The 57671-nt window shown below is 46.8% G+C and carries 37 protein-coding genes, 4 tRNA genes and 2 pseudogenes; 19 read left to right on the top strand and 24 right to left on the bottom strand.

Annotated features, from left to right (window positions below; genetic code table 11):
- Window positions 1-156: 156 nt before the first annotated feature.
- The 7 genes from PHQ97_07825 to PHQ97_07795 form a co-directional block, all read right to left on the bottom strand.
- Window positions 157-233: transfer RNA gene (locus PHQ97_07825), tRNA-Asp, on the bottom strand.
- 21 nt (window positions 234-254) lie between these two features.
- Window positions 255-330: transfer RNA gene (locus PHQ97_07820), tRNA-Val, on the bottom strand.
- Window positions 331-409: 79 nt separating this feature from the next.
- Window positions 410-2869, bottom strand: coding sequence for an endopeptidase La (gene lon / locus PHQ97_07815; GenBank protein ID MDD4392633.1), 2460 nt, complete (start codon window positions 2867-2869; stop codon window positions 410-412).
- 66 nt (window positions 2870-2935) lie between these two features.
- Complete coding sequence (gene clpX / locus PHQ97_07810; protein ID MDD4392632.1) at window positions 2936-4180, bottom strand: ATP-dependent Clp protease ATP-binding subunit ClpX; 1245 nt, start codon at window positions 4178-4180, stop codon at window positions 2936-2938.
- Window position 4181: 1 nt separating this feature from the next.
- Window positions 4182-4796 (bottom strand): ATP-dependent Clp endopeptidase proteolytic subunit ClpP, encoded by a 615-nt coding sequence (clpP, locus tag PHQ97_07805; GenBank protein ID MDD4392631.1) that lies wholly within the window; start codon window positions 4794-4796, stop codon window positions 4182-4184.
- A 50-nt stretch (window positions 4797-4846) separates the two neighbouring features.
- Complete coding sequence (gene tig, locus PHQ97_07800) at window positions 4847-6169, bottom strand: trigger factor (protein MDD4392630.1); 1323 nt, start codon at window positions 6167-6169, stop codon at window positions 4847-4849.
- Between the two features lie 82 nt (window positions 6170-6251).
- A tRNA-Leu gene (locus tag PHQ97_07795) sits at window positions 6252-6338 on the bottom strand.
- 260 nt (window positions 6339-6598) lie between these two features.
- Here PHQ97_07795 and PHQ97_07790 point away from each other — a divergent pair.
- The 3 genes from PHQ97_07790 to PHQ97_07780 all read left to right on the top strand — a co-directional run bounded on the left by PHQ97_07790 (window position 6599) and on the right by PHQ97_07780 (window position 8855).
- Entirely contained in the window at window positions 6599-7378 is a 780-nt protein-coding gene (locus PHQ97_07790; GenBank protein MDD4392629.1) for an N-acetylmuramoyl-L-alanine amidase, read from the top strand.
- A 78-nt stretch (window positions 7379-7456) separates the two neighbouring features.
- Window positions 7457-7533, top strand: a tRNA-Pro gene (locus PHQ97_07785).
- Window positions 7534-7997: 464 nt separating this feature from the next.
- A complete protein-coding gene (locus tag PHQ97_07780) occupies window positions 7998-8855 on the top strand; it encodes a DnaJ domain-containing protein (GenBank protein MDD4392628.1) in 858 nt (285 codons plus the stop codon).
- 154 nt (window positions 8856-9009) lie between these two features.
- Here the strand turns inward: PHQ97_07780 and PHQ97_07775 are convergent, their stop codons facing one another.
- Window positions 9010-10215: an MFS transporter gene (locus tag PHQ97_07775; GenBank protein ID MDD4392627.1), complete on the bottom strand. Its 1206-nt coding sequence runs from the start codon at window positions 10213-10215 to the stop codon at window positions 9010-9012.
- A gap of 701 nt (window positions 10216-10916) precedes the next feature.
- Between PHQ97_07775 and PHQ97_07770 the strand changes: the two genes are divergently transcribed.
- The 3 genes from PHQ97_07770 (at window position 10917) to PHQ97_07760 (ending at window position 15195) form a co-directional block, all read left to right on the top strand.
- On the top strand, window positions 10917-12062 hold the full coding sequence (locus tag PHQ97_07770; GenBank protein MDD4392626.1) for an iron-containing alcohol dehydrogenase: 1146 nt from the start codon (window positions 10917-10919) through the stop codon (window positions 12060-12062).
- Window positions 12063-12239: 177 nt separating this feature from the next.
- Window positions 12240-13949 (top strand): aldehyde ferredoxin oxidoreductase C-terminal domain-containing protein, encoded by a 1710-nt coding sequence (locus PHQ97_07765; GenBank protein ID MDD4392625.1) that lies wholly within the window; start codon window positions 12240-12242, stop codon window positions 13947-13949.
- A 334-nt stretch (window positions 13950-14283) separates the two neighbouring features.
- Window positions 14284-15195 carry a transporter gene (locus tag PHQ97_07760; protein ID MDD4392624.1) on the top strand — a complete coding sequence of 304 codons (912 nt, stop codon included), beginning with the start codon at window positions 14284-14286 and terminating at the stop codon, window positions 15193-15195.
- Window positions 15196-15390: 195 nt separating this feature from the next.
- Here PHQ97_07760 and PHQ97_07755 read toward each other — a convergent pair whose 3' ends face one another.
- From PHQ97_07755 to PHQ97_07735, 5 genes are all read right to left on the bottom strand, one after another.
- Window positions 15391-17457: a sigma 54-interacting transcriptional regulator gene (locus PHQ97_07755; protein ID MDD4392623.1), complete on the bottom strand. Its 2067-nt coding sequence runs from the start codon at window positions 17455-17457 to the stop codon at window positions 15391-15393.
- A gap of 237 nt (window positions 17458-17694) precedes the next feature.
- On the bottom strand, window positions 17695-18669 hold the full coding sequence (locus PHQ97_07750; protein MDD4392622.1) for a DUF4340 domain-containing protein: 975 nt from the start codon (window positions 18667-18669) through the stop codon (window positions 17695-17697).
- Window positions 18670-18742: 73 nt separating this feature from the next.
- Entirely contained in the window at window positions 18743-20947 is a 2205-nt protein-coding gene (locus PHQ97_07745) for a Gldg family protein (GenBank protein MDD4392621.1), read from the bottom strand.
- Window positions 20948-20957: 10 nt separating this feature from the next.
- Complete coding sequence (locus PHQ97_07740) at window positions 20958-21662, bottom strand: ABC transporter permease subunit (protein MDD4392620.1); 705 nt, start codon at window positions 21660-21662, stop codon at window positions 20958-20960.
- A gap of 1 nt (window position 21663) precedes the next feature.
- Window positions 21664-22617 carry an ATP-binding cassette domain-containing protein gene (locus tag PHQ97_07735; protein ID MDD4392619.1) on the bottom strand — a complete coding sequence of 318 codons (954 nt, stop codon included), beginning with the start codon at window positions 22615-22617 and terminating at the stop codon, window positions 21664-21666.
- 1088 nt (window positions 22618-23705) lie between these two features.
- On the opposite strand from PHQ97_07735, the gene lnt reads away from it, so the two are divergent.
- From lnt to PHQ97_07720, 3 genes are all read left to right on the top strand, one after another.
- Entirely contained in the window at window positions 23706-25289 is a 1584-nt protein-coding gene (gene lnt, locus PHQ97_07730) for an apolipoprotein N-acyltransferase (protein ID MDD4392618.1), read from the top strand.
- A 29-nt stretch (window positions 25290-25318) separates the two neighbouring features.
- Window positions 25319-26417, top strand: a protein-coding gene (gene prfB, locus PHQ97_07725; protein MDD4392617.1) for a peptide chain release factor 2 whose coding sequence is annotated in 2 segments (ribosomal slippage) — window positions 25319-25387 and window positions 25389-26417 — 1098 coding nt in all. Because the reading frame shifts where the segments join, the coding sequence is not laid out codon by codon here.
- A complete protein-coding gene (locus PHQ97_07720) occupies window positions 26418-26960 on the top strand; it encodes a phosphohydrolase (protein ID MDD4392616.1) in 543 nt (180 codons plus the stop codon). It begins immediately after the preceding gene.
- A 135-nt stretch (window positions 26961-27095) separates the two neighbouring features.
- Here the strand turns inward: PHQ97_07720 and gltA are convergent, their stop codons facing one another.
- Complete coding sequence (gene gltA, locus PHQ97_07715) at window positions 27096-28496, bottom strand: NADPH-dependent glutamate synthase (protein ID MDD4392615.1); 1401 nt, start codon at window positions 28494-28496, stop codon at window positions 27096-27098.
- Window positions 28497-28588: 92 nt separating this feature from the next.
- A complete protein-coding gene (locus tag PHQ97_07710; protein ID MDD4392614.1) occupies window positions 28589-29419 on the bottom strand; it encodes a sulfide/dihydroorotate dehydrogenase-like FAD/NAD-binding protein in 831 nt (276 codons plus the stop codon).
- Between the two features lie 1222 nt (window positions 29420-30641).
- On the opposite strand from PHQ97_07710, the gene PHQ97_07705 reads away from it, so the two are divergent.
- Window positions 30642-31424 (top strand): TatD family hydrolase, encoded by a 783-nt coding sequence (locus PHQ97_07705; protein ID MDD4392613.1) that lies wholly within the window; start codon window positions 30642-30644, stop codon window positions 31422-31424.
- Window positions 31425-31848: 424 nt separating this feature from the next.
- Window positions 31849-32034 (top strand): twin-arginine translocase TatA/TatE family subunit, encoded by a 186-nt coding sequence (tatA, locus tag PHQ97_07700; GenBank protein ID MDD4392612.1) that lies wholly within the window; start codon window positions 31849-31851, stop codon window positions 32032-32034.
- Between the two features lie 557 nt (window positions 32035-32591).
- On the opposite strand, the gene brxL is transcribed toward tatA, so the two are convergent.
- The 9 genes and pseudogenes from brxL to PHQ97_07655 form a co-directional block, all read right to left on the bottom strand.
- Window positions 32592-34628, bottom strand: coding sequence for a protease Lon-related BREX system protein BrxL (gene brxL, locus PHQ97_07695; protein MDD4392611.1), 2037 nt, complete (start codon window positions 34626-34628; stop codon window positions 32592-32594).
- Window positions 34629-34636: 8 nt separating this feature from the next.
- Entirely contained in the window at window positions 34637-37285 is a 2649-nt protein-coding gene (gene pglZ / locus PHQ97_07690; protein ID MDD4392610.1) for a BREX-1 system phosphatase PglZ type A, read from the bottom strand.
- 293 nt (window positions 37286-37578) lie between these two features.
- A complete protein-coding gene (locus tag PHQ97_07685; GenBank protein MDD4392609.1) occupies window positions 37579-38988 on the bottom strand; it encodes a helix-turn-helix domain-containing protein in 1410 nt (469 codons plus the stop codon).
- A 103-nt stretch (window positions 38989-39091) separates the two neighbouring features.
- Window positions 39092-42658, bottom strand: coding sequence for a BREX-1 system adenine-specific DNA-methyltransferase PglX (gene pglX, locus PHQ97_07680; GenBank protein ID MDD4392608.1), 3567 nt, complete (start codon window positions 42656-42658; stop codon window positions 39092-39094).
- Window positions 42659-42680: 22 nt separating this feature from the next.
- Window positions 42681-46262 (bottom strand): BREX system P-loop protein BrxC, encoded by a 3582-nt coding sequence (gene brxC, locus PHQ97_07675; GenBank protein ID MDD4392607.1) that lies wholly within the window; start codon window positions 46260-46262, stop codon window positions 42681-42683.
- A 131-nt stretch (window positions 46263-46393) separates the two neighbouring features.
- Complete coding sequence (locus PHQ97_07670; GenBank protein MDD4392606.1) at window positions 46394-46966, bottom strand: DUF1788 domain-containing protein; 573 nt, start codon at window positions 46964-46966, stop codon at window positions 46394-46396.
- A gap of 17 nt (window positions 46967-46983) precedes the next feature.
- Window positions 46984-47589, bottom strand: a complete 606-nt coding sequence (locus PHQ97_07665) for a DUF1819 family protein (GenBank protein ID MDD4392605.1) — start codon at window positions 47587-47589, stop codon at window positions 46984-46986.
- Window positions 47590-47792: 203 nt separating this feature from the next.
- A complete protein-coding gene (locus PHQ97_07660) occupies window positions 47793-48311 on the bottom strand; it encodes a single-stranded DNA-binding protein (GenBank protein MDD4392604.1) in 519 nt (172 codons plus the stop codon).
- A gap of 149 nt (window positions 48312-48460) precedes the next feature.
- A pseudogene (locus tag PHQ97_07655) lies at window positions 48461-48732 on the bottom strand (hypothetical protein).
- Window positions 48733-49280: 548 nt separating this feature from the next.
- Between PHQ97_07655 and PHQ97_07650 the strand changes: the two are divergent.
- The 8 genes and pseudogenes from PHQ97_07650 (at window position 49281) to PHQ97_07615 (ending at window position 57600) form a co-directional block, all read left to right on the top strand.
- Window positions 49281-49575 (top strand): annotated as a pseudogene (locus PHQ97_07650) (transposase).
- A 396-nt stretch (window positions 49576-49971) separates the two neighbouring features.
- A complete protein-coding gene (lhgO, locus tag PHQ97_07645) occupies window positions 49972-51177 on the top strand; it encodes an L-2-hydroxyglutarate oxidase (GenBank protein MDD4392603.1) in 1206 nt (401 codons plus the stop codon).
- A gap of 622 nt (window positions 51178-51799) precedes the next feature.
- A complete protein-coding gene (locus PHQ97_07640; protein ID MDD4392602.1) occupies window positions 51800-52813 on the top strand; it encodes an ABC transporter substrate-binding protein in 1014 nt (337 codons plus the stop codon).
- Between the two features lie 304 nt (window positions 52814-53117).
- Window positions 53118-53981 carry a proline/glycine betaine ABC transporter permease gene (locus tag PHQ97_07635; GenBank protein ID MDD4392601.1) on the top strand — a complete coding sequence of 288 codons (864 nt, stop codon included), beginning with the start codon at window positions 53118-53120 and terminating at the stop codon, window positions 53979-53981.
- 378 nt (window positions 53982-54359) lie between these two features.
- The gene (gene hcp / locus PHQ97_07630) at window positions 54360-56024 is read left to right on the top strand and encodes a hydroxylamine reductase (protein ID MDD4392600.1); all 1665 of its coding nucleotides are present in this window, start codon (window positions 54360-54362) and stop codon (window positions 56022-56024) included.
- Window positions 56025-56183: 159 nt separating this feature from the next.
- Entirely contained in the window at window positions 56184-56501 is a 318-nt protein-coding gene (locus PHQ97_07625; protein MDD4392599.1) for a cupin domain-containing protein, read from the top strand.
- Window positions 56502-56645: 144 nt separating this feature from the next.
- Window positions 56646-57095: a large-conductance mechanosensitive channel protein MscL gene (mscL, locus tag PHQ97_07620; protein MDD4392598.1), complete on the top strand. Its 450-nt coding sequence runs from the start codon at window positions 56646-56648 to the stop codon at window positions 57093-57095.
- A 121-nt stretch (window positions 57096-57216) separates the two neighbouring features.
- Window positions 57217-57600 (top strand): MBL fold metallo-hydrolase, encoded by a 384-nt coding sequence (locus tag PHQ97_07615; protein MDD4392597.1) that lies wholly within the window; start codon window positions 57217-57219, stop codon window positions 57598-57600.
- Window positions 57601-57671 lie beyond the last annotated feature (71 nt).

Below are 57671 nucleotides of genomic sequence, written 5' to 3'. Positions count from 1 at the left end.
TGCGCGGGAATGACGGGTGTGGGTACTTTCTACGAATTCATCAATTCTTAATTATCCAAAATATTTTAAAAGCCGATATTCGAGGGTATAAGTGGGGGACAGGGGGATAAAAAACAAAAAAGGACTCAGGAAATTTTCCTGAGTCCTTGAATTTTCTGGCGGGAGCGACGAGACTCGAACTCGCGACCTCCGGCGTGACAGGCCGGCGTTCTAACCAACTGAACTACGCCCCCTTTAGGGTTATTGCAAGTATGTGGTAGGCGGAACAGGGCTTGAACCTGTGACCCTCGGCTTGTAAGGCCGACGCTCTCCCAACTGAGCTACCCGCCCGGACTCCCGCAAACTTGATTTTGCAAAAATACTAAAGTAATCTTATATTGTCAAGCTTTTTTTATGTATCTATAAAAAATCAGCTCAATGGTACCGGATATTCCTGAGGATCAGAGATTATATCGACAGGAAGATGCGGTTCCTTCTGAAACAAAAGTGCATGGGAGCAGTCGGACGCCTCATCAGCCTTATCCACCAGCGCATGCGACAGCACTTCATCCATGTGCTCCACGGTCACAATTTCCATCTGCCGCATTATGACCGCCGGGAGATCTTTCAAATCTTTTTCGTTTTCTTTTGGAATAAGGACCATCTTGATTCCGCCCCGATGCGCCGCAAGGAGTTTTTCTTTCAACCCGCCGATCGGCAATACCCGACCTCGCAATGTAATTTCCCCGGTCATGGCGAGGTCATGCCGGACCGCTCGGCCTGTCAGTGCCGATACAATCGACGTACACATGGAAATGCCGGCCGATGGCCCGTCTTTTGGAATCGCCCCTTCAGGTATATGGATATGGATATCATTGTCCTTATAAAAGCCTTTTTCTATGCCAAAATCTTCACTCCTGGACCGGATAAAACTCACCGCGGCCTGGGCGGATTCTTTCATGACATCGCCTATCGTCCCCGTTACCGTGAGATTACCCTTCCCTGGCATCAACACCGTTTCAACGCAAAGCAAGACGCCGCCAACCTGAGTCCATGCCAATCCGGTAACCATACCGATCTGATCCTTTTCCTCGGCCTGCGTCTGCCTGTATCTGACAGGCCCCAGATAGCCCGCTATGGCATTTGAGGTCACCCGGTATAATTTCTCCGTTTTATTTTTCACCACATCCCGTGCAATCTTCCGACATATGGAAGCGATTTCCCGTTCAAGATTTCGAACGCCAGCCTCATGGGTATACCCTTGGATCAGCGTATAAGTAGAATTTTTTGAAAATTGCACATTCTTTTCTTCCAGGCCATTGAACTTGATTTGCTTGGGTATCAGAAACTTGTCCGCAATGTGATATTTTTCATATTCTGTGTATCCGGACAATCGTATAATCTCCATACGATCCTGAAGCGGCAGCGGAATATCGGGAAGCGTGTTTGCCGTAGTTACGAACAGAATCTCCGAAAGGTCATAATCTAAATCCAGATAATGATCGTTAAAGCTGTTGTTCTGTTCAGGATCAAGGACTTCCAGAAGCGCGGACGAAGGGTCTCCCCGAAAATCCATACTCATTTTATCTACTTCATCCAGACAAAACACGGGATTATTCACCCCTGCCTTTTTAAGCGACTGAATGATTTTTCCGGGCATGGCGCCGATGTATGTCCGCCTGTGCCCACGGATTTCCGCTTCATCCCGAACGCCACCCAGCGATAAGCGAACAAATTTTCTTCCGGTTGCACGGGCAATGGATTTGGCCAGAGAGGTTTTGCCAACTCCGGGAGGACCCACGAAACAAAGGATAGGCCCATGGAGTTTTTTCACAAGTGACTGAACGGCCAGATACTCCAGAATCCGCTCCTTTGGTTTTTCCAGGCCGTAGTGGTCCTCATCCAGTATTTTTTCAGCTTCCTGCAGGTCATCCGTGACCTCGCTGAGCTCCATCCAGGGCAACGATAGTATCCAGTCGATATAATTTCTCACCACCGTCGCTTCAGCCGACATGGGGGTCATCATCTTCAGCTTTTTCAGTTCCTGCCTGACCTTTTCCTCAGGCTCTCTGGGTATCTTTTTTTCGCTGAGCCTGTTTTCAAGCTCCTGAACCTCATCTCCGTTATCATCTTCGGCACCCATCTCTTTTTTGATGGCCCGCATCTGTTCATTGAGATAATAATTTTTCTGAGTCTTGGACATCTGCTCCTTGACCCTGCCTTTTATTTTAAGGTCCAGCTTAAAGATATTTATCTCGGTCTTTATCAGCCGGATTAACAGAGATACCCGGTCGGTCAACGGAACCGCCTCCAGCAGCTGCTGTTTATCCCCTATTTTAAAGGAAAAATGAGTCGCAACGGTATCCGCCATCTGAGACAGATCATCCAAAGATGAAATATTGGCTATCAGGTCCTTGGAGATGCTTTTATTCAGTTTGGCATATTCATCAAATATTTCCAGAAGCGCCCGGCGAAGGGCCGAATGCTCTACCTCATTCAATGCGTCCACAGCTATCGGTTCAATTTCTACCCGGAAGAACTCTTCGTTCTCAACAAACTGAACCACCCGCCCTCTTGATTTTCCTTCCACCAGGGCCTTTACCGTTCCATCCGGCAGTTTCAATAGTTGAAGGACCTTGCCAATAGTCCCGATCTGCTGGAGATCCTCTTTTCCCGGAGTATTCACTTCTGCCTTCTTCTGGGTCGCCAGAAAAATAATCTTATCCCGATTCATTGCCTCGGCAAGGGCGTTTACAGACTGCTCCCGTCCCACAAACAGCGGCGCAACCATATATGGAAAAACAACTATATCACGCAAAGGTAAAAGAGGTAGTATCATCCTTGGCAAATCAGCCTCGTCTTGTTTAAAAAATTTTGACAGCTTAATCATTTTTGATAAACTTTTTCTGTTTTATCGCACCGTCTGAATCAGTTGACAGCAGACAATTTAATCCTGCTATGCCAGTTTCTTAGTCTGCTCGTAAAGAAGTATGGGATCTTCCTTGTTCAAGACGACATCTTCACCGATGACGCATTCTTTCACATTGTCAATCGACGGAATATCATACATGATATCCAGCAGGCAACTCTCCAGAATAGCCCGGAGGCCTCTGGCCCCGGATTTGCGTTTAGAGCCCTCAGACGCTATGGCGGAAAGCGCGCTGTCGGTAAATCTCAGGTTAACGCCCTCTATTTCGAAAAGCTTTTGATATTGTTTGACCAGTGCGTTTTTCGGTTCCGTAAGAATTTTAATCAGCGAAGCCTCATTGAGTTCTTCAAGTGTTGCAACTACGGGAAGACGCCCGAGAAATTCAGGAATCATACCAAATTTGACCAGATCTTCCGGTTTAACATGCTTAAGGATTTCTCCGGCTGTCAGTTTGGATTTATTTACTATATTAGCGCCAAAGCCCATGACTTTGGAGCCCATCCGTCTCTGAATAATCTGCTCAAGCCCGGTAAAGGTTCCGCCGCATATAAACAGAATATTAGACGTGTCTATCTTTACAAAATCCTGTTGGGGATGTTTCCGTCCGCCCTTGGGCGGCACGCTGGCCGTGGTTCCTTCGATAATTTTCAGCAATGCCTGCTGAACCCCTTCACCGGATACATCCCGGGTAATCGAGGGATTGTCGGATTTGCCGGCAATTTTATCAATTTCATCAATGTACACAATGCCGCGCTTTGCTTTTTCCACGTCATAATCGGCATTTTGAAGCAGCGAAAGGATAATATTTTCCACGTCCTCACCAACATAGCCGGCTTCGGTGAGACTGGTCGCATCGGCAATGGCAAACGGAACTTTTAAAAATCTTGCCAGCGTCTGGGCCAGCAATGTTTTCCCGCATCCGGTCGGACCGATCAGCAGGATGTTACTTTTCTGAATATCCGTATCGCCGGTTCGAACAGAAGAATCCAGTCGTTTATAATGGTTATAAACTGCCACTGCCAGAATTTTTTTCGCTGTTTCCTGCTCAATGACATAATCATCCAGAATGGCCTTTATTTCTTTGGGAACCGGCGGCCGTTCAGTTTTGACAGGATTTTTTTCACCCTCTTCTTCAACAATTTCGCTGCAAAGCTGAATACATTCGTCACATATGTACACCGCAGGCCCGGCAATCAATTTTCTGACCTCTTTCTGACTCTTTCCGCAGAACGAACAGAAAAGGTTATCGTTTGGATCTTGTTTTTTTGGCATATTAGGCCTCCACTTCGTTCAGGTGATCCAGATCTTCTCTTTTCCTGATCACATGATCGATTATTCCGTACGCTTTTGCTTCCTCACCGGACATATAAAAATCCCGATCCGTATCTCTTTGTATCTGATCCAGATCTTTGCCGGTGTGTGAGACCAGGATACCGTTGAGGGTATCTCTTATTTTGAGAATTTCTCTGGCCTGTATCTCAATGTCCGAGGCCTGACCCTGAGCCCCTCCCAGAGGCTGGTGAATCAATATCCGGGAATTGGGTAACGCAAAGCGTTTGTTTTTGGTACCGGCAGCCAGCAATACGGCACCCATGCTTGCAGCCTGGCCGATACATACTGTCGCAATTTCCGGTTTGATATACTGCATCGTATCATAAACAGCCAGTCCCGCTGTCACGACGCCGCCTGGCGAATTAATATAAAAATTAATGTCCTTTTCTGGCTCTTCGGACTCAAGAAATAAAAACTGGGCGATCAGCAGGTTGGCAACCTCATCATTGATAGCTGTCCCCAAAAATATGATCCGGTCTTTTAACAGCCGGGAATATATATCATAAGCCCGCTCGCCTCTGCTGCTCTGCTCTATGACCATTGGTACTAACGGCACAAACAGCCTCCTTCATTGACGTATTTATTATAAAAAAGCATTTTTGGTTCTTACTCGTCAGCGGAAGCCTCTTTTTTTTCAGGCTCCACATTTTCTACAGCACCGTTTTCAATTATTAGACGGATCGCTTTTTTTTCAAGTAGGCCTGTCTTAAAATAATCAAAATGGTCCTCATGATCCGAATAATATTTCCTGATTTCATCCAGCGGTCTTCTGAACCTTTCGGCGGCCTGTGCGTATCCTTCTTCCAATTCCTCATCTGAAAGGACCAGGTTTTCCTGCTCGATGATTTGATTGATTATCAGATGGTGTCTGACGTTGTTTTCGGCTACGTCCCGATATTTTTCAGACAGCGTCTCTTTTGTCAACCCCAGCTGTTCAAGCGTTGTATTGTAGGACATAAACGATCGTTGAGCTTCGGCCACAATACTTTCCAGCTCAAAGTCCACCAGCGAATCCGGGAGTTCAAAATCTGATTTTTTAGTCAGTGCTTCAAAAATCTGGCTTTTCAACTCCTCATGAGAGCGGTTTTCATACGCATTTTTCAGATTAGTCACGATGTCCAGTTTAAATTTTTCCAGGCTATTAAAATCACCAAAAGACCTGGCAAAATCATCGTTAATTTCCGGCAAGACCTCTTCCTGAATTTCTTTCACCTGAACACGATAGAGGATATCCTGATCAGCAAGCTTTGCATTACAATAATCTGCAGGAAAATGAACCGTAAACTCTTTTGCATCGCCTGATTTCATTCCTTTGATCTGTTCGTCAAAGTCTTTTGTCACATAGGCGGCGCCAATTTTTATGGCTTCATTTTCGACCTTAGGGGTCTCTTCAAATGCCTCGCCATCTTTAAACCCTTCATAATCCATCAAGACCCAATCGTCATCGGCAACCGGCCGGTCTTCTTTAATCCGACCCTTCTCCGCCATATTTTTCTGCAATGCTTTCAGCTGCGCATCCACCTCGGCATCCGTCACATCGTATATCGTTTTTTTAAGTGTCAGCCCTTTGAAGTCGATGTTCCCGATCTGCGGCTTCACCTCGACGGTCGCCTTGTATTTATAAGGGCCCCTTGCCTCAAGTTTAGGAGTATCCATCAGGGGGGTCCCAAGAACCTTAAGGTCTTTTTCGGTTATGGCCTCAATAAAAGATTGCTGGATCAGCTTATAAGACACATCTGCATGCACATCTTTTTTGAACATTCTTTCCATAACCGTCCGGGGAATTTTTCCTGGCCGAAATCCTTTGATTTTTGCCGTCTTTTTCAGATTACTGTAAGCTTTGTCCAATTCCCGGACGACATCCGTTTCAGGTATTTCAATGCACATGAGTTTTTTGACCGAACTCAAGTCTTCTACTGTAACTTGCATAATGTTCCTTCCCCATAAATGAAATGCCTGAAATCCGATGATATCTTCAGGCACTTGACATCATTTGAGCATTTATACATGGTGGTGCGAGAGGGGAGACTTGAACTCCCACTCCGTCTCCAGAGCTGGATCCTAAGTCCAGTGCGTCTACCAATTCCGCCACTCTCGCAAAAATCAATTTGCCGATTCACTCCATACGGCGGAAATGATCGACGCCGACAACAAAACATACCCGTATGGGTTTTACATCTTGTTACTTGACTTTATAAAATTTTCATTTAAATTTCAATAAAAAGAAAACTTTAGAAAAAATAATCACAAAGAAATTAACTGTCAAGTAAAATTAGAATAAAACGCATACGGACCCCGGCAAAAATAAATTGCGCGACAGGTCAACACCCGTCAATTTAATTGATACAGGAATATAGCATGCTTTTATCAAAATGGCGACCCCATACCATGGTCATATACCCCGTCGTCCTGTTTCTTGCGTTGTGCGTGATACCGGCCAGGACAAAAGCAGACCCCGCTGATTTTAATCATCAGAACCCTGTCATAGCCATTGATCCGGGCCACGGAGGAGAGGATACCGGGGGCGCAGGCTCAGAAACAATGTGGGAAAAAGACCTCACGCTTCTGCTCGCCGGGCAGCTGGCTGACCGGCTGCGGCCTTCGTATGAGACAATTCTGACAAGAACCGGCGATTATCAACTGGATCTGTTTGAGCGGACAGCGACCGCCAACCATATAGCCGCTGAAATGCTGATCAGCCTCCATGCCGGGGGCAGCTTTCTTCATAAGGCCGGGGGGATAACCATCTGGTACTACCAACCGGTCAAAGCAGCCTTTTCAGCACCTGATCGGCCGGATACGGTTCCGCCCCTGACCGGATGGCGCACCAGTGGCCAGACGCCCTGGGCAGCTGTTCAACTGCAGCACACAACCTCAAGCCGCCTGCTTGCCGGACTGCTCCAGGCAAGGTTGAATAAAATCAAATCGTTTACGCAGGTCAAATTAAATGCCGCTCCGCTGATAGTATTAGAAGGTGCCGACATGCCGGCCGTTTTAATTGAAACAGAGGACCTGACAAATTTTATTGAAAAAACGGCACCCGGGAGTCCCGGTACATTATCGGAACTGACTGATGCGATGGCCGGTGCAATCGATGATTTTTTCAAAAAAACCCCGCCCAAGTACCCTGATGAATAGAAAGGCAGGTTTTTAACCAGACTTTCGAAAATTGGCTTGCGTCATACATGAATACATGGTAGTAAATTATGGCTTAATCGGGGCGTAGCGCAGCCTGGTAGCGCGCCTGCTTTGGGAGCAGGATGTCGGAGGTTCAAATCCTCTCGCCCCGACCAGATACAATCATCCCTTCAGGCTCGTCGTTCAGTATTTATACCGTCTTTATCTTTCAGCCGTCCGTCACTGTTCAATCATAGCCACAATTCTGCTGAAATAATTCGGCTTTCATTTGTTGCCCGCATGTTTTTCGGTAAAATTTTTAGAAAAGGAGGACTTCACCGCAGAGCGCTCCAGAGGACACAGAAAAAGATGGGAAGCTACCCATTCAGCCGCGCTGGTGATCATTTACCTGTTTTAAGCCGCAAAATACACAAATAAAGAACGATCCGCACTAATCCGCTGCAAAAAAATATCCATACACGGTATGGTAAACATAACCGCATAATTCCGGGAAAATCTCAGATCAAAAGAAAATTAATGGCTTCTCTTGATTTCATTAAAAAAAGATATACTATTACAGATACATAACATATAATCCCTGAGCATCAGATTCATACCGATTCAGGAAAGATAACAACTTATGACACAAACCGATTACTACACTGTTTTAGGAATTGACAAAACCGCGACCGCCCCGAAGATAAAAGAAGCGTACCGGACCATGGCCTTCAAATACCATCCGGACCGGTGCAGTGACCCGGATGGGGTTGACAAGATGAAAAGCATCAATGAGGCATACGCCGTACTGTCGAATCCGGACAAACGCAGAGAATATGACACGATCAAACAGCAGTACGGCCCCTCCGCCTATGGGCAATTCCGCCAGACACATACGGAACAGGATATTTTCCGGGGTTCGGACGTTAACGACGTATTCGAAGAAATGGCCAAATCATTCGGATTCAGAAGCTTTGACGATATTTTCAAAGATTTTTACGGAAGCGGCTATCAACAGTTTGAATTCAGGGGGGGCAGGCGATGCGGTCAAGGGCAGGGCAGGGGCCGGCGCATGGGCTTTGTGCAAGGCGGATGCCGCCGCCAGCAGCAGCAACAACAGCAGCAGGGATTTAATTTTTTGGGGAATATGGGCAGGTTGCCAAAATACTTACTTGAAAAAGCTACCGGATTTGCTTTACCCGAAAACGGATCGGACGCGGGCGATATTCTCACCCTGGATCCGGAGACGGCCCGCCAGGGCGGCAAAATCCCCTACAATGTAAAGAAGCGATCCAAACAGCTGATGGTCAATATTCCGGCAAACGTCCGGGAAGGCCAGTGGATCCGACTGGCCGGAATGGGGAAAGAAGGCAAGAGCGGCGGCACGTCCGGCGACCTGTTCCTGCAGGTAAAAATCCAAAAGCCTTTACTGGAGGAAGTAAAACACACCTTTTCCCAGCTGGTTTCATCGGCCAAGTCTCTGTGGAAACGGCCGCGGTGATCGTTTCTGTTTCTCCGACTGAAAAATCAATATGTACCGAACTGCCCGATAAAAACATCGGGCAGTTCGATCGGCATTTTTAACACGCGACGGTCGTGTCCGGATAATTTTTTAAACAGTTGGAATCCAATGCCACACAGTGTGTAAAATTTATTTATGATTCTTTCTCAAAAGATAATTTGTGGGGCCGGACTGCCAATGCGATCAGAAAACCGATAGCGGAAGCTGCGGCCACGGGAAGTGCAGTCGCTCCCCACCCATGATTCTGGGCAATGGCTCCGATAATCGGAGGACCGATAAAAAGCCCCAGATTCTGCCCGATACCCCCGACAATCGCCATGGCCAGACCCGCATGCTGAATGCTTTTCATGCTTTCTGCGGCAAGCGTAAATGCACAGGGCGGAACAAAGCCGGTGACGATGCCCAGAATCACCATATACGGCATGACGGCTCCCGCCGTTGTCAGTTTAAAACACCAGAAAATCACTATGGTATATGCCAGCATACTGGCCGCAAATACCATGTGACGCTTCCGGACCATGTTCAATACCATACCGGCCACGATGCTGGCGGGAATGTAGACCAGGTTCATCAAACTGACCTGGAAACTGGCGTTTGCCGGAATAAAATCTAACTCTGTCTGGAGAAAACTGGCCTCCCAGGTATTAAATGACATACAGGCAACATTGAACGCCATGAATACGAACGCAATGATCCAGGTTTTCGGATTCAACAACGCCTTTGCGTAAGGTTCAACCGCCTGCTCACTGCCCGTATCAACCGCAGCAGTGGCTGCATCCGGCGCATCGACCACGATCGCATACAGAATCAACTCGGCAAAGCAAACAATCGCCGTAAACCACCACACCCCTTGCCAGCCAAATGAGTCAGACAGCGGACCGGCAATATTAAAAATGATAAAAAGGCCAACCGGTACCCACGTGGCCCAGATTCCCATGGGCAGCCCCCGTTTTTCGGGCGGAAACCACATACAGATTGCCGCGGGCGCCACGACGGCAATCAATCCGACACTGATGCCCTCAATGGTTCGGCCGATCAAAATGGTCGCCGCACCCTGGGCCATTGCGCCGATCACCGACCCCAGCACCGCACAACCCAGTGCAATCATACCGCTTTTTTTTGGACCCAGCCGGGTCAGCAGCATTGCTGCGGGAATAGCGATGATGATACCAGCCACGGCAAATATAGACATCAAAAAACCGGCCGTGCCCATCCCGATTCCCAGATCCTTTATTAACAATGGCATCAGCGGGGGAACCTTGAACTGACACATGGGAATCACCACACTGGCGATATAGACAACGACAAATACCCGCCACGCTTTTACTTTATTCTCCATTTGTTTCTCCTTTAAGCCGTCTCAGCAGAATTCGATGAACATCCAATAGAAAATGACCCTGTCATGAGGAAAATAACAGTGTACCTTTCGCAAAGCAACTTGCATGCCGAACGCTGGGATGAAATTATCCATTTCTCAAAATCCCATTGACAGGAGCAGCGTGTATGAGTATGTTTTTTTAAACACCTCGAATCATCCGGACATATTCTATATCCACCTGCTTGAAAGATATCTTTGCCAGTCCAAACCACCGTTAAAAAATTTTACGCCGGGATAGCATCCTTTTTATCAGAAGGTTAACTTAAACCGGCGGTGCGGATTCTGGACATGCTCCAGATGAGGTAAACGTAAAATTTACAGGCTCCCCTGTTTTAACGTAAAATAATTTTACGGCCGAACCATGCCCTGAAATTTGAGATTAAAATTCGTTATACGGCCGGTTCCAAAAAAATGGCCTACGAAAAAATTCTCCCCAAGCATTCAAATGCAGACCTCTTCAAGGATATATAGCGCTATACCCTCAACCAGGGAGGCCACGACCCATCAATAAATTAAAGCGATGGCACACCAATTGCAAACCATTATTAATAGAAAACGACCGTTCTCATGCATTAAAGATTTAAAGCCGTTGTGTACCGGAGGCAGGATATTCCCGCCTTTTTTACCATTTTATTCCATCAAATCAAAAAGGAGATTTACAAATGGAGTTTATGTACAGCGTTCCGAGTTTTGTAAAATTTGGTGAAGGCGTTGCAAAGAATATTGGCGAGGAAGTTAAAGCATTTGGCGCAAAAAAAGTTTTCCTTGTTTATGATAAAGGCGTTAAGGCCGCCGGCATTGTCGATGATATTCAGGCCTCATTAAAAGCTGCGGGAATCGACTTTGTTGAATATGATGGCGTACTGCCCAATCCTCCGGATACCATTGTTGAAAAAGCAGCCGCAACTGCAAAAGCAGCCGGCGTGGACGCCATGGTCGCTGTGGGCGGCGGCAGCTCCATCGATTGCGCCAAAGCCATCAACATTCTGTTGACCAACCCCTCACCGATCAACCAGTACGACGGTATAGGATTGGTAAAAATTCCCACAAAACCCCTCATCGCCATCCCGACCACCGCAGGCACAGCCAGTGAAGTCACCGGGTTTTCCATTATCACCGATACCACGCGATTGAAAAAAATGGTTATCGGCGGCCCTTTTGTCGGCCCGACCATGGCATTGGTGGATCCCCTGTTGACGGTAGCGCTTCCTGCGGCGATCACCGCCTCCACCGGTATGGACGCCCTGACCCATGCCATTGAAGCCTATGTTTCCAAAGGCGCCATGATTCCGACCGACGTAAACGCGCTCAAAGCCATCGAGCTGATTTACGGCAACCTGGTCAAGGCCACTAAAAATGGGAAGAATATTGAAGCCCGGACCAACATGATTCTGGGAAGCATGCTGGCAGGCTTTGCCTTTAACTCAGCCGTTCTGGGTCTGGTACATTCTATCGCACATCCGCTCAGCGTCCATTGCGGTCTGCCTCACGGCGTGGCCAATGCCTGCGGTCTGCCGTATGTTATGGAATTTAACGCGGTTGCCGTTCCGGAAAGAACCAAAGATATCGGGCTGGCCATGGGACTGGACATCGCTGACAAATCAGCTGTAAAAGCATCTGCCATAACGGTTCAGGCCATCAAAGACCTGGCCGTGGAACTGGACATCCCCAAACTAAGAAACCTCGGCGTAAAAAAAGAACAGTTTGACCGAGTTGCCGATGACGCGCTCAAAGAAATCAGTACAATGTTCAACCCCAGAGCTGTGACTAAAAAAGACGTTCTCGCAATTCTGGAATTAGCATACTAATTCATCCGTGAGAGCAGCACCGACTTTTCGGTGCTGCTCCAGCGCCCTTTCGGGCGGGCTTAGGACAGCTATCGCTTAAGGAACACTTCGTTTGAGGCAAAAGATAAAAAATCATATAATTAGATAGCAATTACCTTTAATTTGATTATTTCGAACTCTTCAGGTGAGGATACAAACATGAAAAAAATACTAAGAGTCGACATGACCCGACAGGCCACAGCATACGAGGCGGTACCCAAAAGCCTTCAGCTGTTCGGCGGACGCGGCACCGTGGCAAAAATCCTGACGGATGAAATCGATCCGGCATGCGATCCGCTGAGCCCGGGCAACAAACTGATTGTTTGTCCGGGGCTGTTTGCGGACACCTCCGCTCCCTGCTCCGGACGGATTTCCATAGGCGGTAAAAGTCCACTGACCGGAACCATCAAGGAAGCCAATGCCGGCGGCATCGCAGCAAAGAAGCTGGCCGGTCTGGATATCTATGCCGTTATCGTGGAAGGCAAACCCGATAACAATTCCTGGTGGATTCTGTCTATCAGCGAAAAGGGCGCCGAACTTCTTTCCGCGAACGCCTATGCCGGATTGAACAACTATGCCCTGTCGGAGAAATTAATGAAGGATTTTGGAAGCGATATCGGCATCGTCTCCATCGGAACGGCCGGAGAACGGGGCTACCCGAATTCCACCGTGCAGATCACCGATCCGGACGGCCGCCCGTCACGAGCCGCTGCCCGCGGTGGTTTAGGCGCCGTAATGGGCTCCAAAAAACTCAAGGCCATCGTTATTGACTACTCCGGAAAACCGGCTTGGGATTATGATGACAAAGCCCAATTTGTCAAATCCAGCAAAGCCTATTCCAAAGGCATCATGGCCAATCCGATATCAGGTCAGGCCATGCCGGCCCTGGGAACCGCGGTTCTGGTCAATGCAACCAACGCGGGAGGCATTCTGCCGACCCGAAATTTTAAAACCGGAAAATTCGATCAGGTTGAAGCAATCAGCGGCGAGCACATCGCCGAACTGCAGGCTGAACGCGGCGGTAAAATGAGACACGCCTGCCATCCGGGTTGTGTGATTCAATGCTCCAATATCTATAACGATAAATCCGGAAATTATCTCACATCCGGATTTGAATACGAAACCATCGCTCTGCTGGGCGCCAACTGCGGCATCAGCGACATTGACACAATCGCCCGAATGGATCGGATGTGTGACGACTTCGGTCTGGACACCATGGAAACGGGATGTACGATCGGTGTATGCATGGAAGCCGGAAAAATCGAATTCGGCGACAGCGTCGGCGCGATTGCACTGGTTCAGGAAATCATCGACGGTACCGAATTCGGAAAACTCATGGGACAAGGCACGGAAAAGACCGGAAAGCACCTGGGGGTTACCAGAATACCTACCGTTAAAGGCCAATCCCTGGCCGGATATGACCCGAGGGGTTTGAAAGGCACCGGAGTCACCTATGCCGTCTGCCCGATGGGCGCCGACCATACTGCAGGCAATGCCCTGGGCAATCCCACCGTCGATCCCACGAAAAAAGAAGGTCAGGTAGCATTGTCCACCCAGCTTCAAGTGGGCATGGCGCTATTTGACAATCTGGGTATGTGCATTTTCTCCGGTTTTTGCACCGCGGACCCGGAAAATCTTCAGCACCTGGTCGACATGTTTGCCGCAAAATTCGGTGGTGACTGGAATGTTGACAAACTCATGGGCATAGCCGTCCAGACGCTGATTATGGAAAAGCAGTTCAACACGGCCGCCGGATTTACCGAAAAAGACAACCGCCTGCCCGAATTCATGTATACCGAAAAATTAGATACCGTTGATACGGTATTTGACATTACCGATGAAGAGCTCAAGGCTGCAATTCCGTTTTAAGCATTTAATCCGGAAAATTTTACACGTACCGGTACCGCCAAGCTTTTAGTCCCGAATGCCTTCGGCCTTAGCCGCAGGGCGTCGGGACAAAGCCTTGACGACAGCCTGACTGTTTATGAAATTGAGAGGGTGTTTCCGGAACGTTTCGAAATTACATTTATTTCTGTGACTGTTTCCGCCCCGACCTATTCAGGTTTTTCATGGTATCCGACAATTTTTAATCCGAACACGATTCTATAGACGGAACTGGTGAAAACTGTTTTCAGCAGGGGAGCTGAGCACGAAAAATCCATTTGAGCGGCGAAATATTTGATGTGTAGAGGAGACTGTGACTATGTTGAAGCGGATGCTGAAAATACTACTGCCTGCGCTGTTATTTTCTCAATTAATCTGTATACCCGCCTACGCGGGTTTATCAGCACACTACCAGAACGGCGGCGAAGGAATCAAGGCCGCCACAATACCACCGCCGGGCTTTTACTTCCGGCAGTACAATATGTTTTACAAATCAGACGATCTCATCGACGCAAACGGAGACACCCTTAACAATTCAGGGTTTGACCTGACTACCTATGCCATGGCCAACCGGTTCATATGGGTAACTGATAAAAAACTGCTGGGGGCAGATTTCCTGATGAACGTCGTAATTCCCCTGGTGTATGTGGACTTTGAATTAGGCTCGGCCGGAATCACCGACGATCATTTTGGCATCGGAGACATCTACATCGAGCCGTTTGCCCTCGCATGGCATGGCGCGCGGTACGATGCGGCCTTAGGTCTATGCGCTTACGCCCCGACCGGCAACGCCGATGACAGCCGACCGGCGTATCCGGGAAAAGACTACTGGACCGGGATGATCAACACCGGAGTTACCCTTTATTTCGATACGGATAAGACCTGGTCGGCATCTGTTCTGGCCCGTTATGAAGTGCACAGCGAAAAAAACAATACAGACATCCGGGCAGGAGACGACTTCCATTTTGAATGGGGTATCGGTAAAACGATTGCCAGGCTATGGGATGTCGGCCTGACCGGGTACTGCCAGTGGCAGGTCTCCGACGACCGGGGAGATGATGTCACCTGGGACCGATCGGTCCACGACCGGGTTTACGGCATTGGGCCTGAAGTCAGCGTATTTCTCCCGAACCTGAAGCTGGGACTCACATTGAGAAACCAGTGGGAATTTGGTGCGGTGGATCGTTCGGAGGGAAATATGACCACTCTGGTATTGACCAAAACGTTTTAAGTCGAACCTATCCGAAAAAATATACTCAGAAAAATCAGATAAACGCCGGGAACCTTAACATTTCAAAATAAGCCATTCCATCACATTTACCTCAGGCAGACATTATTCTTTTCTTGCAGACATCCCCCTGACTCCCGGCGCTTATCCCGATCCTTCGCTTCAAAGCAGCCTTACAAAGCGGCTGTTCTAAAGCGACTACTTGCTGTCATACTCCATTTTCATCTGCTTCAGCTTGTCGTTCTGGCCGATCTTTGAATATAACGTCGGTTTGCTGATCCCGAGCCGTTCAGCGGCTTTGGTCATATTACCGTTTTCCTTTTCCAGAGCCGACTGAATAGCGATTTCTTCGGCCATCTTGAGTATGGCGATAGGACCTTTTCCGGAGCTGTGCTCTTCAATAACGGCTTCAATGTCTTTTTTCAGACCTTTATAATTGCAGGCCCGAATCAATCGATCCGGCAGCTGACTCAGGGTCAGAATCCGATCATTGCCGAGAAGCACGACCGCTCTTTCGAGAACATTTGAAAGTTCCCGGACATTTCCCCGCCAGTAATAATATTGCAGGGCATTCAGGAATTCAGGATGAATTTGCAAATCTGGCAAGTCAAATTCTCTGGAATGGATATCAATAAAATGCCGCGACAGCATCGGGATATCATCCGTCCGTTCACGAAGTGGCGGCAGATTGATCGTAATCGTACTGATTCTGTAATATAAATCATCCCTGAAATTGCCTTCATCCGCCTCCTGAAGCAGATCGAGTTTCGTTGCTGATATGATTCTGACATCAATGGGGATTTCCTCAACCCCACCGATTTTTGAAATTTTCTGTGTAGACAGCGCTCGAAGCAGTTTGATCTGAACCATCAGCGGCATACTTTCAATTTCATCCAGGAAAAGAGTCCCGCCGGATGCCAGCTCGAGCTTGCCGGGTTTTCCGCCTTTAAGCGCCCCGGTAAAAGCGCCGGGTTCGTATCCGAATAATTCACTTTCAATCAGCTCAGATGGAATCGCGCCACAGTTGATGGCGACAAACGGATTGTCTTTACGGGGGCTTTCGTTATGAATGGCCTGGGCGAACAATTCCTTACCGGTACCGCTTTCCCCGTAAATCAGAACCGATGAACGAACCCGGGCAATTTTCTCAGCCAGCTGTTTGGCGACGACCAGTTTTTGATTGTTGCCGAGGATATCGCTGAACGTATAGAAGGCCTGGTTCCCTTTCAGCTTTTGAAACGATTTCATCAGGCTGTGGGTATCCTCGATCATCACAATTTTATTTTTAACCTTACCGTTATTGCTTAAGATGTGCTGGATAGTCAGAAGAAACGACTTTTTCCGTCCCTGGATATCGAGAAGAATTTCCTGATTCTTTAAATCCTCGTCACCGTTCAAGCGCTCAATGGTCTGAAAATATCTGTTAAGTTCATTGACCGCATGCTTATTATCCTTAATTCCAAATAAACTCAGAAGCCTGGAGTTAAACGCTTTCGGCAGATTGTCTTCTCCAATATAGGCAACCCCCTGAGGCAGATATTCGATGACATTTCGTAACGCATAATCCTGGATATGAAGTTCTTCCAGTGCCCGGGTAATCACCGCACGATTGTCATAGATGTCCGCCAGACAGGTCGCCAGACCAAAGGTATCGATAGCGCCGGATTTCAGAAGACTGACAATATTCAACGCGCCGATGGGATGTCCCTCGGAATCATGAATCGGCGCTGCGGTGCAATAAACATTATGCAGCATGGAATTGAAATGCTCGGCCCCGACAATCTGAACCGGCCGATTTTCTTTTAATGCCAGGCAGACCGCATTGGTACCGATAATGTTTTCTGATGCATCTCTGGGAATATTTTCAATGATATACTTTTCGTATTCATTTGAATATTGCATTCTTTCGGCTTTATTTCCCGGATTCATGATTAATTGGATACTTTTATTGTACCGATCAAAGAGCTGAACATTCAGGTTTCGCTTCGTTACGATTTCCTGAATAATCAAGGCGACACTGCCGAACGATTGAATCAGTTCCTGATGACTGATGCACTGTTCCTCGGCCTCCTTCCCCGTTAATATCATCTGCCCGCTGATAAAATACGGATCTACCCCGAAACGCCTGCTTCGTTTCCAGGAGTTGTAAATATCCTGAGCCACAATATCGGCGTCAACCGGTTTGCCATCTATAAATTTTATCCATTCGGATTTAATTTTAGAAAGGTAAGTGGTTTGAGATTTAAGAATAAAATCATACTGCATGCGATCAACTCCTATTCCAGCAACCATTGAATTTTTGGTTCAGCTGTTACAACATCCGATTTCAAAAAAATCTTCCGGATACATTTGGCGAATAAAAACTAATAATAACATAAATCGCCTCAAAATTTTAATATTCCCTATAACCCAATAGCCTGTGAAAGGAAGGTTCGCACATAAAAAACCCCCTGAGCATGGCACTGGCAACATACGACAGGGGGCTAAAAGGCAGCAGATGCATCAGTCTTTTTTCAAAAGTTCATCGATTTTTTTCTTCATATCGTCCACACTGTAATCCGACAGGGTAAACGGAAAATCGTTTTGGGATGACACGGCGGGGTATGCGGTATCTTCCGGTTTCAGTTTATCAAATATGGACAGCACATATTCCTGATCCCCCTTGAACATGAGGGTGTATAAGGGATTGGTGTAATCCTGTTTGCCCCGCCCGTTGATATAGGCCTGACAATTCAATCCGGACAGATCTCCCAAAAGGGCGTTAAGTTGGCCCTTATCGGCTGTTTTGCCTTCCGCGTATTCCCACACGGTTTGTCCGGCGACGGGCGGTTTGGACTCTTTGTCCTTATCCTTATCCGCCACTTCTGCCGCAGTTTCCTCGGGAATCTGCCTTCGGTTCAATACGATCGAATCGCCGGCTTTCGTGATCCGTACTTCCCGGATATCGTTCCGGTCAAATGACAGAACACCCCTGTCACGCAGATCGTCCACAGACAGATCAAACGCCCTCCTGAAATTACCCCGGGCGTGGTACACATTTTTATCCCCCGGCAGTTTGACAAACGTATGCTGTTGGGTCCCGGCAGCTTTCCCGATTTCCATCTCCCGACTTAACGCGTCTTTTCCCCATGCTTTCACGGTGATACGGCTGTCCGGATCCAGGTCGTATCGGCCGTAACTCTCGGCTTCCGATACCAGGGCCGTCAGGGTGAGGCTGCCGACCGCCTTGATCATCGTATTGACTTTAGGCGCATCGGCCAGATACTGATCCGGATCGACATACCATTTATTGTCTTTATGAATCAGCCTGATCGTCCGGTCCCCCTTGCTGATTTCCAGCCGGGTAATATCCGTTCCGGCAATCTCCGGAACCGCGGGCAGTTGATAATGCGTTCTGTCGGACTCGTGTAAAAACAGATATGCAGACAGTGCGATGATGACAGCAACAAGGATGATAAATTCTTTTTTAATTTTCATGGTCGCAACCTCCCGGATCAAAAACAACGAACCTTATCAGATGTATCGGTATGAACGTTATCAGGTTATTTTATTACTGCTTATCATACATCATTTGAATATGCTTTCTTCGGGACAGTCTCCTGAGCCACACAAACAAACCGAACAGGACGACCAGTACCGGAAGCCCGGCAATATTAAAGGTTTTCACAAATGTCTTGGCCAGCGCACCGGTATCGTCCAGCGGATTGAACTCCTGGATTTTGCTTCGCATCACGGCGATATCATTCCGATTATTCGCAGCATCCAGCACGTTCATGACAAAGGTGGCATTCGGGCTGTTTCCTTCTTCATCGAGCATATTATCCTTGAGAATCTCCGAAGCACCGATGAGAAAAATTTTCACCGGCTTGCTTTTTTCAATCGAGCCGCCGGTCTCCTCGACTTTTGTCAGGTCCATTTGTATCGCGGGTGCAGGCGCAGGTGCCTGCAGTATTTCCTGATCCGTATCGGCCGGATCTTTTTCCTCAACGGATTTTTCCGGCATGGGCCGGCCGGCAAAATAACTCGGAAATTCTCCTTCGATCAGACAGGCCAGCGGCAGGCTCTTCTTGTCGGCATCGGAAGCCGGCGGCTGAATGCTCATGGGATCCAGATTGATTCTTCCGGTCATCTCCCATGATTTTTCTGAAGAGGCAAAAAGCTTCCAGGTCTTTGCACCGATCTCGGAAACGCGCTTTTCATCCAGTTCGACCGGTGAATTTTTCATGGTAATGAGCCCCTTGATGTTTTTCATGAAATCCAGATCGTTGTTGATAAACCGGTTCTGGATGACCGGCGCAAAATAGATGGCACGCTCCCCTCCGCCCAGTTCAGCCGGAACTTTCTGGCTGTAACAATTTTCATCCAGCACATATGAAGTTTTGATGTGTACGCCGTAGTGGCCCAGCAATTTTTCCAGACCGGTTTGCAGCGGGGCATACATGGGTGGCTGACGGTAGCCGAACTGCTGCTGCGGCGGCATGATTTCATTGAAGGCATCGGTAAACACCACCAGACTGGTTCCCCTCATGAGCATCTGGTCAAGCTGATACAACTCATAATCTGAAAAGGGTTTTGTCGGCTGCGCAACAACCAGGCACTTGAGTCCCTCGGGGATGGTATCCTCTGCCAGTCTGATATCTTTGATCGAATAGGTACGGGCAAGCATGCTGCGAAAATTGGACAACAACTCGGGCTGCTGCTGTCCGCCCATGGCCGGAGAACCCCAGAGCTGAAGCGTCCCATGATCCGCCAGGTATCCGATATTTTCATTGATATCAATCAGCGACTCCAGGCTGGAGCCGATATTTTCCTCCAGGCTGTCCATATCTGCCAGACTGTACTGAGTTCCGATCAGGGGAACGCGGATCACATTCAGCAGGGGCATCTCCACGACCCTGTCCGCGTATGTCATGACCAGTCCGATGACCCCTTCTCCGGCCGGAACCTTTCCGTTGGAAATTCCGGGCCATTTGAGCGACATGACATTGAAGGCTTTGGCCTCTTGGTTCAGGGCCTCATCCGTGGATGGATCAAAATAGACATAATTCAGCTTTCCATAATTTTTTTCATTCAGCTTTTCCACAATGCCCCGGACTTTATCCGGCAGATCTGGCAGGTTCTCAATCCCCATATACGGCGCCACGGCTTTTAAGGAAGAGGACAGGAACAGCTTGATATCGATCTTGCCGGAAAGGCCCAGAAGGGCGCTGATTTTATTATTCTGCTTCTGTATCGCGGTCGTCAGTTTGTATTCCAGCCCATCGGTGGCGGTGATGGTCGGTATGGTTTCAATGGTGTCCCCATGGATCAGCACCAACCCCATATAAGCCTTTTTAAACTTGAGTTCATCTTTTTCCAGAATCTGAATCTGAACCGGATAAATGCCGTAATTTGTAGCCAGTTGCTGATTTTCCCGGGCCGCGTCCGAAATATCGTCTTCTTCGGGGCTGACATCATAAAACCGGTAATTAAAATACCGGTTTGAGTGAATCGCGTATTCTTCCAGAAGATCGTGCAGATATCGCTCCGTATTATTGTAGGGAGCGGGCAGATTTCTGGTAAAAAACACGTTGATGGTCAGCGGCTCCGACAGCGTGGAAACTACTTGCCGACTGGCTCTGGATATCGAATACACCTTGTTTTTAGTCAAATCGATCCGGGAAAACAAAGTCAGTCCCGCTGCATTGATCAATACAATGGCTATCAGGTAGATAATGAATTTTATATATTTTCCAGATCTGCTGGTCACGCCCATTGGATTCTCCTTATATTTTTTCCTGCATCGCCAGGTGAGTTGCGTAAAGACTGATAAAAATGACGCTGAGAAAATACAGAACATCCCGTGAATCGATAATCCCTTTGGAAATATTCTGAAAGTGGAAATTGGCACCGAGGTAACCGACCACCCCCAGCAGTGACTGCGGAAAGAAAAGCAACATCCGGTCGATCAGCGTCAGGCCGAAGCAAATGACCATCCCCATAATGAATGCAACGATCTGGTTCCGAGTCAGGGATGAGGCAAACAGCCCAATGCCGCAGAACGCTGCACCCAGCAGCATGGCGCCGGTATATCCACCGATGACAGGTCCCCAGTCCAGCTGCCCCAGAAAGGAAATGCTGATCGGATACGCCAGCGTCGGAAGCAGCATCGCCGCGATGAACGCAACGGCGGCAAAAAATTTACCGAGGATGATATCCCGGAATGTAACCGGCATGGTCACCAGAATTTCATACGATCCCACTTTCATCTCCTCGGAAAACAGACGCATGGTTACAGCAGGAATGACGAATGAAAAGGTCATCGGAAGCAGTGAAAAAAAAGTCCTCATACTGGCCTGGCTGTAGATGAAAAACGTTGTAAAAAAGAACCATCCGGTTACCAGAAGAAAAATCGATATGACGATATAGGCGACAGGTGATACAAAATAGTCTTTAAATTCTTTTTTGAATATCTGAAAGGTCTGATTCATATCAGTTCTCCTTGGTCAGTTCCCGGAATATGTTTTCAAGCGTTTTGGTTTCCTGATAGTATTCTATCAGTATCCAGTCGGTGCCCTTGATCCGTTCATAAATTTTTTGTCTCAACGTTCCTGAATCAGAGCAGAAAAGCCTTACATTCAGCGGGCCGCTACCACCGGATTCGCCATTAAACTCATCTATGGCTTCAATCCGGTTGACCCCTTCAATGGCCCCAAGTTCATCCTCCACCGATGACATCCGGGCGTTGAGCAGAGACAGATGGATAATTTTTTCGGGTCCAAGCGATTGCCTCAACATCTCCGTGGTACCGTCCGCCACAATCTGCCCGTTGTTGATGATCACGATCCTGTCACAGGTGGCTTCTGCTTCACTGAGGATGTGCGTCGAGAGAATGACGGTTTTTTCCCTGCCGATCTGGCGGATAATTTCCCGAATTTCAACGATCTGATTCGGATCCAGGCCCGAAGTCGGCTCATCGAGCACCAGAATCTCCGGATCACTCATCATGGCATGCGCCAGTCCCACCCGCTGTTTCAATCCTTTCGAAAGCTCTCCTACCGTTTTGTGCATAATGCCATTCAGTCCGCAGAGCCCGACAAGATGACGGACTCTGGACGTTCGCTCATCCTTTTCAAGCCCCCGGATTTTAGCCACGTAATCCAGATAATCAAACACCAGCATATCCTGATAAAGCGGCGCGGATTCCGGCAGATATCCGATCAGCTTTTTAATCTCCATCGGGTTTTCATCGATGGCATATTCATTGATCAGGATACTTCCCGATGAAGGCAGAAAGTATCCCGTAAGCATCCGAAGGACGGTGGTTTTACCGGCACCGTTCGGCCCAAGAAGTCCCAGAACTTCTCCTCGTTTAATATGAAGACTGATCTGATCCACCGCGCAGAAATCATCGTAGTATTTGGTCAGGTTTTCAATATGAATCATGCCTGCATCTCCTTTATTAGTTACCTCAATGCCCGAACAATTCCGATCCGGATAGCGGTTCTGCTCCGATTCATCAATTAAAAAAACGGCTGTGAATCTATTGCGTAAAACTCCATAGCATCCAAACGAAAATCCGATGATTTTTCAATTCCAGGGGGGGGCAAAAATTTTATCCGTGGAAATACCTGTTGCATTTCACAAACCCATGAAAAAAGTCGAGGCAATTCAACATTGGTAATGATTATATTTGAATGAGCGACCTGAGGCAACATTCAAGTTGCCCCTGATGCCTGGGTTGAGGTCAAAAAATCAGCCGGCCTGAAGAAGCTATCGGAGAATTTTATAAAATAGATAAATTAATCATTTTTAATGATGTGTCAAGTTCTGTTTCTGAAACGCTTAATATGATGGAATACCGGCTGCAAACAGTGATAATCAGGCAGGATCAGTCGCTGATCGTTTTGCTGAAACCTGGCAATGATGAGGCTGATCACGAAACACAGGCCGGTTTTTCCCGTTTCAGGGGCTCGTCACTCATGCGTTGCATCACCTCAAACATCTTCCCAAGAAAACATTCCGTTTCCGTGTGTTCATATTCGTAGATCGACACAGGGCCACCTTCATTTTGTTGCAACATTTACTTTACAAGTAAACAACCGCAATTTCTCTTCTGTCAATAAAAAATTTTGTGCAACGGCACCAAAAAATAAAATCTTTGCGGACCTTGCTTATTATGAAACAGCGGGGCGTAGAATTTGGGCTTGATCACAACTGCGGCCACAATGTCACGGGGTCCGTCCCGCCCATTGCCGGCTTCTCCAGCACGATCCGGGGGATGCCGGCAACGGACGGGACTTCAAGTCTTCGGACAGCAAAATATGGCCGAAATCATGACCAAGCCCTGTTTCCTGTTCCGCCCCATTTTTCCAGCGTTGCTGTTTTTATCCACCCCCACGCTTTTCCATTGACAGAAAATATTTCGATGTTAATTTACTCGAATAACTGTTTTCCATTTGGCCCTGTTTATACAGGTATTGCCTGCACTCCTGCAAATATGCGGGTTTTTATATGAATTAGATATGCATCTCATGCCCCGACATACAAACGTTAACCCCCTTATATGTGCAATGCTGTCCGGATTGATGCTGACCGCATCGTTTCCGGGCATCTCGATGACATGGCTTGCCTGGTTTGCGCTCATCCCCCTGCTCTATGGATCAAGCCAGCTTCGTCCGGGGGCAGGTTTCCGAATGGGTTTTATTGCCGGACTGACCCACTATCTGACATTGATGTACTGGCTCGCGTATACCATGCATACCTATGGTCAGCTGCCCTGGTTGCTGAGCATCCCTGTTCTTTTTCTCCTGGCGGCCTGGCTGGCGACTTACATCGCCTTTTTTTCAATGCTCCTGACATCATTATGCGCTTCCCCGATGCGGCTGCTGCTTTTATCCCCGGCGTTATGGACCGCACTGGAATATATCCGCACTTTTCTCCTGACGGGCCTTCCCTGGGAACTGCTGGGATACAGCCAGTATCAGCAGCTGTCGATCATACAGATGGCGGACATATTCGGCGTTTACGGTGTATCGTTTCTGATCGCACTGGCCAATGCCGCCTTTCTGATATTATTGCTTTATGTCAACAAAAGCGCGTGGGGGGGGCATCGGATTTCACCCACACTGGCATCAACGGCAGCGGCCGTACTGATTCTGGCTGCAGGCGCATCCTGGTCGTATGGAACATGGCGCATCCAATCCGTTGACGATCAACTTCGTACTGCACCGACCTGCCTGGCCATGATCGTACAGGGCAATGTGGATCAATCCATTAAATGGGACCCGGCCTTTCAACAGCGGACAACAGAAAAATATATTCGACTTTCCCTACCGGCCGGTCCGGACAAACCGGAGCTGATCGTCTGGCCGGAAACGGCCACACCCTTTTATTATCAACAAAACAGCGCTCTGGGCAGACTTGTGCAAAGCGCTATTCAATCCGCCGGCACCTGTTTTCTGATCGGAAGTCCCTCATTCGTTCAAAAAAAAATTGTCGAATACTACAACAGTGCTTATCTTATAAACTCGAATGGTGCCATCACGGGAAAATACGACAAAGCGCATCTGGTTCCTTTTGGAGAGTATGTCCCTTTAAATAAATGGCTGCCGTTTATCGGTAAAATGGTTCAGGCGGCGGGTGATTTCAGGCAGGGAACCGCAGGCGGCACCCTCTCCATGAAGGATACGCAATTAGGCGTTCAAATCTGCTATGAAATCATTTTCCCGGATCTGGCCAGAGCCGCTGTCTTGAACAACGCCGGTTTTCTGGTGAACATTACCAACGATGCATGGTTTGGAAGAACGGCCGCACCCCGGCAGCATTTTTCGATGGCCATTTTCAGAGCAATTGAAAACAAACGCTTTCTTGTCAGATCAGCAAATACGGGGATCAGCGGCTTTATTGATCCATTAGGGCGGATTACCGGATCTACGGCTTTATTTGAAGAAAAAGCCCTTACCCGCCCGGTGGCAGTTATGGAATTAAAAACATTTTATACCCGGTATGGAGATATCTTTGCTAAAACCTGCGTAGCAGTTGCAGTTATTTTTGGAATCTGGTATCTATTTTTCCCTGAAAATTACAGCAAACGAATCAAATTGAATCATTCATAGATCGGTTTATAACCGTTGGGGAGGTTACTATGTCGTTGGAATTAAAACAAACCATTAAAGATCTGTATCGAAAAATTGAACCATTGAAAGGCTGCCTTTGACCTTGCCGACAAGGAAAAACGGCTAAAAGAAATTGAAGCACAGATCTCCAGAACAGATTTCTGGGATAATCCCGAAGCCACAAAAGCCATCTTAAAAGAACGAACCGTCCTGACCGACCAGGTCGACACCTTCCGGCACATTGTCAATGACCTTGAGGAAACCGGCATTCTTCTGGAACTGGCGCTGGATGAGTCAAATTCAGAAGCCGTGCAAGAGGTGACCGGTCAGCTTGAGGATATTGACCGGCGAATCAGGAAAATGTCTCTTGACCTGATGCTGAGCGGCGAAAATGATGCCAACAATGCGATTGTCTCCATCAATGCCGGCGCTGGCGGCACAGAGGCACAGGATTGGGCAGAGATGCTTTACCGGATGTATTTGCGATGGGTCGAACGCAGAGGATTTAAAATCGAACTCATCGATTTTCAGCCGGGCGATGAAGCCGGAATCAAAAGCGTGACCTTCACGGCCAGCGGCCCCTACGCATATGGTTATTTAAAAGCCGAAGTCGGAATCCACCGGCTGGTCCGTATCTCGCCGTTCAATGCCAGCGGAAAGCGCCATACATCGTTTGCAGCGGTATTTGTATACCCGGAACTCGACGAGGAAATCGTTATCGACATTGAAGAAAAGGATCTTCGAATCGATGTTTTCAGGGCCAGCGGGGCCGGGGGACAGCACGTCAACAAGACCAGCAGTGCGATACGCATCACCCATCTGCCCACAGGAATCGTGGTTCAGTGCCAGCAGGAAAAGTCCCAGCACCGAAACAAGGATCTTGCAATGAAAGTACTCAACGCCCGGCTGTATCAGCATGAAAAGCAAAAGCAGGACGACAAGATGCAACAGATCCATGACAGCAAATCCGATATCGCCTGGGGCAATCAGATTCGTTCCTATGTTCTTCACCCCTATCAGATGGCCAAAGACCATCGCACCAATATCGAAATCGGAAACGTCAATGCGGTTTTAGACGGCGCCATTGATCCTTTTATTGAGGGAATGCTGCTGTCGGGAAAACACTGAATGGATTACATCGAAATTATCAAAGCCTGTTACCGACCGGATTCCCGGTCGTATGCGTTGCTGACAGACCACGGGCAGCATGTTGCCGAAAAAGCGCTTGAAGCCGCCGCCAATGTGAGATACCTCAATCCGGATCTTGGGTTTATCAAGGAAGCCGCCTTTCTTCACGATATCGGCATCTGCTTCACCGATGCACCCTCGCTTGGCTGCTCCGGAGACCACCCCTATATCTGTCACGGTTATCTGGGCAGAATGTTTCTGGAAAGCAGGGGCCTTTTCCGCCACGCTCTCGTCTGTGAACGTCATATCGGCACCGGCCTGTCGGCCAGAGATATCAGGAAGCAGAAACTTCCGCTGCCGGACCGGGACATGATGCCGCTGTCCATCGAGGAGCAGATTGTCTGCTACGCAGATAATTTCTTTTCCAAAGACGGACAGCTGCCGGCAAGAGAAAAATCCGTTATGGAAATCATTGCAGGTCTTGAGCGCTTCGGCCCTGAAAAAGTCGAAACGTTTCTGTCGTGGGTGGCGCTTTTCGGATAACACGACACCCCTGGCGCTTTCCGCGATAGCCTTCAGATCCTGACTGCTGAACTTGTTCATAAAAAAACCGGCCGGATTCCATGATGAATCCAGCCGGTTTTTTTATCTATATCGGGTTACAAACGGCGGTATTGGTTACCAGCCGCGTGCGAGATAATCATCGATGGAGTCAGCCGCGCCACGACCGGCACCCATGGCCAGAATAACGGTTGCGGCACCGGTAACGATGTCGCCGCCGGCCCAGACACCTTTCATGGTGGTCTTTCCGGTCACAAGGTCAGCGTTGATATAACCCCACTTGTTCAATCCAAGCGCCGGGGTAGACCGCGTCAGCAGCGGGTTGGGTCCGGCACCGACAGCGATGATAACCAGGTCACATTCAATGGTGAACTCGGAACCCGGAATCGGTATCGGACGACGCCTGCCGGATGCATCAGGTTCGCCCAGCTCCATCACAAGGCCTTCCATTGAAGTCAAACGACCTTTTTCATCCCCCATGAACTGGGTCGGCGCTGTCAGGAAATGGAATTTCACGCCTTCTTCTTCAGCATGGTGAACTTCAGCAGCCCTTGCCGGAAGCTCTGTTTTGGAACGGCGATATACGATAGTGGATTCCTCAGCACCCAGACGAAGAGCGGTTCTGGCCGAATCCATGGCCACGTTTCCGCCGCCCAGCGTGACAACCTTTTTCCCTCGGATGATCGGAGTGTCATATTCCGGGAACCGATAGGCTTTCATCAGGTTGGACCGGGTCAGGTACTCATTGGCAGACATGATACCGATCAGATTCTCGCCGGGAAGGTTGAGGAAAGTCGGCAGACCTGCGCCAACGCCCAGATAAATTGCGTCATATCCCTGCTCAAAGAGTTCTTCCAGACTGACGGTTCTGCCAACTACCGCATCACACTGAACGTCAACGCCCAGGGCACTGAGTCCGTCCACTTCTGAAAAAACGATTTCTTTGGGAAGCCTGAACTCAGGAATTCCATAAACCAGAACGCCGCCGGGTTTATGAAAGGCTTCAAACAATGTAACCGCGTGGCCCTTGAGAATAAGGTCAGCGGCAACGGTCAACCCTGAAGGACCGGAACCGACAACGGCAATTTTCTTTCCGGTAGCCGCAGCTTTCGCAGGCTTCGTAGCCAGGCGATTCTTTCGTTCATAATCTGCGACAAAACGCTCCAGGTTACCGATGGCAACCGGGGCACCCTTTTTGCCGAGGATGCACAGACCTTCACACTGCAGCTCCTGGGGACAAACACGTCCGCAAACGGCCGGCAGGGCGTTCTTTTCCCAGATCTTGCTGATGGATTCGGTAAATTTTCCTTCTTTAATCAACCCGATAAAACCGGGAATATCAACACCCACCGGGCAGCCTTCCACGCAAGCCGGTTTTTTACACTGCAGACATCTTTCAGCCTCTTTCATAGCCGTTTCCGGGCTCTGACCCGTGGGAACTTCTTCAAAATTCCTTGCGCGTACCTTTGGATCCTGCTCCGGCATGGGCTGTCTGAGTATCGCTTCTTGTTTAGCCATAATATCCTCCGAAAAACGTATCTGTTTAAATCATTAATGAACAATTCATTTAAATAAACTGTCTATAATCTTTCGCCTCAAATTTGCCGGAATTATGCAAGACGGCAATATTCATCCATACACTTTTTTTCTTCCGGAAAATAGGATGCAAGACGTTTGAACAGCTCATCATAGTCAACCTGATGGCCATCGAATTCGGGACCGTCAACGCATGCAAATTTGGTTTTGCCGCCGACCGTCACGCGGCAACCGCCGCACATCCCGGTTCCATCAACCATGATCGGATTCAGGCTGACCATGGTCGGCACATTGTATTTTTTTGTCATCAATGAGCAAAATTTCATCATCGGGACAGGACCGATGGCCACACAAAGTTTAATGTCCTTGTTGTTTTCCAGAACGTCCTTCAGCTGCTCGGTTACAAAACCGGGATGGCCGTAGGAACCATCATCCGTACAAACGCGAAGATCATGGGATGCGGCTTTCATCTTTTCTTCCAGGATCAACAGATTCTTGCTCTTTGCGCCGATAATGCAGGTTACATCGTTGCCGATTTCCTTGAGACCTCGGGTAATGGGGTGCAGTACAGCCACACCGGTACCACCGCCAACGCACACGACCTTGCCCAGTTTTTCGAGATGGGTCGGTTTTCCCAGAGGACCGATGATGTCCAGATAGCCTTCGCCGACTTTCATGTCCCTGAACAGCGCAGTGGATTTTCCAACCACCATGTAAACAATCGTGATGGTCCCTTTTTCAGGGTCAGAATCTGCCATCGTCAAAGGAATGCGCTCGCCGGTTTCATTGGCTCTCAGGATTACAAACTGGCCGGGCTGTGCCTTCTTCGCGATCAAAGGGGCTTCGATTTCGTTCAGAATTATAGTACCTTCTGCCATTTCTTGCCGATTTACAATTTTAAACATGTCTAACCTCCGGAGTATAATTAATATACTATGTTAAAAATACCTGCAGTACTTCTCCTAGACAGGAATTATCCTTTTTTGATCTCCTCCTATGATATTTACTGATAAGTTGTTATTAACTGATAACTTGTTGCATTACCAATCAAACGATATTTAGTCAACCCCAAATACGATATTTAGTCAACCCCAAATATTGATATTATAGGAATTCAATGTTAAACCCCGTATGCCGGATGCGGACCCTTTGGCTTTCTCGACAGGTTAGATACTGATGGAAAACCCATCAGTATCATTCAATATCAGGAAGACAACCGCCCGGAACGTATAAAGACGGGCCTTACCGGCAGATTCGGATTTCAACTTTTAATGAATAATATTCATTAAATCGGGTTAAATGAACTATTGTTTATTCTAAAACAAGTTATGCTGTTCAAAAAAAAAGATGGGGCCTTTAACTGAATCCCATGAAGTATTTTGAGAATCAACGCTTGAATCTAACGGTTATGGGAAAAACAGCCATTTCAGGCCCGCTGCCAAATTTCATGGCACCTGAGCCAGCGTTCATAATATACTGATATCGAATAACATTCTTAAAATAAATCGCATATGAAACGCAAGGCGATAGCCGGGTTTCGTTTCCCGGGCTCCGTACGGAAACTCCTGCTGAAGTATGCTTGCTCACTTGTATTAACAAGTACAATGGGGCATCAGGAGGTCTTTTAGATATTACTCTGTCGCTGGAGTCTGAAATTAATGAAAAGCAGGACTTGATCATAACTGCGGCTGCAATGTCACGGAGTCCGTCCCGCCCGTTGCCGGCTTCTCCAGCACGATACGGGGGGATGCCGGGGCCATGTCGTACGCCGGCAACGGCCGGGACTTCGAAACTACACGTAAGAGAATATGGCCGCAGTTATGATCAAGCCCTGCTTTTCAATAATACGATTGCCGTATGGACAACCCTGTATCGCATCCTTATGTTATGATGCCAGAAACCGGCATTCCGGAGCCAGGAAACTGGCAATTTGCGCCGGCCCTTAGGGCTCACTCAAAAATAACTTCCCATTTTAAGCGCCGATGCATCCTGCCTGGCTGCGTTACGAAAGCTCGGAATATGCTTGATATTCCTGCACTTTCGTGTCTTGCCAGACAGGCGCCTCAACATTTAAAATTGCGAACTTATTTCTGAGCGAGCCCTTAATAATAAAGGAATCAAGTCATGCTGACACTATTTGAAAGCCACTGCCACATAGATGACCCCGTATTTGACGAAGACATTGACCTGGTCATCCAGCGCGCAAAGGACAGCGGCATAAACGCGATGATGATAGTCGGGGTCAACACGGATTCTTCGAAGAAGGCAGTATCCATAGCAGAATCCCGATCCGATATTTACGCTTCGGTTGGCCTGCATCCCCATGAGACAAATAACTGTTCGGAGACCGTCATAGACGAACTCAAACACCTGGCAGCGAGTCCGAAGGTTCGCGCCTGGGGAGAAATCGGACTGGACTTTAACCGGATGCATTCGCCCGAAGCCGTTCAGGAGAAATGGCTGGTCCGTCAGCTTGACACAGCGGGGACATTAAATCTGCCAGTCATATTTCATGAAAGAGAGAGCCGGGGACGGCTTCTGGATATTCTCAAGACTCACGAACACCGCATCAGAGGGGTTATCCACTGTTTCAGCGGCAATGAAGCCGAATTAAACCAATATCTGGACATGGGACTGTACATCGGCATAACCGGAATCATCACCCTCTGTTCCCGCGGCATGGATTTGCGGCGGTTGGCCCCCATGATACCCGCGGAAAGACTTTTGATTGAAACCGACTCTCCCTATCTGACCCCCACGCCCGAACGAAACCGAACCCGGAGAAACGAGCCCGCCTTTGTCAGGCGGGTTCTACTAAAGCTTGCTGAGGTCAGAGACGAAGATCCGGAATATCTTTCAGAGGTGATATGGGCGAACAGTTGCAGATTATTCGGTATCCCCCGGCCCTGATCATTCGGGGAAGGCTTCCGATTAACACAGAAAGGCAGTTTCCAGCTTAACCCTACAACGATACTTAAAAATTAACATGCTGTTTTTAATTAAACGCCATAGACATTAAGAACAGAACCCCTTGAAATTAAAGGGCTCTAAAAAACAAGTCGCGTTGCAGGGTTAATGGTAATCGATTGACACCGTATTTAGCCGGTGATATGTATTAACATCAATTTGATGGCTGCTAAATGTCCATAGGCATGCTTACAGCTGAAAAAATTCTCTGGCGCTTTTGTTCTGATTATCGGCATATAATGGAAAACGAATGCGTACGGCCAGCTTCCTGGCAGGTTATGCCCGATCAGGTCGTCACTATTTCATTTTCCCAGAGTAATTTTATTATGAACCTGGTAAAAAAACAGGTATGAGACAGGAGGAGTTTATGTTTGGAATCGGAATGCCGGAACTTATCATCATACTGGTTATCATCCTGATCATTTTTGGTGCAGGCAAACTGCCCGAAATCGGATCCGGTATCGGAAAAGGCATAAAAAATTTCAAAAAAGCGACCAAAGAAATAAATGAGGATGAAGACGAAAAAAAGATTTCAGACAAAAAGGATGCCTGACGACCGTTCTCTTTAATCGTATCGTAATATCTGATATTCGTTTCCGTTTTCCGCGCTGCAGTTATGGGGCAGTTTTCCGCCCCATAATGACATATGAATCGCATGAAAGGCAGCCATTACAAGCCGGATGCTAAAACGGTTACAAATACCTTTTAACTCTATCGAGCGCGTGAGTGAATAGATTTATCCAATAGCCCTGCTATATATTATATATATGTAATGTTAAATGGTTATTGAAGAATACTTATCTTCAATAAATGTAAAATTTATTGTAACTATTATATATTATCAAAATCCAATTTTTTACATTTCAGCCATGGCCAGCCCTGACGCCTTCTCACGGATGTTTCCCCTGTCTACTCTAATATCGCAGTAATATTCGTAGTCTATCCTGCCAGCCACAGGTAAAAACTTTTATCCAGACACATTAGGTCTCCTTCTCCCACACCTCACCAGTCTTTGATTCCCGGTATAAGGGAATACATGGCTCCGGGGGTTCGATTATCCATCTGTTTATTCACACAGCCCCCATTTGCAGCAAATACACCTGCTCTTTATTATTTGACGCCTAAGGCTTTATAGACAGCATCCACAGGGTCTGAATAAAAACTCGTCTGGAATTTGGCAAACAGTTCCCCGGGGATGGTTGGGATATCTCCCACACTGCTCATGGGAATCAGGATTTTTTTTGCACCCGCGTCAAATCCGGTTTGCAGCTTTTCTGCGAGATTTGATGCTTTTTCAATGGTTCCACCCAGGCTCATATTTCCCAAAACGATCATCTGACTTTGGATGGATCTACCCATCAGCCCGGAACATAAGGAGATAAAACTGCACAGGGTCAGATCAGAAGCAGGGCCGGTGCTTTGCATTTCAACAATATGAAGGTGATAATCATGATCGCCGACTTTGGACATGGAACTGACCCTTGCCATGTTAGCCTTAAAATAGTCATAGGCAATTTTGATGGCCTCTTTGGTCTTTGTGTCGGTTCCAGAGCCTGAAATCGATAATTTGCCATTGCCCGCTGTCACCTGAAGTTCCAATCGGTATAAACCGGGATGTCCGGAGGTTCCGAGCTTTACCGTATGCATCGTTCCAGGATTCATGGGGCCTTCAGGGATGAGTGTCCCTCCGCCCTGCTCAAGAACACTGACAAACTTTTCTTCCAGGGTTTCATTATCGATGTAGCTGAAATGCACATCATAAAATTCCATGCCCCCGATCTTTTTCAGCTGTTCTTTAACACGCCTCCTGCTTTCCAAGCCATAAACGAGGCAGCGTTCAACCGCATCTTTATCAAAATCGCCATGGGGATATATGATTTTTAAAAGTCCGGACACTGTTTTTCGAACGGCAATGATATCTCTCTGATTCAGGTTGTTTCCCATTTTAAAATATCGATCAATGGCATCTGAAAAGCTTCTTTTCCGCATTTCCCTTAAGAATTCAGCAAGAAAATCAACAATCAATCCATACTGGTTGGTGAGAAATCCGGGTCTCATCTTGGGGATTTCCCAGCCCGGAACATAGGCATGCATCCGGTCGAAAAAAGCAGCATCAATCATTTCTTCAGGGAAAGGCGCAAAAAGATGACTGGTTTTAACGAGCATATCCACACTTTGGTTGATGTTGCCCACAAAGACCATGGCAGCATTGGCATTAACTTCATCCCTTCCCCGGGAAAAAGAACCGGATGCCATAAAATCCTTCATGATCTGTATGCCGTCTTTATCTTTAAACCGGATGCCGGCAACCTCATCAAATGCCACCGTGTCCCATACCCCCACAAGACCGACTTTCCGACTGCTCATATTGTAAAACAGGTTTGCCACCGTTGTCTGGCCGCCGGACACCAGTATCGAATTGGGACTGATTTCTTTGTAAATATGACTTTTACCCGTTCCCCTGGGTCCCAGTTCGCACAGGTTATAATTATTTTCAACCAGCGGGATCAACCGTGACAGAAAATGCCATTTAACACGCGTCTCAAAAAGAGTCGGTTCAAGTCCGGTTGATCTTAAGATCATGTCGATCCATTGTTCTTCAGAAAATTGCTTCCGCCCTTCAAAAATCAAGTTCATATCAAGATTGGGCATTTGAATGGGTTTGAGCTCTGATATAAGAAAGGGGGAATCCTTTGACCCTTCCTCATAATAATATTGAAGATTTAAAATACACCAGATGCCTCCCACCAGGAGTTTTTCATATCGTTTTACAATATCACTGGAGACTTCAAGTCCCTTGACCCCGAGGTTGGAAAGCATGCCTTCATAGACATCTCGTCTTTCATTGAGCTTTACCGTCACCTTATCAATGATTTTATAGCTGCCGAGTTCTTTAATTTTGGATTTGACCTTTTCGGCCTCATCCGGGCGGACATAATTATCTGACAGAATCTGCTTTACTGTTTTAAGCCCTTCCTGTATCACCGCTTCATCTTCAACCGCACAATACATCCCCAGGAGGTATTCCAACACATAAACAGGGACATTGGCGCCCTCCTTGAGAAGTTTGGTCAGATCTTTTCGTACCACACGGCCTGCAAAATGCGTATTTAACAATACATCAATACTGACATCGCCTGTTTCCATAAATCCACCTAAAAATCGTTTGCAAATGCAATATCTATCATGAACGGCAGTCTGTCATATTCTGTCTCATCCTCGGCATTGCGAAGCACCAGGGCATATTCTTTTTTATTGTCAAAGGGTCCTGATTTTAAAGATAGCCTGACTGTTTTTTTACGTTCATCCATGGATGAAGAACTGCTGTCAAAGGTGAGGGTCTCTTCTTTGCTGACAATATCGTTTCCGTCCCGCAAAGATACTTTTAAGGTCCTGGGTTTCATGCGCTGGGAAACGGCATCGGTCTGTATGAATTCAAATCTGGGGATATTGGTCACGATCTTTTTAGAGGATCCCAGTAAAGAAACACCCACCATGCCCACCTGGGATTTCTCCTTATGGATTCCCTTCATTTCAGATACCGTTATCACCGGTATGGTGATTTCCTGGAGCATGGCCCCGCCATGGAAAAACTTTGCTCCCCCCACAAAATTGAACCGGTTGGTTCCCCCTGGCAGCCAGAACTTCATATCTGTAATCGTATTGGCGGTCTGTTTAGTGCTGCCGACAAATACCTTATCAGATTTTCCAAGGGTTGCTCCCAGAATGAATCGTTTATGCTTTTTAACCGCACCGTTGGGTTCCGGCTCCAGGATACTTTTGTCCAAGGCCGCCAGATCTTTTTCCTGATAAATAAAACCATGATCTGCGGTGATAATGACCCGGGAGCCATTCAGGCGGTCAATGATAAGCCCCACAAGCGCTGTCAGCTCATCAATGGCAGTTCTTACGGCCTCAAAGGTCTTATCTTCTGAAACGGCCTTGTCTCCAACAGCATCAATATGATCATGATAAATATAAACGACCCTGTGGGGTTTTACAAACTCCCGGCCCTTGTCTTTGCTCATGGCTGACAGATCTGATGCTTTAACGGCTGTTCCGTTAACATTATTTAGAATGGCCGCACGCTGATCAAATGAACCGGTTGCTTTCCCGTCAAGTAATGGACTTATTGAATCCTCTTTAAATGACAAGGATTCATATGGCAGCGTTGATGCCATACCCAGGGCTGTAAAACTCGGCAAAACGCCAAGCATGGGCTCAATCTCAGCCTGAAGCCGATACTTGCCATTGATCTGGTCTGTCATCTCTTTTCCTGCTTCATAACGAAAGGCATCGCTGACAATGACAAATATCCTGTTTCTATCGGACCTGGCCAATACAGGCCTTATCTTTTCCTTAAAAAAATTATATTGATTATCAATCCCCTTCAAATGCCAGTGGTCAAGCAGACCCGGTGCAATCAAATCAGAATCAGATCCGAGGAAATCACCCCATTTAATGGAAAGCTGTTCCAGGAACCAGCCACTGTAACAATCTTCCACACAGGATCTAAGCTGTTTCAACACATCCCATCCACCCTGTTCCGCCTCATTGGCAAGTTCATTGAAGATTCGATGGTATTGATCAAAAAGAAAAAGTTCCCGGGTATACGCCGCAAACATGTCGTCGGCACGCTTGTAATTAAATCCACCGTCATATTTTTTTCTCAGCTCAAACAGCTTTATGGCTGTTTCCAACGCTTGACAGGCGGATTTATAGAGGTTTTTTTCAGGATCATCCTCAAAAATAGAATTTGCCCAATATCCATCCAGCCGTTTTTTAATGGCATCCTGGATGGTTAAAAAATCCTTATCAAAAGAAGCCCGATGAAAACGATCAATGATCTGATCCCTGAATGAACTGATAACTCTTTGTTCCACATCTTCAAAAGTGAAGACTTCCAGAAGATTTTCAATTTCCAGGCAGGAGATCGCCTGGGCGATATTCAGTCGTTTAGAGATAGCCTTAGAGATCCGGTTGAAATTTTTACAATAAAGGGTATGGGTCTGCCACTGGTTTAAAAAGACCGATGCGTTCATCGCTTTAGACGTTCCTGAAATCCTGAAATGTGCAAGGGAAACCGGCAGATCATTTTTAAGATGGTTTGAAAAATCAGTGACAAAAATTCTGATCAAAAGATCCATCAAACCCGGTGATGATTCATTGACGTATCCAAAGGTTTGCACCATGAATTTCCAAAATGAAGGGGTAAGTCCAAAGGCATCAATCTCCTTCCATGGCTTTGATTCCATTGTTTCATCAAATTGGCCGTCCATGCAGAAAGAGGCCATCAATTTCATGAGAATGGCAAAAGGTTCAGGCTGGTCAGCCCGTACAAGAACGGTGATCATCTTAAGATCCATATCATCTTCCCGATCTTGCAGTTCAACCCATTTTTTTAATCGGTCAAGCCGGTCCCGGCTTCTGAAAAACGCCCTTCGTTCTTTAATAAAAGGCCTCATGCTCTGGTTTTCCAGACCCAGCTCCTTAATCAGGATCGACGCCCGGTCAGCATGGAAAAGATAGGCGTATAATTTAATATCAAAAAGCCAGTCTCTTTCCGGCGCGGGTTCATAGTACGGGGCATAAAGAATAAATCGTCCATTAACATCCCCGATCTCAAGCCTTATTTTTAAATCAAGGGCGCAGGTCTCATCAAGCCTTAAGAGAGTAACTCCTTCCACTTCTATTGACGGCAAACTCTCTTCAAATTCCTTTTCCCCGTCATACCAGAAAACGAGTCGTTTCTTCTCTTCTTTAAAAATCCGTGTCAGGGTCTGGTTGAGCTGTTTTATATCCATGATTTTCCTGTTAAAAATATTCATCATAATCTGCGTAATCTGTGGAAAAAAATTATCCGCAGATTACGCAGATTTTCGCAGATTAAAGAAAAGATAGATTCCGGGGTTAGGGCCTCGGAAGGAATAAAATCCACAAAGATTGCGAAGGATTTTCGGAGTCTCGCACACTCGCTTACCTGTTCGTCTTCAAGGCGTATCAAAGAGTGCATGCTTGTTGCATGTGCTTTTTGATGCAACGCAGAAGGCGGGCAAAAAGACAAGCAAGATTGTGGATTTAATTTGTTCCGAGGCCCTTAGCCCTTTCCGCTGTCATCTGTGGATAGCAATCCCTGTCCCTTTGCCGTGAGCCGGTATTTTTGCGTTGGGCTTTTGGGAGAATCCGGTTGCGTCATTTCAATCAAATTCATCGCAAGTGCCGGTTCAAGATAAATACGGGAAAAATTCACTCGATCTTTTAATTGTAAGGCTTGCATAAGCTGTGATCGGCTTATTTCTCCTTCCATTTTTTCCAGCAGCCGGGTTACTTGTTGGGTTACTTGTTGGGTTACTTGTTGGGTTGCCGGCTGGGTCTGAATACGTACCTGCTCGGCCAGATGAACAATAAACCTGACCCTCATTCCTAATTCCACAATCTGAGGTTCCGGCAGTCCCAGTTCTTGAGCCTGTTTGAACATGCGGGGCACACCGGTTCCCCATTGCTCAATCAGATTCATCTCCCGAAAAAGACGGGCAATAACCGGGTTCCTGATTCTTGATATACCTTCTTTCATATCTTTGATGGTCATGCCGGGCAGAAGAATTCCGGGATTTTCAATTTCAATGCGGTCATCAAAAAAGGAAATCCGGATGGGAGCCCCCCGCTGGGAGTAGTCTGCATGAACCAGGGCATTAATGACAGCTTCACGCAAAATACCCAGGGGAATGCTCCAGACATCTTTACGCCTGACCTCTGAAAAATCGGCCCCGCGCATGGCATGCTTCTTCAGAAACAGCATGATACTGTCAACCGCCTGGGGAAGAGGGTCGTAAATCTCAATGTGATCAAAAATATCTGCCTTGTCTCGACCGGTAAACCGTCCGCACTGCACCCATACATCAGAAAAATAATATCTGCGATCCCTGCCAAATAAAATGATGGCCCCTTTTGAAGGAACCAGCCTCCCCTGGTGGGGTACAAGCAACTTGAGTGTTCTGAGTTCTCTCTCACCCATGGGAGATTTTTCACGGGCACTTTGGGCAATGGCCCGGGTATCTATATCATCAATGGAAAGCTCAGGCATTGGCATCTCGTCAAATGCCACTCCCTCCACTGACCGGCGAAGCTCTGCAATCAGCTCCTGGTCAGCCTGGCGGTTGGTTGAACCCAGCCGGACATAAACGCCGGTTTCCCCACCTTCGGAACGCAGAAAATGGGGGCGGGAACTGCTGAGAAAAACTTCGGCAATTAAAAGGGTTTTATCCTCAATGGTGATCATTTCGATGTTCGGCACAAGGCGGGGTGCAATGGAATCGGCGATCATGCTGCACAGCCGTTCCTCCTGTGACAGCGGGTCTTCAACCCCCAGCACCTGCCGGTCGTCACTGACACCGATAATCAGCCGTCCACCGGCAGTATTGGCAAATGCCACAAGTGCTTTCATCATTGGCTTGGGTGAAGACAGATCCCTTTTGAATTCAATTATTTTACCTTCAGGTTGTTCCAAAAGCCTATGGTAAAAGTTGCTCAATGTATCGCCTCCCTGAACCTTTTTGCTTTTGCAGCTTCAACACAGCCGACAACTGCTCTGCTGGCTTTACGTTCAATGATCATTTTTCCCCGGTGATTGCTTTTTTCTCTGCAAGAAGGTTCCCAAATTTTCCATAATTCACCTTTACCCCGTCATCCAGATCAAGGGAAATTTTCATGTCTGCAAAATGCCGCAGCTCATCATCAAAGGCTTTCAGTTCCATCTGCTTTTTCTTTAATAAATCGATTTCCTTTTGGATCTTTTTCTGGGCAGAGGCCGTTGTGGACGAATCCCTTTCATGGTCAAGATATTCAATCCGGGCGCTGATATTACCCTGGAGCGGGGTTACATAATTGGACCGAATTCTTGACAGGGTTGAATCATTATACCGATGCAGATAGACAAGGCATTCAAACGCCTTTTGCCTGCCGCTTGAAAACAGCCAGTAGATGGGTCGTTTCTTGTATGTTTTCATGTGGTCTTTAAAGAATGTGGTGCTCAGGTATCGCCTGATGGTATCCGCCGGTGATTCGCTGCCCTTGGGGTTCAGAGTGTCTGCAATAAATTTCAGGTTTTCATCAAGGGTTTCTGGGGGCCAGGCTGTTTTAATAAAGTCAACAAATCGCCGGGCTGCATCATCCTCGAACCACTCCATATCCATGATCGGGATAATGCCGTCATCATCGGCAGGAAAGGTTTTATATTTTGATGGATCAAACCCTTTGTTGCCGCTGTGGGCATAAATCAAGCCGGGTTCATCCAGGCTGTATCTTCCCATCATGCAGCCGATGGCGTAGGAGATCAGCTCTTTCATGGTGTCGGTGAGAAGGAGGGTTTCGTATTCTTCTTCTGTTTTTCCTTTTCCATAGCGGTAATGGGGGTTGCAGGTCAGGGTGATTTCGTTAAGCGGAACGTCTGGGGTGAGTTCATCCTTAAGGCCATAGGCTTCGATGAAGATGCGGTTGTTTTCTTCTTCGAGTTGTAGCATTTCGGATATTTGTTCTTGCCAATGAATACAAAGTTTAGTGTAAATATGTTTCAATCCTGCCAGATGGATTTCTGCATGAAAAAAAGGATGGCTATTATAACTCCATGAGGTTTCGTTAGAATTCCAATCGGTTTTCGAAATTTCAATCATTTGATTGATAGGATCATACATATCGCCTGGAATCTTTTTTACTATAGGCAAGGAGGCGATATTGCCTATCTGATAATGCAATGTTGGATTTAATAATTTTAATAAAAAATTGGAAATTTTTGAATTCAGAAAAGCTAAACTTGTTTTTATATTTAATTCATTCCCAAATGCACAGGGACCTGAATTATCGTGAATAGCACCTTCCCCTGAAAATCTTGCACTAAATTGAGATGATGTTACATCTGACCAAGTTAAACAGTTCTCACGAAAATATTTTTCATTTCGTATTGTACTTCCTTTGAATTCTCGGATATCTGCACCATCATTGTGCCAATTAACAACATAATTGTTATTTCCAAACCATTTTCTGAAGGGACCACCTTTATTGAACCGATACCAATATTTTGATACATCAATTTCGTCTTTTATGAAGGGGAAATTGATGCTAACGATAGAAGGTTCGAACCAAAATCTTAAAAACAAATCATTTTTACCTGTATCAATTCCTTTTTTAGGCGGTGTAAAATCTATTAAAGACATATTTTCTGAAAAGCTTTGAATTGTTTTTTCGCTCACCCAATACGCAATCGGACTGCCAGGGATTTTCATAAAATCTGCAGCAGAAGCATTAAAGAACCAACCACAGGCTGGATTTTGAATCGCTTCCAGTGCTTTTGGCCCCTGATTATTTGCTCCCCGAAAATCTGATAACCGTACATAACCACCTTTGTAATTAAGCATATGAGCGTTTTCAATCGTAAAGGTGCAGATAGGAACAGTTGCCCCCTCAAAGCCTGAGTATTCAAGCTGAACAAGAGATGTGAAAGTTTTCTGATTAATCAAGAATTTACGCAGTTTTTCATAAGAGGAGATAAACATCCAAACGAAAGGTGACATAAAACCAAGTTGACCTTTTGGCAGTGTGAATTTTGTATTCCGGACAATAAAGGCAGAAAACAGATCAGTTCTTACATCTGTATAGTTAATCTTGAGGAAGTCATTTATTTTTGGATTCATCCCCTTCCCACCCATATAAGGCGGATTGGCAACCACACAATCATATTTTTTTGCCAGAAATTTTGCCTGGTTTACAACCGGTCTCAAGCTTTGCAGCTCTTCTCTGGCAATAAAACCAAAAAGATCATCGCCATTGATTTGATCGGACTCTATAATGGATTGGATATCATCTAATTGGCCAGCCAGTTCCTCCGGGATCGTTATCAACGAACCAAAGGTTTTTCCATGTTCAAACAGATCAACCAGCGCCTGAATTGATTTTGCGGCAGAATTTTCCCCCGCCCTTTTTGAGACCGCATCTAAGAGCTTGCCCTTATCCATTCCTTTGGTTTCAACAATGGATATAATATTCAACTTCAGGTCATCCCGGCTAAACAGACGTCGGTCATCGTTTCTTGCCCTCATTAAAACGGCAAAGCCGGCAAGCTGGGCCGCCCGATCGTCAATATCAAGGCCATAAAGATTTTTTCCAAGGATCAGGCCGGGAATATCCCGGGTTCTGTAGCCCCTTTCAAGATAGATCTCTTTTAAGATATCATAGGCTTCCACCAGGATGTGGCCGGAACCACAGGCAGGATCTAAAAAGGTTAACGCTTCAGGATTTAACTCCCTCGGAGTTGTGGCATCAATCTCTTTCTGGACTTCAGGCACCTGTTCTGCCGGTTCAATATAATACGCCATCTTCTCTTTTAAGGAAGATTCCGGGTAGGTTGCCATCCACATCCGCCCCAGGGTGTTCTGGACCATGTATTTCACAATCCAGTTGGGGGTGAAGAGCTGGGTGGCAGCGGGGATATCTTCGCTTTTAACCACCTTCCCGATGACCTCATCTTTCTTCTCAGCGATATAAAACTGATAAATCCAGCCGATGATTTCAACATCATCCCAAAGGGCTTCATCAATTTCAGTGACCATCTTTCTGACAGGAGAATTTGAGTGCAAAAGATTGTCCGGCAACAGCAGTTCAGCCTCATTGTCAATTTTTTCAAATAAAAAAGGCATGGCCTTGTGAAGGGCGTTGCACTGGGCAATGATCAGCATCCGGTAAAGTTCGTTGTCTTGATCTCCGGCAAGCCTGAGTTCAACCACCCGTTCCCTGTCAAGGCCCGGCAGGTCAACATCGGTTGCATGTTCCAGTATTTCAGGGATGTCAGAACCATTGGGGTTGCTTAAAACCCTGAATCCATGATCCAGAAAGCCGTGAAGCTCCATATAACGGATGGCCACAAACCGGTTAAACCAGGTATAGGCACTCGACCGAACGAACATTTCAAACCCCGATTGTTTTAACCGGCTGACAAGTTTCTCCCTGAGTTTACCTGCTTTTTTAGAAAAGGCCCGGGCGCCAATGATGGCCACATCGCCCTTGAATTCAAGGGGATCAATATCATCATCTCCGTGGATACCAAACCGTGCAGCTCTTTCCATCACCGCTTTTATAAAATCGGTTCTTGCTTTGGGTGCATATGCTTTAATTTGTGCTGTGTTCATAGATTGCCTTTGATCGTCCCGATTAGAGAACCCGAATCCGGAGATTGTCTTTGATGGCGTTGAGCAACTCGACTTTCACCTTTTCAATAAAAACAGCCACATCTTCTTCAGTATCAAGATATGCCTTGTGTTTGAAATTGGCAGGTTTTACGGTTACTGTCTTTTTTACCGGTGGTATCGGCTTGGTGTTGTTTTTATCCGGCACCATTACAGGGGTAAATTTTTCTTCAATGGCTTCTAAAGCCTCTTCAAACGCGTCCTGGGATTCATTCACACGGTAAGAAATATTGGGGATGCTGTATTCAGTTTCTATCTTTTTTTTAAAATTCTGAAGGGGAAAAAGGATTTTATTTTTAAAATCATTGTCTGCATCTTTTTCGCTTAATATTTCAGATACCTGCTTGACCTTGTTATCAATTTCATTGATGGCAGATTTTTGCCGTTCATCCACAAGTTTATCATTAAACTGCTCCACGGTTACAACCAGTGTGCGGACATCCTTAAGCATCTGATAGGGACGCTTTGCAGAAACAATCTCTTCCATCCGCTTCAAGGCCCTGTTCGCATCGACATCTTTTCCAATGGCAGATTTATTGGGCAGAAACCGTTTTAAGGCACGTTGCAATAGTTCCCAGGTCTGTTTCTGGTTATTATAAAAATCCTGCAGATCCAAAGCGTCTTCATGGGCTTCGAGGAGATCCTCCTTGTGCAGATTAAATTCTTTGATCATCTCAAATGCGTCATGGATATCAAGGATAGCGGCTGCAATTTTCAAGCATCCGTCAATCTCTTGTTTACCGGGATAAGTTCCTGTATCAGCCAGGGTCTTGTATTTATCCAGAGGAGCCGTCCATTTTTTCAGACCGGTTTTAATATATTGACCGATCTTTTCCTGGCCGTCCGGGGCAAGGGAACCAAATATCTCCTTGCCAAGATCTTTCGCCGTTTGAAGATCCCGGGTGGCCATCGTGTTTTTTTTGAAAATCTCGACAGTCTTCCATTGATTCGTTTTTGACAACAGAGAGATGGCCTCTTTGGGCTGAATCCTGACTTTGTCCTCGAACAGGCTGATGTTTCCGGCCATGAAGAGCTTTGCCACGAGGATCACAATCTGAAACGGAGGCCAGCCAAACGGCCGTTTTGAAAATTGTTTTACCAGTTCATCCAGAACAATCGTTTTATTGCTTGCGGTTTTCAGTTCAATAAAGGTTCTGATTTCTTTGATATCCTGGGTCTCTTCCCCGGCAAATTCAAAAGCCAGCTGTTCCTGGCCAATGTCATCGGACAGCAGGATCTGCCTGATCTCTTTTATGGGATCATCATGGACATGGGCCAGATAATCAAATTTACTGAATGTATTCAGAATCAGGTAGTCAAAGGCTTGATCAAGGGCTTTTGAGGTTGTGCCGGCATCTGTTTCAAGGGCTTTGCCCAGGGTGTAGAAGTCAGCATTGAGAATTAAATCATCCACCTTTGTGATGAGTCTTTCTCTTCTGCCCCGGTTATCATCTGCCCGGTCCCTTAATATCTGTTTCAAACGGGTTGATGCGGCTGCATCACTTTTATCCTTGATGTATTTGTCCGTCTGAATGTAGGTGCGTATTTCAGAAAAAAGATTTTGATCATTACCCAGTTTTATGAGAACCGTTCCTTCGTCATCCAGGCTGTGCAGGATACATTTACCGGCATTGTACACAGAATACTCATCATGCATGGGGCTTATGATCTCAAGGGCCAGCTCATCTTCCAGTTTCTTTCCCCAGGGTTTTTCATCACAGATCCGGTTAAAGGCATAGTCCCTTTTAAAGGGAATGTATTTGTGCCTGGATTTGTTTTTCAGGATATCTTCAAAAACAATATCCCCCAGAAGGTCGGTTTCTGCATGGGAAGAGATCTCAACGCTTTTTATTTCCCTGGAGACTTCACGTTCTTCATTGGTAAGGAAAAAATACAGGTCACCGTTGCGGCTGATAAGATTTTCTTTTTCAAGACGCACGAGCGATTCATCAATTTGCTGCTTCAGGATAATCCTGTCTGCATCCACCTGGTCAATACAAAGGGTTGCAAGGTTATCCAGATTGGGTTTGATGATGTCCACATAGCGAATTAAAAAAAGCGTCTGAAGAATATGAATGTCAAAGGGTGCATGTAATCCTTTATTCTCTTTGGCCTGTTCGATGCTCCTTTTAATAGAGGTGTCCAGAAAACTTTCGATACAGGGGAAAAATTCGTACAGGGGAACCAGTGCGCTGATCTCTTTGGAAGAGATATTCATGGCAGCCGATTGAAAGGCATCCAGCATCGACCTTTCTCCCCGGCTGAGATGGAGACCTGTGGCCCCTGCTTTTCTGATGGACTCAAATATCTTTTGAACCAGCTGAAAATGGTAGGGGGTGAAGGGATAATTATTTACAAACTCCTGCTCAGTAGAGAAGTTTTTCAACGTGGTGGTATCATGGGTGAAGCTGAGCTGATTCTTAAGGATATCCCCTTTTTGGGAAAAAAGATTTTTAAGCGCTTGTTTTGCGTCATCCTGCTTTTCAAGAAGACGTGCCTGGATGACTTCATCGGTATTGGCACTGGACAGGGAAAGCCTTGTGGTGAACCGGCCCTGGATTTTAGAAAAATCATTTGCCTTGGAGGATTTGATATCCCCTAACACCGCATCAATATCTTCCTGGGATGTGACCAGAACCCAGGCGCGACCCTGGCAAATCCTTCCCAGGTCTTCAACAATCGTCTGCAGGTTCAGCATCAGATGGGTATCACTGCCGATAAATTGCCCTATTTCATCCACCAGGAATATGATTCTGTGTTTTTTTGATTTTGTATCCAGATACTCCTTTACCCTTTTTGCAAATTGCTCGACGGTAAGATTAAAGTTATCCTCATATTTTTCAAACCAGTCCCGGGTGGCATCCGGGCTTTTATCCAGGACCCGGGACAAGGCTTCAACAATTTCATCTTGAAGAAGGGAATAGGCATCCCGTTCATTTTCCCATTCAGAGCCGTATATCTCCCTGAATTGGGTTTTAAACGCCTCATATTTGCCTTTTATGCTCAGATATCTTTCTATCTCGGCCAGGGGAAGAGAATTAGAACAAAAGCCCTGACTTTCATTGAACAGCCTCCAGAATACGGATAGAATAGTGGCCCTTCCGTCCGTTGCATCCGCCCGGCTGTCTATATTAAAGAGGATAATATCTGTATCAATGGCTGCCGTCCGCTTGATATCGGCTAAAAGCATGGGGTCTTTTATTTTGTCAGAAAAAAAATCAACCGCTTTTTTTTCAGAAGCGGTATCAGGAGAATAAGCGGCCCTGTTGCCTAAGAGATAGGAGAGAATTTTAATAAAGTGGGATTTTCCTGAACCAAAAAAACCGGATATCCAGACGGCCATCCTGCCTGCTGTTATCGGATCATCAGGATTGTCTGCTGCACCCAGGTAGGCGGACAGGAAGGTTCTTAAATGTCTGTCAAGCTCACGGGTAACAACATATTCATCAAGTTCCTGCCATATAACGGATTCATTGAGCTGATCTGCTTTTACCACCCCGTTTATGGGACGTGAGATGTTTTTTTTGAAAATATTTTGAATCCGCATTGCTGAATTTCCTTTAAAATAACGCGCTATCGCGCGGGCTACTAAAAGACCGCTATCGCTTGAGGAGCACTTCGTTTAAGGCAAAAGATAAGAAACAAAACGTTTTTTCTTATAACATCCTTATGCGTTGCTTACACCACCAATCGAAATGCCCTGTAATAATTAGCCTCTTTCAACTGGCCAAAGAGGCTGAGCCCCTGTCCGGTAAATACCCCGGGATAAAACATGACCAATGGCGTATCTTCCATTAAATGATGAAGATTATTCAGGAGATTATGACTTCTCAACATGGGATATGCACTTCCAACCCCCGATACCAGAATAAGATCCTGTTCATCCGGAAGGGCAAGATCAACAAACGCCTTTGCGATTTTTTTCGCATCCATCGGACCTTTCAGTGCTTTTAAAACGGCCGCATCCCCTTTTTTCATCTGAATATCCAAAACACGGTCAAGCAGGTTTCTGTTTTTAAGATACTGAATAATCAATTCAAACAGATTGATGTGCTTGAAATGCATGGCAGGTTTTCTTTTTGGAAGCTGTTTTAATATAAACTCAATATGCTCTCTGACTTCCAATTCAAATTCAGGGGGGTAATCAAAAATATAAAAACCGATTTCATTCCCAAGGCCGGAATTAGAGAGAAATTCATCGGATGTCAGTCGATCAAGAATTTTGTCCAGACGGGTTTTAAATGGTGCCATATGAAATCCTTATAAGGCTACGCAATTTTCATGCACTTTAATACATAGTCTTCGCTTTTTTTAACAAGATATTTTTCTATTTCCGGCGCCAGGGATACGGGAATTAATTTACAGGTCCTTGTACTTTCAATATATTTTGCCTCTGCAAGCATTCTGAACACAACCTGTTTTAACTTTGATCTTGTGGAGTCTTTCCACGTGTCAACCCGGGGGTCAATCTGAGAACAGGTATCAAGAAATTGATTCCAGTCACTGACGCTGATCTTTTTTGTAAAGGTCTGCCAGTGTTGCCGTAAAACTATATCCATAAAATCACCAACAAGACGGCTGCGTTTTATGGATGCCGCAAGCAGGGCCTGGGAAGTTATTTCGGATGAACCGTCATAAACAAGTTGCCACAAGTCTCTGTCCATGGTTGTAAGACGGCTTTTTATCAGACGTGCTTGTTTTTTTGCGGCTGCAGGACTTCTTTTCTGTAAGATATTTTCAAGAACAATTGCTTGATACCATCCATCAGAATCTACATTATCTAAAAGCAGGCGTGCAATTTTACGACTTTCTTCCATGAGCAGGGACCCTGCCACAATGTCACCGTTATAGATTTTATTTTCAAGGTTATTCATAAATGCCTTATCTCAATAAGTACAGTAAAATGGAAAAGAGCTATTACTCTTTAACATGCAGATTTATAGCATTCAAGGGGTATCAAGGGTGTGGTTCTTCATTCTTTTCATCAATTTGTTTTGCCAAATAGCCCCCAACAAAAAAAGGGTGTAAAGCCAAAGCGTTACACCCTCAAAGGTTACAAATCCAATAACAGTAACGGTTAAAATGGGATATCATCTTCCGGAGGCGTAGACCCGCCGGAACCGCCGCCCTGGGGAGCACCACCCTGCTGATAACCGGCATTCCCCTGGTAACCGTCACCCTGGGGAGCTCCGCCCCCCCGATATCCACCACCCTGGGGAGCTCCGCCGCCCTGGCTGTTCTGATAGCCGCCCTGCTGGTCGCCGCCACCGCCACCGCCGCCGCCCCCACTGATAAAGTTAAACTCCCTTACAATGATGTCGGTGGAGTAACGGATCGTCCCGTCCTTTTCATACTGGCTGTAAGTTATTTCCCCTTCAACATAGAGCTGGTTTCCCTTGTTCACATACTGGGCGATGAGCTCACCTGTCTTGCCAAAGGCAGTGCAGCGATGCCATTGGGTGACAGTCTGTCCGTCCTTCATCTTTTTTGAGGTTGCAAGGGAAAATTTACACACCGCAAGCCCGGAGGGGGTGTATGTCATTTCCGGATCTTTTCCAAGATTACCTAAAATAATCGCTTTGTTAACGCCAGCCATGATAAACTCCCGTTTATTTTGTTTTAATTAGTATCTGAACGAAAACCCCTTATGAAGTAAATTTTTAGCGTAACAAATTTACTTCATATAATGTAAAAATTTTTTTAGCCCAAAAAGAAAAAATTGAAATCTAATTTTTTTCTTGAACTTTATCCTTGGCTCTGCACAAGTTTGATGGTTTTTTGCCTAACAAATGCCCCCAATATCTGGATATTTCTGGCCAACACGGCCAATGCCACATATCACTTAAAACCATAAATACCGTGATCCGGGCAGCTGTCTGATGCTCCATGACATGATGATGAAGAATAAAGCCATACGGGTCTTCCAGGATGCAGGCCTTTAAACCCAACGCTTGAGGAACGCCCGCTTTGCCCTTGCTGATCCCTTCGGTATGTTCTTCAAAAAGGGAATTTAGTTGATTTTCGATCCCTTTTCTCATAGCATTTTTCCGTAAAGATTTTCCGGGCTTTACTCATTATGTCCGATTCTGCAAAATCGGTTATTTCGTTATTTGTTTATTTATTTCAACAAGTTATATGACGAATATAAGTAAAGCATGCAAGCCAAATCTGCATAAATTCGGAAAATCTTCATTATTTTTAAATATTACCAGGCTGAATACCGCCGGAAATACGCACGATGGGAAAACCGCCGTTTCCATAAAAAATATGTTTTATCAGCTGCAACCTGCAGCAGACAGCTTACCGGATACACTGCAGAAATAATAAACTGTCCGCAACATGCATTTTTTTAAAATTTATCCAAGATAGATACAGAAAATACAATATAATGTCAATTCCTGCCCATCAGCACAAAATTTACCGTAATTATGCCGCAGCATTCAACAATAAGGCCTGTGCGCCGAGCATCTGCACAGCAATGGGCACACCGGCATCCCCCGGATCGTGCTGGAAAAGCCGGCAATGGGCGGGACGGACCCCGTGACGTTATGGCCGCAGTTATGATCAAACCCTCTTTTTAATTCTGGATAATCTGCGTGTGCATCACAGTAAGCCCGTCAAAGAATGGGTTGAAGCGCATACAGATGAAATCGAACTTTTCTTTTTGCCGTCCTATTCACCAGAATTAAATCCGGACGAACACTTGAATTGTGACCTGAAGGCCGGGTTCATTCGGGTCCTCCGGCCAGGACGCAAGAGCCATTGGAAAAAAAACGATTTCCCATTTAAGGATGCTCCGGAAAAAGCCAAAAAGAGTGGCGAAATACTTCCACCATCCTAAAATAGCTCATGCAGCATAATTGGTTAATTTAATCGCCGGGTTAATAATAGCGGGCAGCTGTTCAGCGGGGCACGAGATATCCAACCGGCCTCCGGAGAAAAAAGTGTCAATTTCTCATACTATAAGTTTAAAACCAAATAACTGGCCGTAAAAGCCTTTCAGGCCAAGGCTTTTAGTGCTTTTTCTTGTATCACGGAAACCAATGGATGCTCAAGGTTTAAACGGAGTTTAAAAACAGCCTGGAAGTAAACGGGTTACAACGCCGTCTCAATTCTGACTTTTTACGAGACCGTCAGGACTTGTCTTTTTTTTAATAAAATTATAGCCTGATGAAATCAGGACAAAATTTAATGCTTAAGTTTTACTTATAAAGCCGGTTAAAAATCCTTACGGAACGACTCATTGAAGGGAGGATATGTTGAACACATACGATATGGTTCTGGTCGGCGGCGGTATTGTGGGGGTCTCCACGGCATGGCAGTTGAAGCAGCGGTATGCGGGTGCACGTATTCTGCTGATTGAAAAAGAGCCGGCCACGGCACACCATCAGACCGGCCACAACTCCGGGGTGATCCATGCGGGGGTGTATTACCAGCCCGGCAGCCTGAAGGCGGATTTCTGCAAACGCGGTGCAGCGCAAACCATTGAATTCTGCAAAGCGCACGGACTGCCGTTCGAGCAATGCGGAAAAATGCTGGTGGCCACCAATCCCCTTGAATATGAACGGATGGAATCGCTGGAAAAACGCTGCCTGCAAAACGGAATCGAGACCGAGCGTTTGTCTGAAAAAGCACTGAAAAGACGGGAGCCCAACATTAAAGGACTTGCCGCCGTTTTTGTGCCGGCTACCGGCATCACCGATTACCGGAAAATCACCGCGAAAATAGCCGATCTGTTGATCGCCTCCGGAGGGGAGATCAGAACCGGCTGCGAAGTCAGATCCCTTCGGGAGACACCCGACGGGGTCCAGGTTTATCTGGGGACAGAGAGTATTGAAACGAAATACCTTGTGGCCTGCGGCGGTTTAGGCGCAGACCGTCTGGCCGGGATGATGCACATCGGTATCGATTTTCAAATCATTCCCTTTCGCGGCGAGTACTACCGGCTGCCAGCCAGACACAACCGGATTGTCAATCACCTGATTTACCCCATACCCGATCCGGAACTGCCGTTTTTAGGCGTTCACCTGACGCGAATGATCGACGGTTCGGTAACCGTTGGTCCCAATGCGGTACTGGGCTGGAAGCGGGAGGGATACGGCCGCTTTAACCTGGATGTAAAAGATTGCGCGGAGATGTTTTCATTTCCGGGATTCTGGAAAGTCGTCCGGAACAACCTGAAATCCGGATGGTCCGAGTTCAGGGATTCCCTTTATAAACCCGGCTACCTGAAAAGGATCCACAAGTATTGTCCGCTCCTGACAGTTGCCGATCTTCTCCCCTACCCGGCCGGAATCCGGGCACAGGCAGTCAAAAAGGACGGCAGTCTGGTTCACGATTTTCTTTTTGCCGAAAGCGACCGCTCGTTCCATGTGTGTAATGCGCCCTCCCCGGCCGCCACATCAGCCATGCCGATCGGGGCGTACCTGTGCGACCGGATCGCGCAAAAATTCGATCTATAAAATTTCCGGACTCCGATCTCAGCCTTTCTGCCCCTGATCTCTGACCGCTGCTCCTCACCCCTTATCCGATGGACGGACGCAGCGGTCCGCCCTTACACCCACGAAGTTGTTGCCCTTTTTTCTCTGTCCGGCCTCACTGTCCTCAAGCCTCTGTCCTCTGATCTTGATGAAATTCCCATTGTACACTTTACAATATATTGAAAATGCATAAAAAGCTCTTTACTCATGAAATCCAATTTCTATTTTTTTATTATTTACTTTAACATGATTGACAACAATTTGATTTTTCATTATAATTTATTTCTTAAAAAAACCGCACGCTACGAAAATCTATTTTTTTTATTAAATTTGTCAATATATTCAGTCATTCTATAAAAAACTGTATAAATTGATTTTTTTATAACTAACTGATTTATTAATTTTTTTATAATAATATTTTTTTATTTAAAAGGCATTATTGTTTTGTGTCCAAAACAATAATATCGCATTCGACCAACGCTTTAAGTTCGGAAAGCACTCTTTGATGGATGTCATCGCTACAGATTCGCTGCTTTCGATGGAGAAGACAATTGAACAATAAAGCCTGATCGCACCGATTAATTTCACAAAAGGAGATATGGATATGCAAAAAAAACAACCGATCAAATTGAAATGGCGTTTGATTACCGGAATTTTTCTTCTCACCTTAATCGTTGGATCTGGCAGCGCATTTGCCGCTTCTGAAAAACCCATCGTATTTGGAGACGCCAGTTGGGACAGCATCCAGGTACACAACCGTATCGCAGCTTTTATTATCGAAAATGGCCTCGGATACAAAACGGATTTTATGGTAGGAGAAACCATTCCGATCGTTACGGGCGTAATCCGGGGCGATATCGATGTAGACATGGAGTCCTGGACGGAAAATATACAGGAAGTATATGACAAAGGGATCAAATCCGGAAAAATGCTGGATCTGGGGCCCAACTATCCCGACAGCTGGCAGGGCTGGCTGGTCCCGACCTACGTCATCAAGGGAGATCCCGAGCGCGGGATCAAAGCCCTGGCGCCGGATCTGAAAAGTGTCTCTGATCTGTCCAGATACTGGAAGATTTTCAAGGACCCGGAAGTTCCGGAAAAAGGACGTTTCTACAATTCCATTCCGGGCTGGGCGATAACAAAATTCAACGATCAAAAAATGAAAGCCTATGGCCTGGACAAGTATTATAATTCATTTCTTCCCGGATCGGACGCAGCGCTCAGCGGTTCCATGGCAGCGGCCTATAAACGAGGAAAGCCCTGGTTCGGATACTACTGGGCGCCTACATGGGTGCTCGGAAAATATGACATGACGCCCCTGGAAGAGCCTCCTTACAACAAGGAAGTCTGGGAAAAAACTGCCGGCTGCGCCGTTCCTTCCGTACAAGTCAACATTCTGGTCAATTCAAAACTGCCGGAACGGGCACCGGATGTCGTGGAATTCCTCAAAAAATATGAAACCACTACGGCCATGTGCAATAAGTTTTTGGCTTATATGAAAAACAATAAAGCCAAAACACAGGATGCGGCCATCTGGTTTCTGAAAAATTACGAACCGGTCTGGACACAATGGGTCTCCGCCGATGTGGCGGCAAAGGTCAAAGCCGCTCTGAAGTAAACGCAGGGCCGAAGGCTCAAGGCCCGGGCTGATCTCCGAACGGTTCCCCCTTAAACAGGGGGACAGCCGATGTTCTTAACTTCGGAAAGCGCCCCTTCAATGTTCACGGAGCCGGCCGACGGAGATCAGGCAATCAGTCAGTTTTCAGGCAATCCGTAACATCGGGTGCGAAATGAATTTTGGGGTTTGATCATAATTTCGGTCATCGTGCCGAAGTTATGATCAAACCCGAATTTTGAATGCTGGCGATCCGTTTTTCAAATTTCTTGTTGAACAAAAGCAAATAGAGGACAACAAAAATCACATGCTTGATTTTCCTGAGTATATAAATATCCCCCTTGGGGAGGCGGTAGATGTTTCAATGGACTGGATTCTCCTGGAATTCGGCACTTTTTTTGATGCACTGGGGGCTGTGATTCTGCAATTCATGCTTGGGCTGGAAAAATTTTTCCTCTGGGTTCCCTGGCCGGTTTTTATTATTTTTGTAGGGCTTTTTTCCGGATATTTGATGAAAAAATGGTACATGGGCCTGATCATGTCGGCCATGCTCTTTTTCATCGGCACCATCGGTCTCTGGAAACTGTCCATGATGACCCTGGCACTGGTCACCGGCGCCGTCATTATTTCGTTAGCGATTGGCATTCCCATTGGCATCGCAATGGCCGGAAACGATAAGTTTGAAACCGTTTTTAAGCCATTTCTCGACGGCATGCAAACCATGCCCAGTTTTGTCTATCTGATTCCGGCACTGATGCTCTTCGGGCTGGGCAAGGTACCGGCACTGTTTGCCACCATCATCTACTCCGTTCCCCCCGTAATTCGCCTGACCAATGTGGGCATCCGCGAAGTATCATCCAATGTCGTAGAAGCAGCAAATGCATTTGGTTCAAGTTACTGGCAGAGACTGTTCAAAGTTCAGCTGCCGCTGGCACGGCCGACTATCATGGTGGGGATCAATCAAACAACCATGATGGCACTGGCCATGGTGGTTGTCGCCTCAATGATCGGCGCGCGAGGCCTTGGGCTCGAAGTATTGCTGTCGATCAACCGGATTGAAATCGGCCGCGGCGTTGAAGCCGGGTTGTGCATTGTGTTTCTGGCAATTATTATCGATCGCATTACTTACGCACTGGCCGCCCCCAAAAGGCAAAGCAAAGCATCCTCCTGACAAACCGGCCATTTTCAATAGTCTCTTATAAATCCGAGTAGTTCCAACACTCAGGCGGTTTAAAAAAACGTCCAAACCGCCTGAGTGATCTTTTTACCCCAGCTTTGCCTTCACAGCAACAATCTGCTTTCGTGTGATAAAGAAAACATCCTGTCGACAACGCATGCCAAACCAATGTATAATTCATTTTACATAACCTTCATATAAATTCCCTGTACCGTTTCGATCACATCTTTTTTTAATCTGAAAGAAAAAAACATGCTTTTTCTTGACTCAAGTCAAGGAATCTTTCCCGCATTCCAGTTAACGTGTCCTCAACATCGTCACACACTTGTCAAGGCAGAAACATCAGACAATAAAAATACCAGGAGGTAAATTATGTTTTGTTTTCAATGCCAGGAAGCCGCAGGAAATAAGGGGTGTACCGTACGGGGCGTATGCGGAAAGCCGGAAAAAACCGCCAATCTGCAGGATGTATTGATTTATGCCCTCAAGGGAATTGCCGTGATTGCGGAAAAAGCCGCGGAAGTGGGAATCCATGATAAAGAAACCGGCCTGTTTGTTGCCCGGGCACTTTTTTCAACCATTACCAACGGAAACTGGGACAATGACCGCTTTGTCGGTATGATCAAAGACGCCCTGCAGCGCCGGGAGGCCCTTAAAACTCAATTTGAAGCCGCTTACCTGAAAAAGTTCGGAAAGGCTTTTAACGCGCCCCTGCACGCTTCGGCAACCTGGTTTGCAACCGATGCCGACGAATTTCATGCAAAGGCCCAATCGGTGGGCATTCTGTCTACGGAAAACGAAGATGTCCGGTCGCTGAGGGAACTTCTGATCATCGGGCTGAAGGGTATCGCTGCCTATGCGGATCATGCTGCCATACTGGGACTGGAAAGCGACGATATCTACGATTTTATCATGGAGGCCCTTGCCTCCACCTGCAAAGATCTTTCCGTGGATGATATGGTCGGCCGGGTCATGAAGGCCGGAGAAGTCGCCGTCAATACCATGGCTCTGCTTGACAAGGCCAATACATCGGCCTACGGCAACCCTGAAATCACAGAGGTCAATATCGGGGTACGAACCCACCCGGGAATCCTGATCAGCGGCCACGATCTCAAGGACATGGAAGAGCTGCTCAAACAGACCGAGGGAACCGGGGTGGATGTATATACCCACGGAGAGATGCTGCCGGCCCATTATTACCCGGCGTTTAAAAAATATGACAATTTTGTCGGTAACTATGGCGGTTCCTGGTGGCACCAGAACAACGAATTTGAGTCCTTTAACGGTCCGATCCTGATGACCACCAACTGCATCATCCCTATCAAAAAAGAAAACACCTATAAGGACCGGATTTTTACCACCGGAACCTCTGGCTATCCGGGCGTAGGACATATCCCGGACAGGGCCGAAGGCGGGGCCAAGGATTTTTCAGAAATCATCGCGCTGGCCAGAACATGCGCGCCGCCCACGGAAATCGAAACCGGCAGCATCATCGGCGGGTTTGCCCACAACCAGGTCCTGGCCCTGGCCGACAAGGTCGTAGAGGCCGTCAAAACCGGCGCGATCAAACGGTTTATCGTCATGGCCGGATGCGACGGGCGCCAGAAATCCAGAGGCTATTTTACCGAGGTCGCTGAAAAGCTGCCGGAAGATACCGTGATCCTGACGGCCGGATGCGCAAAATACCGCTACAACAAATTGAACCTTGGCGACATCAACGGAATTCCGCGGGTCCTGGACGCCGGACAGTGCAACGACAGCTATTCACTTGCGGTCATCGCACTGAAGCTGAAAGAAGTCTTCGGGCTGGAGGACATCAATGACCTGCCGATTTCCTACGACATCGCCTGGTATGAGCAGAAGGCAGTGGCCGTCCTGCTGGCGCTTCTGTCCCTCGGCGTCAAAGGCATCCGTCTGGGGCCAACCCTGCCGGCATTCCTGTCTCCGGCGGTAGCTGGCGTCCTGGTGGACAAATTTGACATCAAACCCATCGGAGAAGTCGAGACCGATATCGAAGCAATGATGGCTGGGAAATAGTCTTGATTTACCGCCCGTTCGCTGCGCTCACTTGAGACGCTGAGAACACAGAGAAAAAACATTGATCTCTGCGCGCTCTGCGCCTCAAGCGAAGCGGGCGATGTGAATATTTTTCCCCGCCATATGGAAATAAACACCTATCCTGAAAGGAGAGCCCAAATGTCTGATGATTTAAAACCTTCTTCATTGGCAGACAAAGTCAGCTACCAAGAAAACGCGGTGGTCAGCAAAACCATTATCGAAAAAAAGACCGGGACGGTTACCCTCTTTGCCTTTGACCAGGGTCAGGGGTTAAGTGAGCATACGGCGCCTTTTGACGCGCTGGCCTATGTGCTCGACGGCGAAGTGGAAATAAAAATATCCGGCACACCGTTCCACGTGAAACAGGGCGAGATGCTCATCATGCCCGCCAACAAACCGCACGCGTTAACGGCCGTTAAACGATTCAAGATGCTCCTGACCATGATCCGATCGTAATACACCCGAAAAATGAACGCCCCCGCAGCCCCCTGCCCGGGGCGATGTCACATACCGGCTTTTTCAGTCAAACGGAAATCAGCACGAATTGAGGATTTCAGCGGCATCCAGCCCTTAACCCCTTTTCCGCACAGGAGAACCCCCATGGAAATGCTCAAAGAATTCAAAAAATTCGCAATGCGAGGCAATGTTATGGACATGGCCGTTGGAATCATCATCGGCGGTGCATTCGGCAAGATTGTCAGCTCACTGGTCAATGACATCATCATGCCACCCATCGGCCTGCTTCTGGGCCAGGTTGATTTTTCCACACTGGCGGTCACACTCAAGGAAAAGAGTCTGGCAGCAGATGCGGTAACCATCAGATATGGCCTGTTCATCAACACGGTTATAGATTTTCTGATCGTGGCCTTCGCGATCTTTATGGTGATCAGGCAAATGAATCGGTTCGCAAAAAAAGAGACGGCGCCGCCCGCCGAACCGACCACACGGGAATGCCCGAGATGCTATTCCATCATTCCGATTCAGGCGACACGTTGTCCGAACTGTACGTCAGAGATTCAACCCGCTCAGACAGAATTTGTACAAAAATAAATTCGCAAGTCCAAGCGCCGCAGCGCCTTATAATGTAAATTTTTTTGCGCAAGCCCTTAACCTGAACGGCTGCGGATCAGAATCAAATCACTCAGCAACCCTTTTATCAACGAGGTGAACCATGAATCCAATGACGGTAAAAAACAATGTCACATGGATCGGCAAAATTGACTGGGATTTAAAAAAATTCCATGGCGATGAATATTCGACCCACAAAGGCTCTACGTACAATTCCTACCTGATCCGTGAAGAAAAAGTGGCTTTGATTGATACGGTATGGGCGCCTTTTTCAAAAGAATTTATCAAAAATCTGGCCCATGAAATTGACCTTACCCGGATCGATTATATCATCGCCAGTCATGCGGAAAGTGATCATAGCGGCGCATTGCCCGAATTAATGCGTCACGTGCCCGAAACTCCCATATATTGCACCCGAAACGGCGTTAAGTCTTTAAACTCGATGATCCAGTTTTTCGAGCTTGACGAAAAATCCGGTTATCGTTAAGCTGCTGCTCGGTACCTGAGAGAAGGCGAGGGCTGAAAGTTCCCCCAGATTCTCGCGTTCATATGTTTGCC

This window comes from Desulfobacterales bacterium, assembly GCA_028704555.1.
Lineage (GTDB): Bacteria > Desulfobacterota > Desulfobacteria > Desulfobacterales > JAQWFD01 > JAQWFD01.
The sequence above is the reverse complement of the archived record's forward strand: the minus strand, read 5'-3'. Positions and strand labels throughout refer to the sequence as shown.

What these genes read in the sequence shown, in the direction of transcription:
- gltA (MDD4392615.1), bottom strand. Translation starts at nt 28,496, where the DNA reads ATGGCTAAACAAGAAGCGATACTCAGACAGCCCATGCCGGAGCAGGAT.
- PHQ97_07710 (MDD4392614.1), bottom strand. Translation starts at nt 29,419, where the DNA reads ATGTTTAAAATTGTAAATCGGCAAGAAATGGCAGAAGGTACTATAATT.
- tig (MDD4392630.1), bottom strand. Translation starts at nt 6,169, where the DNA reads ATGCAAGTTACAGTAGAAGACTTGAGTTCGGTCAAAAAACTCATGTGC.
- PHQ97_07720 (MDD4392616.1), top strand. Translation starts at nt 26,418, where the DNA reads ATGGATTACATCGAAATTATCAAAGCCTGTTACCGACCGGATTCCCGG.
- PHQ97_07740 (MDD4392620.1), bottom strand. Translation starts at nt 21,662, where the DNA reads ATGAATCAGACCTTTCAGATATTCAAAAAAGAATTTAAAGACTATTTT.
- PHQ97_07670 (MDD4392606.1), bottom strand. Translation starts at nt 46,966, where the DNA reads ATGGCACCATTTAAAACCCGTCTGGACAAAATTCTTGATCGACTGACA.
- PHQ97_07770 (MDD4392626.1), top strand. Translation starts at nt 10,917, where the DNA reads ATGGAGTTTATGTACAGCGTTCCGAGTTTTGTAAAATTTGGTGAAGGC.
- PHQ97_07660 (MDD4392604.1), bottom strand. Translation starts at nt 48,311, where the DNA reads ATGGCTGGCGTTAACAAAGCGATTATTTTAGGTAATCTTGGAAAAGAT.
- PHQ97_07635 (MDD4392601.1), top strand. Translation starts at nt 53,118, where the DNA reads ATGCTTGATTTTCCTGAGTATATAAATATCCCCCTTGGGGAGGCGGTA.
- PHQ97_07755 (MDD4392623.1), bottom strand. Translation starts at nt 17,457, where the DNA reads ATGCAGTATGATTTTATTCTTAAATCTCAAACCACTTACCTTTCTAAA.
- mscL (MDD4392598.1), top strand. Translation starts at nt 56,646, where the DNA reads ATGGAAATGCTCAAAGAATTCAAAAAATTCGCAATGCGAGGCAATGTT.
- pglX (MDD4392608.1), bottom strand. Translation starts at nt 42,658, where the DNA reads ATGAACACAGCACAAATTAAAGCATATGCACCCAAAGCAAGAACCGAT.
- lhgO (MDD4392603.1), top strand. Translation starts at nt 49,972, where the DNA reads ATGTTGAACACATACGATATGGTTCTGGTCGGCGGCGGTATTGTGGGG.
- hcp (MDD4392600.1), top strand. Translation starts at nt 54,360, where the DNA reads ATGTTTTGTTTTCAATGCCAGGAAGCCGCAGGAAATAAGGGGTGTACC.
- PHQ97_07745 (MDD4392621.1), bottom strand. Translation starts at nt 20,947, where the DNA reads ATGGGCGTGACCAGCAGATCTGGAAAATATATAAAATTCATTATCTAC.
- clpX (MDD4392632.1), bottom strand. Translation starts at nt 4,180, where the DNA reads ATGCCAAAAAAACAAGATCCAAACGATAACCTTTTCTGTTCGTTCTGC.
- tatA (MDD4392612.1), top strand. Translation starts at nt 31,849, where the DNA reads ATGTTTGGAATCGGAATGCCGGAACTTATCATCATACTGGTTATCATC.
- PHQ97_07775 (MDD4392627.1), bottom strand. Translation starts at nt 10,215, where the DNA reads ATGGAGAATAAAGTAAAAGCGTGGCGGGTATTTGTCGTTGTCTATATC.
- PHQ97_07750 (MDD4392622.1), bottom strand. Translation starts at nt 18,669, where the DNA reads ATGAAAATTAAAAAAGAATTTATCATCCTTGTTGCTGTCATCATCGCA.
- PHQ97_07625 (MDD4392599.1), top strand. Translation starts at nt 56,184, where the DNA reads ATGTCTGATGATTTAAAACCTTCTTCATTGGCAGACAAAGTCAGCTAC.
- PHQ97_07790 (MDD4392629.1), top strand. Translation starts at nt 6,599, where the DNA reads ATGCTTTTATCAAAATGGCGACCCCATACCATGGTCATATACCCCGTC.
- pglZ (MDD4392610.1), bottom strand. Translation starts at nt 37,285, where the DNA reads ATGGATATAAAACAGCTCAACCAGACCCTGACACGGATTTTTAAAGAA.
- PHQ97_07735 (MDD4392619.1), bottom strand. Translation starts at nt 22,617, where the DNA reads ATGATTCATATTGAAAACCTGACCAAATACTACGATGATTTCTGCGCG.
- brxC (MDD4392607.1), bottom strand. Translation starts at nt 46,262, where the DNA reads ATGCGGATTCAAAATATTTTCAAAAAAAACATCTCACGTCCCATAAAC.
- PHQ97_07615 (MDD4392597.1), top strand. Translation starts at nt 57,217, where the DNA reads ATGAATCCAATGACGGTAAAAAACAATGTCACATGGATCGGCAAAATT.
- PHQ97_07760 (MDD4392624.1), top strand. Translation starts at nt 14,284, where the DNA reads ATGTTGAAGCGGATGCTGAAAATACTACTGCCTGCGCTGTTATTTTCT.
- PHQ97_07780 (MDD4392628.1), top strand. Translation starts at nt 7,998, where the DNA reads ATGACACAAACCGATTACTACACTGTTTTAGGAATTGACAAAACCGCG.
- lon (MDD4392633.1), bottom strand. Translation starts at nt 2,869, where the DNA reads ATGATTAAGCTGTCAAAATTTTTTAAACAAGACGAGGCTGATTTGCCA.
- PHQ97_07665 (MDD4392605.1), bottom strand. Translation starts at nt 47,589, where the DNA reads ATGAATAACCTTGAAAATAAAATCTATAACGGTGACATTGTGGCAGGG.
- PHQ97_07640 (MDD4392602.1), top strand. Translation starts at nt 51,800, where the DNA reads ATGCAAAAAAAACAACCGATCAAATTGAAATGGCGTTTGATTACCGGA.
- lnt (MDD4392618.1), top strand. Translation starts at nt 23,706, where the DNA reads ATGCCCCGACATACAAACGTTAACCCCCTTATATGTGCAATGCTGTCC.
- brxL (MDD4392611.1), bottom strand. Translation starts at nt 34,628, where the DNA reads ATGGAAACAGGCGATGTCAGTATTGATGTATTGTTAAATACGCATTTT.
- PHQ97_07765 (MDD4392625.1), top strand. Translation starts at nt 12,240, where the DNA reads ATGAAAAAAATACTAAGAGTCGACATGACCCGACAGGCCACAGCATAC.